At 70.2% G+C, this 42,138-nt stretch carries 41 protein-coding genes (1 of these 41 cut by a window edge); 18 read left to right on the plus strand and 23 right to left on the minus strand.

Annotated elements, in window-relative coordinates; all coding sequences use genetic code 11:
* Window positions 1–576: the 5' portion of a histidine phosphatase family protein gene (locus A5730_RS11975; protein ID WP_067900259.1), read on the minus strand. The gene continues 312 nt to the left of window position 1, outside the view; 576 of the gene's 888 nt are visible here — the first part of the coding sequence; its start codon is at window positions 574–576; its stop codon lies beyond the left edge, outside the window.
* A 197-nt stretch (window positions 577–773) separates the two neighbouring features.
* Between A5730_RS11975 and A5730_RS11980 the strand changes: the two genes are divergently transcribed.
* The gene (locus tag A5730_RS11980; RefSeq protein WP_067900262.1) at window positions 774–1,400 is read left to right on the plus strand and encodes a peptidase M50; all 627 of its coding nucleotides are present in this window, start codon (window positions 774–776) and stop codon (window positions 1,398–1,400) included.
* A gap of 9 nt (window positions 1,401–1,409) precedes the next feature.
* Here the strand turns inward: A5730_RS11980 and A5730_RS11985 are convergent, their stop codons facing one another.
* Window positions 1,410–1,655 carry a hypothetical protein gene (locus tag A5730_RS11985; RefSeq protein WP_067900143.1) on the minus strand — a complete coding sequence of 82 codons (246 nt, stop codon included), beginning with the start codon at window positions 1,653–1,655 and terminating at the stop codon, window positions 1,410–1,412.
* A gap of 110 nt (window positions 1,656–1,765) precedes the next feature.
* Between A5730_RS11985 and A5730_RS11990 the strand changes: the two genes are divergently transcribed.
* From A5730_RS11990 to A5730_RS12000, 3 genes are read left to right on the plus strand one after another with little or no spacing between them, the layout of a single operon-like run.
* Window positions 1,766–2,257, plus strand: a complete 492-nt coding sequence (locus tag A5730_RS11990) for a DUF1772 domain-containing protein (protein WP_197506236.1) — start codon at window positions 1,766–1,768, stop codon at window positions 2,255–2,257.
* Between the two features lie 53 nt (window positions 2,258–2,310).
* On the plus strand, window positions 2,311–3,084 hold the full coding sequence (locus A5730_RS11995) for a site-2 protease family protein (RefSeq protein ID WP_067900146.1): 774 nt from the start codon (window positions 2,311–2,313) through the stop codon (window positions 3,082–3,084).
* Window positions 3,085–3,124: 40 nt separating this feature from the next.
* A complete protein-coding gene (locus A5730_RS12000) occupies window positions 3,125–4,021 on the plus strand; it encodes a cation diffusion facilitator family transporter (RefSeq protein WP_067900150.1) in 897 nt (298 codons plus the stop codon).
* Here A5730_RS12000 and A5730_RS12005 read toward each other — a convergent pair.
* Entirely contained in the window at window positions 4,018–4,425 is a 408-nt protein-coding gene (locus A5730_RS12005; RefSeq protein WP_067900156.1) for a DUF3151 domain-containing protein, read from the minus strand. The two genes, A5730_RS12000 and A5730_RS12005, sit on opposite strands and share 4 nt — an antisense overlap.
* Before the next feature lie 124 nt (window positions 4,426–4,549).
* Between A5730_RS12005 and A5730_RS12010 the strand changes: the two genes are divergently transcribed.
* Window positions 4,550–5,371 (plus strand): hypothetical protein, encoded by an 822-nt coding sequence (locus tag A5730_RS12010; protein ID WP_067900159.1) that lies wholly within the window; start codon window positions 4,550–4,552, stop codon window positions 5,369–5,371.
* Here A5730_RS12010 and fbaA read toward each other — a convergent pair.
* Complete coding sequence (fbaA, locus tag A5730_RS12015) at window positions 5,368–6,402, minus strand: class II fructose-bisphosphate aldolase (RefSeq protein ID WP_067900163.1); 1,035 nt, start codon at window positions 6,400–6,402, stop codon at window positions 5,368–5,370. The genes A5730_RS12010 and fbaA overlap by 4 nt on opposite strands.
* A 58-nt stretch (window positions 6,403–6,460) precedes the next feature.
* Here fbaA and A5730_RS12020 point away from each other — a divergent pair, with 58 nt between their 5' ends.
* On the plus strand, window positions 6,461–7,174 hold the full coding sequence (locus A5730_RS12020) for a DedA family protein (RefSeq protein ID WP_067900166.1): 714 nt from the start codon (window positions 6,461–6,463) through the stop codon (window positions 7,172–7,174).
* On the opposite strand, the gene A5730_RS12025 is transcribed toward A5730_RS12020, so the two are convergent.
* Window positions 7,133–9,085 carry an acetoacetate--CoA ligase gene (locus A5730_RS12025; protein WP_067900170.1) on the minus strand — a complete coding sequence of 651 codons (1,953 nt, stop codon included), beginning with the start codon at window positions 9,083–9,085 and terminating at the stop codon, window positions 7,133–7,135. The two genes, A5730_RS12020 and A5730_RS12025, sit on opposite strands and share 42 nt — an antisense overlap.
* Window positions 9,082–10,194, minus strand: a complete 1,113-nt coding sequence (locus A5730_RS12030) for a glycoside hydrolase family 76 protein (protein ID WP_067900173.1) — start codon at window positions 10,192–10,194, stop codon at window positions 9,082–9,084. Before A5730_RS12030 ends, A5730_RS12025 begins: the two co-directional genes overlap by 4 nt.
* A 28-nt stretch (window positions 10,195–10,222) precedes the next feature.
* Between A5730_RS12030 and A5730_RS12035 the strand changes: the two genes are divergently transcribed.
* Window positions 10,223–11,629, plus strand: a complete 1,407-nt coding sequence (locus A5730_RS12035; protein WP_067900175.1) for an ethanolamine ammonia-lyase subunit EutB — start codon at window positions 10,223–10,225, stop codon at window positions 11,627–11,629.
* The gene (gene eutC, locus A5730_RS12040) at window positions 11,629–12,432 is read left to right on the plus strand and encodes an ethanolamine ammonia-lyase subunit EutC (RefSeq protein ID WP_067900179.1); all 804 of its coding nucleotides are present in this window, start codon (window positions 11,629–11,631) and stop codon (window positions 12,430–12,432) included. Before A5730_RS12035 ends, eutC begins: the two co-directional genes overlap by 1 nt.
* Here eutC and A5730_RS12045 read toward each other — a convergent pair.
* The 8 genes from A5730_RS12045 to clpB all read right to left on the minus strand — a co-directional run bounded on the left by A5730_RS12045 (window position 12,356) and on the right by clpB (window position 20,853).
* A complete protein-coding gene (locus A5730_RS12045) occupies window positions 12,356–12,994 on the minus strand; it encodes an SRPBCC family protein (protein ID WP_067900182.1) in 639 nt (212 codons plus the stop codon). The genes eutC and A5730_RS12045 overlap by 77 nt on opposite strands.
* Before the next feature lie 54 nt (window positions 12,995–13,048).
* Window positions 13,049–14,191, minus strand: coding sequence for an XdhC family protein (locus A5730_RS12050; RefSeq protein WP_082946809.1), 1,143 nt, complete (start codon window positions 14,189–14,191; stop codon window positions 13,049–13,051).
* Window positions 14,192–14,326: 135 nt separating this feature from the next.
* Complete coding sequence (locus A5730_RS12055) at window positions 14,327–14,971, minus strand: RNA methyltransferase (RefSeq protein ID WP_067900272.1); 645 nt, start codon at window positions 14,969–14,971, stop codon at window positions 14,327–14,329.
* A complete protein-coding gene (locus A5730_RS12060) occupies window positions 14,968–15,876 on the minus strand; it encodes a hypothetical protein (RefSeq protein WP_067900185.1) in 909 nt (302 codons plus the stop codon). Before A5730_RS12060 ends, A5730_RS12055 begins: the two co-directional genes overlap by 4 nt.
* Entirely contained in the window at window positions 15,877–16,419 is a 543-nt protein-coding gene (gene pyrE, locus A5730_RS12065; RefSeq protein ID WP_067900279.1) for an orotate phosphoribosyltransferase, read from the minus strand.
* On the minus strand, window positions 16,406–17,179 hold the full coding sequence (locus A5730_RS12070) for an SDR family oxidoreductase (RefSeq protein WP_067900276.1): 774 nt from the start codon (window positions 17,177–17,179) through the stop codon (window positions 16,406–16,408). The genes pyrE and A5730_RS12070 overlap by 14 nt, the downstream gene beginning before the upstream one ends.
* Before the next feature lie 54 nt (window positions 17,180–17,233).
* Window positions 17,234–18,094: a trehalose monomycolate transport factor TtfA gene (gene ttfA, locus A5730_RS12075; RefSeq protein ID WP_067900187.1), complete on the minus strand. Its 861-nt coding sequence runs from the start codon at window positions 18,092–18,094 to the stop codon at window positions 17,234–17,236.
* Between the two features lie 206 nt (window positions 18,095–18,300).
* On the minus strand, window positions 18,301–20,853 hold the full coding sequence (clpB, locus tag A5730_RS12080) for an ATP-dependent chaperone ClpB (protein ID WP_067900190.1): 2,553 nt from the start codon (window positions 20,851–20,853) through the stop codon (window positions 18,301–18,303).
* A 127-nt stretch (window positions 20,854–20,980) separates the two neighbouring features.
* On the opposite strand from clpB, the gene A5730_RS12085 reads away from it, so the two are divergent.
* From A5730_RS12085 to A5730_RS12100, 4 genes are all read left to right on the plus strand, one after another.
* Window positions 20,981–21,385, plus strand: coding sequence for a DUF3060 domain-containing protein (locus A5730_RS12085; protein WP_067900193.1), 405 nt, complete (start codon window positions 20,981–20,983; stop codon window positions 21,383–21,385).
* A gap of 28 nt (window positions 21,386–21,413) precedes the next feature.
* Window positions 21,414–22,586: an FAD-binding oxidoreductase gene (locus tag A5730_RS12090; protein WP_067900196.1), complete on the plus strand. Its 1,173-nt coding sequence runs from the start codon at window positions 21,414–21,416 to the stop codon at window positions 22,584–22,586.
* Between the two features lie 2 nt (window positions 22,587–22,588).
* A complete protein-coding gene (locus A5730_RS12095; RefSeq protein ID WP_067900199.1) occupies window positions 22,589–23,479 on the plus strand; it encodes an aldose 1-epimerase in 891 nt (296 codons plus the stop codon).
* Between the two features lie 111 nt (window positions 23,480–23,590).
* Window positions 23,591–26,794 carry an adenylate/guanylate cyclase domain-containing protein gene (locus tag A5730_RS12100; RefSeq protein ID WP_067900201.1) on the plus strand — a complete coding sequence of 1,068 codons (3,204 nt, stop codon included), beginning with the start codon at window positions 23,591–23,593 and terminating at the stop codon, window positions 26,792–26,794.
* Here A5730_RS12100 and A5730_RS12105 read toward each other — a convergent pair.
* The 6 genes from A5730_RS12105 to dnaK form a co-directional block, all read right to left on the minus strand.
* Entirely contained in the window at window positions 26,785–27,630 is an 846-nt protein-coding gene (locus A5730_RS12105) for a DUF5995 family protein (protein ID WP_067900204.1), read from the minus strand. The two genes, A5730_RS12100 and A5730_RS12105, sit on opposite strands and share 10 nt — an antisense overlap.
* Window positions 27,631–27,652: 22 nt before the next feature.
* Window positions 27,653–28,852 carry an oxygenase MpaB family protein gene (locus A5730_RS12110; RefSeq protein WP_067900207.1) on the minus strand — a complete coding sequence of 400 codons (1,200 nt, stop codon included), beginning with the start codon at window positions 28,850–28,852 and terminating at the stop codon, window positions 27,653–27,655.
* 67 nt (window positions 28,853–28,919) lie between these two features.
* The gene (locus A5730_RS12115; protein ID WP_055400479.1) at window positions 28,920–29,306 is read right to left on the minus strand and encodes a heat shock protein transcriptional repressor HspR; all 387 of its coding nucleotides are present in this window, start codon (window positions 29,304–29,306) and stop codon (window positions 28,920–28,922) included.
* A complete protein-coding gene (dnaJ, locus tag A5730_RS12120; protein WP_055400481.1) occupies window positions 29,306–30,484 on the minus strand; it encodes a molecular chaperone DnaJ in 1,179 nt (392 codons plus the stop codon). Before dnaJ ends, A5730_RS12115 begins: the two co-directional genes overlap by 1 nt.
* A 53-nt stretch (window positions 30,485–30,537) precedes the next feature.
* Window positions 30,538–31,182, minus strand: coding sequence for a nucleotide exchange factor GrpE (gene grpE / locus A5730_RS12125; protein ID WP_067900211.1), 645 nt, complete (start codon window positions 31,180–31,182; stop codon window positions 30,538–30,540).
* The gene (gene dnaK, locus A5730_RS12130; protein ID WP_067900216.1) at window positions 31,179–33,041 is read right to left on the minus strand and encodes a molecular chaperone DnaK; all 1,863 of its coding nucleotides are present in this window, start codon (window positions 33,039–33,041) and stop codon (window positions 31,179–31,181) included. The genes grpE and dnaK overlap by 4 nt, the downstream gene beginning before the upstream one ends.
* 353 nt (window positions 33,042–33,394) lie before the next feature.
* On the opposite strand from dnaK, the gene A5730_RS12135 reads away from it, so the two are divergent.
* The gene (locus A5730_RS12135; RefSeq protein ID WP_067900219.1) at window positions 33,395–34,840 is read left to right on the plus strand and encodes an amino acid permease; all 1,446 of its coding nucleotides are present in this window, start codon (window positions 33,395–33,397) and stop codon (window positions 34,838–34,840) included.
* Here A5730_RS12135 and A5730_RS12140 read toward each other — a convergent pair.
* Entirely contained in the window at window positions 34,837–35,385 is a 549-nt protein-coding gene (locus A5730_RS12140) for an NTP transferase domain-containing protein (RefSeq protein WP_067900223.1), read from the minus strand. The two genes, A5730_RS12135 and A5730_RS12140, sit on opposite strands and share 4 nt — an antisense overlap.
* Window positions 35,386–35,437: 52 nt before the next feature.
* On the opposite strand from A5730_RS12140, the gene A5730_RS12145 reads away from it, so the two are divergent.
* The 4 genes from A5730_RS12145 to A5730_RS12160 all read left to right on the plus strand — a co-directional run bounded on the left by A5730_RS12145 (window position 35,438) and on the right by A5730_RS12160 (window position 39,828).
* Window positions 35,438–37,780, plus strand: a complete 2,343-nt coding sequence (locus tag A5730_RS12145; RefSeq protein ID WP_067900226.1) for a xanthine dehydrogenase family protein molybdopterin-binding subunit — start codon at window positions 35,438–35,440, stop codon at window positions 37,778–37,780.
* Window positions 37,777–38,658, plus strand: coding sequence for a xanthine dehydrogenase family protein subunit M (locus tag A5730_RS12150; protein WP_067900228.1), 882 nt, complete (start codon window positions 37,777–37,779; stop codon window positions 38,656–38,658). Before A5730_RS12145 ends, A5730_RS12150 begins: the two co-directional genes overlap by 4 nt.
* Entirely contained in the window at window positions 38,651–39,136 is a 486-nt protein-coding gene (locus A5730_RS12155) for a (2Fe-2S)-binding protein (RefSeq protein WP_067900231.1), read from the plus strand. The genes A5730_RS12150 and A5730_RS12155 overlap by 8 nt, the downstream gene beginning before the upstream one ends.
* Before the next feature lie 179 nt (window positions 39,137–39,315).
* Window positions 39,316–39,828, plus strand: coding sequence for a hypothetical protein (locus A5730_RS12160; protein WP_369808499.1), 513 nt, complete (start codon window positions 39,316–39,318; stop codon window positions 39,826–39,828).
* 74 nt (window positions 39,829–39,902) lie between these two features.
* Here A5730_RS12160 and A5730_RS24280 read toward each other — a convergent pair whose 3' ends face one another.
* Together A5730_RS24280 and A5730_RS12170 are read right to left on the minus strand one after the other, a co-directional pair.
* Window positions 39,903–40,727, minus strand: a complete 825-nt coding sequence (locus A5730_RS24280; protein ID WP_197506237.1) for a nickel-binding protein — start codon at window positions 40,725–40,727, stop codon at window positions 39,903–39,905.
* Window positions 40,728–40,836: 109 nt separating this feature from the next.
* Complete coding sequence (locus A5730_RS12170; protein ID WP_067900240.1) at window positions 40,837–41,364, minus strand: DUF488 family protein; 528 nt, start codon at window positions 41,362–41,364, stop codon at window positions 40,837–40,839.
* Window positions 41,365–41,397: 33 nt separating this feature from the next.
* Between A5730_RS12170 and A5730_RS12175 the strand changes: the two genes are divergently transcribed.
* The coding region (locus A5730_RS12175; protein WP_369829872.1) for a BadF/BadG/BcrA/BcrD ATPase family protein at window positions 41,398–42,138 on the plus strand (741 nt) is incomplete at its 3' end.

Raw genomic sequence — 42,138 nt, forward strand, 5'->3', positions numbered from 1 at the left:
CGGGTTGGCCATGGCATTGGCGTACATCGTCTGCAGAGTGTCGGTGAAGCCGCCCGCGTTGCCGTACATCGTTTGCAGCGCGCCGTTGAAGCGGTTGGCGAATTCGAACCCGTTGGCGTCGGTGGAGCCCGGGGCCAGCATCGGCACGATGCGCAGCCCCAGCAGCCACGCGACGGGGCCCAGCAGGTACACCAACCCGGCGAGGCTGAACTGGGGTTGGCCGTTGAAAGCGCCGGCGTCGATCTCGTTGAGCCCGGGCAATGCCTGCACGTTCATGCCCAGCATGGCGGCCAGTGGCGCCGCGGTCTGCTGCGTCCTGATCAACTGTGACGCGAAGATCCCGGCCACCGGGCCCTGCGCGGCGATCACGGTGGCGATGTCCCTCGCCTGTTGCTGGCCGAGCGCGGTGAGCGCCGTTCCGGGCACCGCCGTGTCGATCACGCGGGCCGCGTTGGACTCCGACTGGCCGTGCCGCACCAAGTCGATCACGATCGATTCGTCGGCCCAGGCGGTCGCCGGCCCGACGCACAGCAGCACAGCCGAAAGCGCAACGGCGCCAAGGGCGAGTCGGCGAATGGCAGTTCTCCGTTCTCTTGGCCACCCATTCGTTGACCCCGTGGCAGGAGTAAAGTATCCGGTTGACATCAGGCGATGACGCAACAACTTTCGCAGTCCGGAATCATGTTGTGACTGTGTCGTGATGACGAGATCGTCCGCCGCTCAGCCGGTCTGGCCGTCCTGTGGTCGAGAGGCATTGGAAGACAAAGGCATTGGTGAGGCAAGAGGATCGCGCCGTCGCGGTGTTGTTGTTCGGTGATCGGCGGGTGCCGGGGCCGCTGACCGGCCTGCCGATACACACGGCCGATCTCGACGCCGCGATCGGCGCCTATCGGCGGCTGGTGGTGCTCGGCGCCGACGCCGACCTGGCCGCGGTGCTGACCCGGCTGCTGCGCGCCGGCCGGCTCGACATCGAGGTGGCCTACGCGCCGCGCCGGCGCACCCGCGCGACGCGGATCTACCGCCTGCCCGCCGGACGGCGGGCGGCGCGGCGTGCGCTGCGGGGCTCGGCGCGGCGGGTGCCGCTGGTGCGCGACGAGACCGGGTCGGCGATCGTCGGGCGGGCGTCCTGGCTGCCCGCGGAGGGGCGGCTGCTCCGCGGCGAGGCCGTCGTCGACGACGCGGTGCTGTTCGACGGCGACGCGGCCGCCGTCGACATCGAGCCGACGGTTGCCGTGCCGGGCCTGCGGGCGCGCGTCGGTCGGCGCCGCTGGGTAGCCGGCCGCGCGGTCCAGCTGGGCAGCACCGGCGTCACCGTGGTGCGCGACGGCGTGTCCGCGGCGCGACCCGCGCGCCGCTCGACCTTCTACCGCAACGTCGAGGGCTGGCTGGCGGTCCGGTAGGTCGCCGGGCTAGGCGCCGCCGCCCTGCTGCTTGGACGCCAGGTGCTTGACCATCTGGCACAGGTTGACGACGGCGGCGCTCAGCTTGTGGATGGTGGCGTCCCGGTCCGCCACGCACGTCTGCCAGTCGCCGAACTCGTCGGGGGCTCTCTGGTTGTCCGCGTTGAGGTGGATTTTCTGCTCGATTTGGTCGCACAGGTCCGCCAGGGTCAGTTGCCCTGGCGCATCGACGTCGGAGAACCATTTTTCACTCATGCCTAATCGGTACCCTGCCGCGCCCGGAATTCACAGGGGGCCGGGTCGTCACATTTCGCGGCCGCGAAGCGTCGATATTCTCGAGAACTCCACGCATGAAGGGGACGCCATTGGCAGCGAACGGGCTCGGGGGCCGGTCGAACGTCGTCATCCGGCTGCTGGATCTGGCCCAGCTGGGGCAAGCGCAGTGGTTGTTCGGCAACATCTACGAAGCGGTCGTCAAGATCCCGGAGCGGCTGGCCGCCGAGGCGAGGCCGCCATCGGTGTTGGCGCCGGGCAGCCCGGTGCGCTATTACGCTGCCGCCGCGCCGATCACCGTGGCGGCCACGGCCGCGGCCGTGCGCCAGGGCTGGGAAATCGACGAGGCCAGGCGCTGGTTGGCGGCGACGGCGGGGTGCTCGCTCACCGGATTGGCAGTCACCGGTTACCTGATCCGGACGGTGAACCTCAAGGTGATGTTCGCGCCCGCACCACCGGACCAACGGGACGCCCTCATCCGGACGTGGCACCGGCTCAACCTGGCGCGGATCGGCGTGGCGGGTGGTGCACTGTTCGCGGCGAATCGCGCGAGTCGGGTGATCGCGCGGCGAGGAGCGAGTTAGCCCGCCCGACCGCGAATTTCGGACTCCGGCCGGCGGTCCGATAGTTTCGACCGGTGATCCCGCCCGCCCGGCATGAATCGGTGCGACCCAGCCCCATCTTCCTGGCCCTGGTGGCCGTGACGGCGATCGGCGGCGTGCTCGCCTGGCTGGCCGGTTCCACCGTGCGGCCGCTGGCGTATGCCGGGGTGTTCACCTTCGTGATCGCGGGCTGGCTGGTGTCGCTGTGCCTGCACGAATTCGGTCACGCGGTGACCGCCTGGCGGTTCGGCGACCACGACGCCGCGGTGCGCGGGTACCTGACGCTGGATCCGCGGCGGTACAGCCATCCGGCGCTTTCGCTGCTGCTGCCGATGGTGATCATCGTGCTGGGCGGGATCGGCCTGCCGGGCGCCGCGGTGTACGTGCGGACCTGGTTCATGACGCCGAAGCGTCGCACGCTGGTCAGCCTCGCGGGCCCGACGGCGAACCTGGTGTTGGCGGTGCTGCTGCTGGCGCTGACGCGGCTGTTCTACGAGCCCGACCACGCGGTGCTGTGGGCGGGCGCGGCGTTCCTGGGATTTCTGCAGCTGACGGCGGTGGTGCTGAACCTGCTGCCGATTCCGGGCCTGGACGGCTACGACGCGCTGGAACCGCACCTGAGTCCCGAGACGCAGCGGGCCGTGGCCCCCGCCAAGCAGTGGGGCTTCTTCATCCTGCTGCTGTTGCTGTGGCCGGCCAGCGCCTGGTTTTTCGGGGTGGTGCTGTGGCTGTTCGATTTCTCCGGGGTGCCCGGCTGGCTGGTGTCCGCGGGCAACGTGCTGACCCGATTCTGGAGCCGCTGGCTCTGACCCTTGCCATATATGCGTAGATCCGCATATATTGCTGGCCATGGGCGCCGGCCACAACCACACCCCCGCCGAGACCGACGCGTCTCGGCTGATTCCCCGCATGATCATCGCCGCCTCGATCCTGGCGGCGTTCTTCGTCGTGGAGTTGACCACCTCGCTGCTGATCAACTCCATCGCGCTGCTGGCCGACGCGGGCCACATGCTGACCGACGTGGTCGCCGTCTTCATGGGGCTGGCCGCGGTGACGCTGGCCCGCCGGGGCAGCGCGTCACCGTCGCGCACGTACGGGTGGCACCGGGCCGAGGTTTTCACCGCGGTGGCCAACGCCGGGCTGCTGCTCGGGGTGTCCCTGTTCATCCTGTGGGAGGCGATCCAGCGGCTGCGGGAAACCCCGACGATCCCGGGCGTGCCGATGATCGTGGTCGCGCTGGCCGGGCTGCTCGCCAACCTGGTGGTCGCGCTGCTGCTGCGGTCCCACTCGGCGCAGAGCCTGGCCGTCAAGGGCGCCTACATGGAGGTGGTCGCCGACAGTGTCGGCAGCCTGGGCGTGCTGATCGCCGGGGTCGTCACCGTGACCACGCGCTGGCCGTACGCCGACGTGGTGGTCGCGGTGCTGGTCGCGCTCTGGGTGCTGCCGCGGGCGATCTCGCTGGCCCGCGACGCGTTGCGGATCCTGTCCGAGGCGTCACCGACCCACATCGACGTGGAGGAGCTGCGCTCGGCGCTGGGCGCCGTCGACGGCGTGACCGAGGTGCACGACCTGCACGTCTGGACGCTCTCGCCGGGCAAGGACATGTGCACCGCGCACCTGCGCAGCTCCGGCGACTCCGCCCGGGTGCTGCAGGAGGCCCGCTCCGTGCTGTCGGCCCGCGGGCTGGAGCACGCCACCGTCCAGATCGAATCGCCGGGCGACGCGGGGTGCTCGGAAAGCTTCTAGAGCCCCAGCGCCGGCCGCGCGGCCGGGTCGCAATCGTCGAGCAGATCCAGGCAGCGCAGGAACTCGTCGGTTTCGCCGATCGTGTCGGCGGCGCGCGCCAGGGCCGCCACACACCGCAGGAACCCGCGGTTGGCCTCGTGCGAATAAGGCACCGGCCCGAAACCCTTCCAGCCGTTTCGCCGGAGCTGGTCCAGGCCGCGGTGGTAGCCGGTGCGGGCGTACGCGTAGGCCGTGATGGCCTGGTCGTCGGCCAGCGCCTGCTCGGCCAGCGCGGCCCACGCCACCGACGCCGAGGGGTGCGCCGCGGCGACGATCCCGGGCTTCTCGCCGGCGAGCAGCTCGGCCTCGGCGTCGGGATCGCCCGGCAGCAGGGTCGGGTCGGGTCCGAGAAGGTCTCGCGTCATGGCTCCCATTCTCCCAGCCGCGCCGTTTTGCCGGGACGCCGGACCTCAACCATCGCCCCATCGAGGGGGGCGGGTCGCTAAGCTCTCCAACTACCCCACCCGATAGCGGAGGACAGCAGCACTCATGCCCCATCCACCCGAGCCCGATCGCGGCGGCACGCCGAACCCGTCCGGGCGCGAATGGGCCGCAAGCGAAGACGCCACCGAGGGCGTCCCGCTGGTGCCGAGCGACGCCGAGACCGAGACCGTGGTGATCAAGCCCGAGCCCGGCGGTGCCCCGGCGGACGCCGGCGAGGACTCGGACGCCCAGCGTGAACGCCGCTTCACCGCGCCCGGTTTCGACGCGAAAGAGACCGCGGTTATCGCCACCACCCCGGAGCCCGCCACCGAGGTCTTCGCCTCACCGCCGGAGGGCATCCCCGCCCAGCCCGAAGCGACCTCGAAAGCCGCTGTGCCGCAATCGATTCCGCCCCGGCTCGGGGGAAAGCTGCGGACCTCCCGGCAGGTCAACTGGGGCTGGGTGCTGGCGCTGGTGGTGATCGTGCTGGCGCTGGCCGCGATCGCGATCCTGGGCACGGTGCTGCTCACCCGCGGCAAGCACACCAAGGTGTCGCAGGAAGACCAGGTGCGCACCACCATCCAAAGCTTCGACACCGCGATCCAAAAGGGCGACCTGACGACGCTGCGCACCATCACCTGCGGCACCACCCGCGACGGGTACGCGGACTACGACGAACGCTCGTGGGACGAGACCTACCGGCGGGTGTCGGCGGCCAGGCAGTATCCGGTGATCGCCAGCATCGACCAGGTGGTGGTCAACGGCCAGCACGCCGAGGCCAACGTCACCACGTTCATGGCCTACGACCCGCAGGTGCGTTCCACCCGCAGCCTGGACCTGCAGTACCGCGACGACCAGTGGAAGATCTGCCAGTCCCCCAGCGGCTAGGCGCCTAGCGACTTGCCGGCGCAGTGCAGGTCCTCGCAGGCCTCAACCACGCGCTCGCTCATCGACGCCTCGCCCTTCTTCAGGTAGCTGCGCGGGTCGTAGACCTTCTTGGCGCCCACCTCGCCGTCCACCTTCAGCACGCCGTCGTAGTTGGCGAACATGTGGCCGGCGATCGGGCGGGTGAACGCGTACTGGGTGTCGGTGTCGACGTTCATCTTCACCACGCCATAGCGCAGCGATTCCTCGATCTCGGACTTCAGCGAACCCGACCCGCCGTGGAAGACGAAGTCGAACGGCTTCGCGTCGTCGGGCAGCCCCAGCTTGGCCGCGGCCACCCGCTGGCCCTGAGCCAGGATGTCGGGGCGCAGCTTGACGTTGCCCGGCTTGTAGACGCCGTGCACGTTGCCGAACGTCGCGGCCAGCAGGTACTTGCCGTGCTCGCCGTGGCCCAGCGCGTCGATGGTCTTCTCGAAGTCCTCCGGCGTCGTATACAGCTTGTCGTTGATCTCGTGGGCGACGCCGTCCTCTTCCCCGCCCACGACACCGATCTCGATCTCCAGGACGATCTTGGCGGCCGCGGCCGCCTTGAGCAGTTCCTGCGCGATCACCAAGTTTTCGGCGATCGGCACGGCGGAGCCGTCCCACATGTGGGACTGGAACAGGGGATCGCCGCCGGCGCTCACCCGCTCCGCGGAGATCGCTAGCAGCGGTCGGACGTAGCTGTCCAGCTTGTCCTTGGGGCAGTGGTCGGTGTGCAGCGCGACGTTGACCGGGTACCGGTCGGCGATCACCCGGGTGAACTCGGCGAGCGCGACCGCGCCGGTCACCATGTCCTTGACCCCCAGGCCCGACGCGAACTCCGCGCCGCCGGTGGAGAACTGGATGATGCCGTCGCTGCCGGCGTCGGCGAAACCCTTGATGGCGGCGTTGACCGTCTCCGAGGAGGTGCAGTTGATGGCGGGGAAGGCGTACGCGTTCTGTTTGGCGCGGCCCAGCATCTCGGCGTACACCTCGGGCGTGGCGATGGGCATGGACTCCTCCTGGCGGCTGGGCCCATCCAGTATCGCAACAACGGTATGTTGAAGCATCGTGAGCACCACCGTGACGGCCCTGCCCCACATCTTCGACCCGATGTACTGGTTGGGCGCCGACGGCGTTTTCGGCTCCGCGGTGCTGCCCGGCATCCTGATCATCGTCTTCATCGAGACCGGCCTGCTGTTTCCGCTGCTGCCCGGCGAATCGCTGTTGTTCACCGGCGGGCTGCTGGCCGCAGGTGCGAACCCACCGGCCAGCATCTGGGTGCTGGCCCCGGCCGTCGCCCTGGTGGCGATCCTGGGCGATCAGACCGGGTACTTCATCGGCCGGCGGATCGGCCCCGCGCTGTTCAAGAAGGAAGACTCCCGCTTCTTCAAGAAGCACTACGTGACCGAGTCGCACGCGTTCTTCGAGAAATACGGGCCGTGGGCGATCATCCTGGCCCGGTTCGCGCCGTTCGTGCGGACGTTCGTGCCGCCGGTGGCCGGGGTGTCATACATGCGCTACCCGGTGTTCCTGGGCTTCGACATCGTCGGCGGCATCCTGTGGGGCGGCGGCGTCACGCTGGCCGGCTACTTCTTGGGCAACGTGCCGTTCGTGCACCACAACCTGCAGAAGATCCTGCTGGTGATCCTGGTGGTCTCCCTGACGCCGGCGTGCATCGCGGCCTGGCGCAGCTACCGGGGCCGCCGGCGCGCGGCGGCCGAGCCTGGCGACGGGCCGGACTCAGGACACCCGACTTCTGCGGTACGCAACGAAAGCGTCTAGCAGCTCGGGGCGGTCGATCGAACTCTGCTGCACCGCCTCGCCGGGTGCGGCGCCCAGCAGGATCCGCTTGATCGGGATCTCCAGCCGCTTGCCGGTCAGCGTGCGCGGTATCCCCGGAACCGCCAGGATGTCGTCGGGCACGTGGCGCGGCGAGGCGTGCTGACGGATGGCCGCCACGATCCGCGCGCGCAGCGCCTCGTCCAGCTCGGCGTCGTCCGCCAGGGTCACGAACAGCGGCATCCAGTAGCCGCCATCGTCCTGCTCGACCCCGACCACCAGGCAGTCGCCCACCTCGGGCATGCCCTCCACCGCGGTGTAGATCTCGGCGCTGCCCATCCGCACGCCCATCCGGTTCAGCGTGGCGTCCGAACGACCATGCACCACAACGGATTCCCGATCGGTGATGGTGATCCAGTCACCGTGACACCACACCCCCGGATATTTCTCGAAGTAGGCGGCGCGGTAGCGACTGCCGTCGTCGTCGTTCCAGAAGAACACCGGCATCGAGGGCATGGGCTCGGTGATCACCAGTTCGCCCTCCTCCCCGACGACCGGCTGGTTGGGTCCGGCCCAGGATTCGATGGCCGCGCCCAGGCAGATGCAGGACAGCTCGCCGGCCACCACCGGCAAGATCGCGCAGCCGCCGATGAAGGCGGTGCAGACGTCGGTGCCCCCGCTCATCGAGATCACCGGCACCGATCGGCCGAGTCCCTCTTGGACCCAACGGAATCCGGACGCCGGCAGCGGTGAACCGGTGGAACCCACGGCGCGCAGCCCCTCCAGGGCATACGTCGACCCGGGCCTCAATTCCTTTTTGGCGCAGGCCAACAGGTAGCCCGCCCCGGCGCCGAGCACGTTGACTCGCGCCTCGGCGGCGACCCGCCACAACCCGTCGGTGCTCAAATGCGTTGGGCTGCCGTCGTATAGGACGATGGTGGTGTCCACCAGCAGGCCGGACAGCAACAGGTTCCACATCATCCAGCTGGTCGACGAGTACCACAGGAACCGCTCGCCGGCGCGCAAATCCAGTTGCAGGCCAAGGTATTTCAGGTGCTCGATCACCGTGCCGCCGTGCCCGTGCACGATGCCCTTCGGCTTACCGGTGGTGCCCGAGGAGAACATCACCCACAGCGGGTGGGCGAACGGGACCGGTGTGATCTCCAGCGGGGCATCCGCTGCGACCGCCGTCGCCCATCCGACGGTGTCGCCCTCGGCCGCGAGCCCGAGCCGGGGCACCACCACGGTGGCCCGCAGGCTGGGCATCGCGCGCCGGATCGTGTCCAGCTCGGCGCGCCGGTCGATGCGCTTGCCGTCGTACACCGATCCGTCGGTGGCCACCAGCACGGCCGGCCCCACCTGGCCGAGCCGGGCGATCACGCCGTCGACCGCCACGTCCTGGTTGCACACCGCCCAGATGGCGCCGACGCTGGCGGCGGCCAGGGCGGCGACGACGGCCTCGCCGACGTTGGGCAGGTACCCGACGACGGCGTCCCCGGGCCGCACCCCCAGGCCGCGCAGGTACGCCGCGAAGGCGCCGGTCTCCCGGCGCAGCCGCGCCCACGACCACTCGCACGCGCCGTCCTCGCCGACGACGATCATGGCGGGGCGCTCGTCGGTGGCGTGCCGGAAGATCTCGGTGGCGTAGTTGAGCGTGGCGCCGGGGAACCACTGGGCGCCGGGCATGGAACGCTCCCCCAGGACCGCGGTGGGGGGGCTGTCCGCCTGGATGTCGAAGAACTTCCAGAGGGCGTCCCAGAACCACTCGATGTCCTCGACGGACTTGCGCCGCAACGTGTGGTAGTCGTCGAAGTGGCCGCGGCCGGTCTCGGCGAGCCACGCCATGAAGCGGGTGAGGTTGGCGTCGGCAAGCGTTGCCTCGTCGGGGGTCCAGTCGCCGGTCAGCTTGCTCATGTCTCGCTCACGGCGGTGACGTTACAGGCGGCCTCCATCAGCATCCACCCGGATAGCTGCACGGACAGGTCCCGTTCGGCCACCTCGGAACTGTTCACCGCGCCCGCGACGAATTGCGCCTGGCCGCCCTCCGCGCCGGGCACCTGGGCGTCGCGATCCCAGAACGGGCCGAACAGCGGCAGCCCGTCCACCGTTTGCCGGTAGTCCCACGCCGACTTCGCGCTCGCCAGCACGATGCGGCGGGCCGTGTCGCGGGCCGCGGCGTCGTCGGCCGAATCGCCGGGCAGGGCGGTCGCGACCAGGGCGAGGTATCGCGCGGTGATGCCGGAGAACAGGCCGCCGTCCCCGCCGCCGGCGCCGGCCAGCACGCCGGTCGGGGCCATGTGCTCGGCGACCGCCGCGACCAGCCGGTGCACCCGCGGCGCGTGCCGGTCGTCATGGGTGCGGGCCGCGAGTTCCGTTTCCAGGCCGAGCACCACGCCCTGGCAGTAGGAGTACTGCGCGCGGACCAGGGACCCGGCCTTGATGCCGTCGAAGACCAGGTGCGTCTCCGGGTCGATCAGGGTCTCGTCGATCCAGTCCGCCATCTGCTGGGCGCGCCGCATCCGATCGCCGTAGCCCGCCAGGAAGATGCCCGCCGGTCCGTTGGCCGGGGCGTTGAAAAACTGGTCCTGCTTGCGCCACGGGATGCCGCCGCCGTCCTCGGGCACCCACGCCTCGAGGAATTGATCCGCCAGCTTCGGCAGCGCGCGATGCCGCTCGACGCCGGCTATCCGCGCGGCGCGTTCCAGCGCCAGCGCCAGCCAGGCCATGTCGTCGTAATAGCTGTTGGTCCAGCGAAAGTTGTTGCGCAGCCGGTGCGAGCGGACCTGCCGGTTGATCCTGGTGTGCCGGTCGGGCTGCGGGTCGCGCAGCTGCGCGTCGACCAGGCAGTCCAGCAGATGCGCCTGCCACCAGTAGTGCCAGGTGCCGAACATCCGGTCCCGCCGCGTCGACGGCCACGCCACCACGCCCAGCTGCGTTCCGGGCAACCCCCACAGGCGTTTGAGGTGCCGTTGCGTGACGGCGGCTTCGGAGCTGGCCGCGCGGTTGACCCACAGCTGATCCATACCCCCAGATCCTGCCTCATACTGATATATGCGCTACCGGCAAACCATTTCGGGAACCACGCACTCCTTCTCCGGCCTGGTCGACGTGATGGCGAAGGCGACGCCGTTGCGCTCGGGCGACCAGCTGGCGGGGTGCGCCGCCGACTCCGACGCCGAACGGGCCGCGGCCGCGTGGGTGCTGGCCGACATCCCGCTCGCGACGTTCCTCACCGAGGCGGTCGTGCCGTACGAGACCGACGAGGTCACCCGGCTCATCATCGACACCCATGACCGCGACGCGTTCGGCCCGATCGCGGGCCTGACCGTGGGGGATTTTCGCGACTGGCTGCTGGATGCCGCGTCCCGCGACGACGGCGCGCAGCGCATCGCCGCCGTCTCCCCGGGACTGACACCGGAAATGGTTGCGGCCGTGTCGAAGATCATGCGCAACCAGGACCTGATTTCGGTGGCCGCGACGACCAGCGCCACCGCGGCCTTGCGGACCACGATCGGGCTGCCGGGCACGCTCGCCACCCGGCTGCAACCGAACCACCCCACCGACGACCCACGCGGGATCGCCGCGGCGCTGCTCGACGGGCTGCTGATGGGTTGCGGGGACGCCGTGATCGGCATCAACCCCGCGACCGACTCGCCGCACGCGGCGTCCGAGCTGCTGCGCCTGCTCGACGACATTCGGCAGCGGTTCGCGATTCCCGTCCAGTCGTGCGTGCTGTGCCACGTCACCACCACGATGGAGCTGATCGAGCGCGGCGCCCCCGTGGATGTGGTGTTCCAGTCGATCGCCGGAACCGAGGGCGCCAACGCGTCTTTCGGCACCTCGATCGCGATGCTGCGGGAGGCCAACGAGGCCGCCCGGTCGCTGAACCGCGGCACCGTCGGAGACAACGTCATGTACTTGGAGACCGGGCAGGGTGCCGCGCTGTCGGCCGGAGCCCACCTCGGTGTGGGGAACAGGCCGGTCGATCAGCAGACGCTGGAGGCGCGAGCCTACGCGGTGGCCCGGGCGCTGCAGCCGCTGCTGATCGACACCGTGGTCGGATTCATCGGGCCGGAGTACCTCTACGACGGCAAGCAGATCATCCGCGCCGGGCTCGAAGACAACTTCTGCGGGAAACTGCTCGGCCTGCCGATGGGCGTCGACGTCTGCTACACCAACCACGCCGAGGCCGACCAGGACGACATGGACACGCTGCTCACCCTGCTGGGGGTGGCGGGCACCGCGTTCGTCATCACCGTGCCCGGTGCCGACGACATCATGCTCGGCTACCAGAGCCTCTCTTTTCACGACGCGCTGTATGTGCGAAAAGCGTTGGGGCTGCGGCCCGCTCCCGAATTCGAGGCGTGGCTGGCCGGCCTGGGCATGGCCGACGCCGAAGGCCGGATCCTGCCCGTCGACCTGGCGACGTCGCCGCTGCGCGCGCTGGCGGCCGGCTGATGACCGACCTGTGGGCACCACTGCGGGCGACCACGCAGGCGCGCATCGGGCTCGGGCGGGCGGGCAACTCGCTACCGACCCGGCGCGTCCTGGAATTTCAGGCCGCGCACGCCGCGGCGCGCGACGCCGTGCACGATCCCCTCGATTTCGACGGCCTCGTCCAGCGGCTGGGTGAGATCGGCATCGAGGCGCCGCTGCGGGTCTGCAGCCGGGCCAGCTCGCGCGGCGAATACCTGCGCCGGCCCGACCTCGGCCGCAGCCCGGCCGACCTGTCGAGCCTGCCAAACACCAAGGCCGACATCGGTTTTGTGCTCGCGGATGGCCTCTCGCCGCGTGCGCTGACCGACCATGCCGCGGGCATGGTCGACGCGTTGGTCCGCGCATTCGACGGCCGGTATCGAATTGCCCCGGTGGTCGTCGCGACCCAGGCGCGCGTCGCGCTCGGCGACCACATCGGTCAAACCCTCGGCGTCGCAACGGTTCTCGTGCTCATCGGTGAGCGCCCCGGGCTGTCGGTGGCCGACAGCCTGGGCATCTACCTGACGCATCGGCCGGCGCCCGGACGCACCGACGCCGACCGCAACTGCGTCTCCAACATCCACCCACCCGACGGCCTGGACTATGCGACGGCCGCGGCGGTCACCGCCGCGCTGGTCGCCGGCGCCCGCGAACTCGGCCGCTCGGGGGTCGCCCTCAAGGACACGACGCGGGCGGCGATCGGCGGTGCTAGCCCCTCCGGCCCAGCACCCAGCCCAGCAGCAGCGCGGCGAGCACGGCCAGCAGCACCGGGGCGTACTTCTTGAGCTGGTCGCCCCCGGCGAGGTCGAGCAGATCGATGGGCTCGGGCTCGGCGGCGTGACGCGGCTCCGGGGGGCGACCGATCTGCGGGGGGCCCTCCGGCGTCGCCGGCGCGGCCACCGCTTCGGCGGCCAGCTTGGCCTCGAGTGACTCGACGAACTGGCCCAGCAGCTTCTCCGACACCTGCTGCAGCATGCTGCTGCCGAACTGGGCCAGCTTGCCGGCGATCTTCAGGTCGGTGTCAACGGTGACGCCGGTCTTCTCGCCGTCGGGCTGCAGCACGGCGGTGACCGTCGCGGCCGCGTTTCCGGTGCCGCGCGTCTCCTTGCCCTTGGCGTCGATGACCGCCCGGTACTGCCCGCGGTCGTGCTCGACGAAGCGGACCTTGCCGCTGAATTCGCTGGTGACCGGCCCGACCTTGACCTTGACCTTGCCGAAGTAGTCCTCCCCCTCGTGGCCGGTGAGCTGAGCGCCGGGCATCAGCGGGATCACCTGCTCCAGGTCGCTCAGCACGTCCCACGCCTGGTCGATGGGTGCGCTGACGGTGAACTGGTTGGCGATCTTCATGCCCCGGGTCCTCTCGCGTTGACGACGGCGTCGAGCACCAGCCTACGGGCGGCACTACGGAAGTAGAGTGGGGTCCCCCGCGTCGTGGTGGATCCGCCCGACGATCTGGGTCAGCGGGCGGCCGCCGCCGCCCCAGCGCCTGGCGATGATGTCGGCGGCGATCGAGACCGCGGTCTCCTCCGGGGTGCGGGCACCGAGGTCCAGCCCGATGGGGCTGGACAGCCGGCCCAGCTCGGCGTCGGTCAGCCCGGCGGCCTTGAGCCGGGTCACGCGGTCGTCGTGCGTGCGCCGCGAGCCCATGGCCCCGACGTAGCCGACCTGCGGCAGGCGCAGCGCCACCTCGAGCACCGGCACGTCGAACTTGGGGTCGTGGGTGAGCACGCAGATCACGGTGTGGCGATCGACGGCCCCCGCCGCGGCCTGGGCGGCGAGGTAGCGGTGGGGCCAATCGACGACGACGTCGTCGGCCGTCGGGAAGCGGGCCCGCGTGGCGAACACCGGCCGGGCGTCACACACGGTGACGCGGTAGCCGAGGAAGGAGCCCTGCCGCGCCAGCGCCGCCGCGAAGTCGATCGCCCCGAACACCAGCATCCGCGGCGGCGGCGCATGGCTGGACACGAAGACCTCCATGCCGTCGCCGAGCCGCTGCCCGTCGGGCCCGTACTCCAGGACGTCGCTGCGGCCCAGCGCGAGCAGGCCGCGCCCGTCGTCGGCGACCGCGGCGTCCGCGCGCGCCGAACCCAGCGACCCCGCCACCCCGTCCGGCCGGATCACCAGCCGCCGGCCGACCCGGGTGGGATCCGGGTGGGCGATGACGGTCCCGGTCGCGACCGCGCGGCCCGCGGCGATGTCGTCGGCAACCGCGCCCAGTTCGGGGAACGTCGCGGCCGAAACCGGCTCGACGAACACGTCGATGACGCCCCCGCACGTCAGCCCGACCGCGAACGCGTCGTCGTCGCTGACGCCGTAGCGTTCCAGCCGCGCGACACCGGTCCGCGCGGCCTCGGTGGCGAGGTCGTATACCGCTCCCTCCACGCAGCCACCCGACACCGACCCGGCGACCGAGCCGTCCGGCGCCACCACCATCGCGGCTCCCGGCGGGCGCGGGGCGGACCGGAAGGTGCGCACCACCGTGCCGAGCCCCGCGGTGTCGCCCGCGCGCCAGACCGACATCAGCTCGGCAATCACGTCACGCACTCTCTTAACGTAGAGTGACGGCCTCAGGCCTCGCGTGTGAATCGTTGGCTTTGAGTGTGCACCCAGGGCGGCGACACGCCGAGAATCCGCGCCCTCAGCGCACGCTCGGATGGGACACGAGGGGAGGGACCGTGGCTACCAGGCGTGGGAGAGGTCGGCGTGCTGGCGAACCCAGGCGTGCATGGCGATCCCGGCGGCGACGCCGGCGTTGATGCTGCGGGTGGAGCCGAACTGGGCGATCGACACCGTCAGCGCCGCGCCCGCCCGGATGTCGTCGGTGATGCCCGGACCCTCCTGACCGAACACCAACAGGCACTCGCGCGGCAGCGCGGTCTCCTCCAGCCGGGCCGCCCCCGGAACGTTGTCCACCGCGACCACCGTCAACCCGGCGTCCCCGGCGAAGCCCAGCAGTTCGGCGGTGTTGTCGTGATGGCACAGCCGCTGATAGCGGTCGGTCACCATGGCGCCCCGGCGATTCCAGCGCCGCCGGCCCACGATGTGCACGGTGTGCACCGCGAACGCATTGGCGGTGCGCACCACCGACCCGATGTTCGCGTCGTGCCCGAAGTTCTCGATCGCGACGTGCAGCGGGTGCCGGCGCCGGTCGATGTCGGCGATGATCGCCTCCCGCGTCCAGTACCGGTAGGCGTCGACGACGTTGCGAGTGTCGCCCTCGCGCAACAGGATTGGGTCATACCGCGGGTCGTCGGGCCGCTCGCCAACCCACGGCCCGACCCCGCCGCCCGGCGTCGCCCACTCGGTGGGCCCGGGACCGGTCATCGCGGCGTCCACACCCCGGCGTGGGTGCCGTCGACCGCCACCGTCGCATACAGCAACGCCTCGTTGATCTCGCCCTGCGTGCACAGCGACGCGCTGACGTGCACCGCGTCCAGCGACGCGTCGGGCAGGACCAACACCGACGACCCGTACACCGCGCAGGCCGGGTTGAGCCCGGCGCCGGGCAGCGTCGGCGACGCGAGCAGCATCAGCGGGCCGCCGCGCTTGGCCGAGTCGTCGCGGTACCGGGCCGCGATCCCGTCGACCTCGAGGCCCAGCAGCATGAAGCCGTTCCCGTTGAACGCCGCCGGGTCGCCCAGCTGCGCCTTGGTCATCGGGGCGCCGTCGGCGCGCCAGGCCGACAGGCTGGTGGTCTTGACCGCCACGCCGGTGTCGTTGGCGTTGGTGGGCATCAGCCCCACCGGAAACGCGGCCGGGTAGGCCGCCGAGCTGTTCGGGATCCGGTCGCGCGGCGAGTAGGTGTACACGCCACGGACCTGGCTGCGATCCTTAAGCGGCCCAAGGCAAACCGTCCCGGCGAGCCGGTCGCCGGAAGCCGACAGCGGCGAGTGGACCTCGGGCGCCTTGTCCGTCGGGCGATCACAACTGCCCACCCCGTTGGACTCCATCGGATGCGACAGCGCGCCGTAGAGCCCGAACCGGATGTCCTCGGGTTTGGCGTGCGGCGCCTTGGGGTTGGCCGCGGAGGCGTCGACGTCGATCAGCACGTAGTCGCCGTCCCAGCGCAGGTTCGACACCGACATGTTCCAGCCCAGCAGCGACAGCGACTCGCCGAGCCGCGCGCCCTGCGCGCCGTACGGGCGCACCGGTTGGCCGGCCCCCGAGCACCCCGTCAGGCAGGCCAGCACGCAGGCCGCTACCGCGAGAAGCTGTGCGCGGCAATGCAATTAGCCCAGCCCCAGATCGGCGAGGCCCAGCACGCTGCGGTACGGCAGGCCCTCGGCCTCGATGGCCTCGGCGGCGCCGGTGGAACGGTCGACGACGGTGGCCACCCCGACCACGTGCCCGCCGGCCTCCTGGACGGCGTGCACCGCCGTCAGCGCCGACGCGCCGGTGGTGCTGGTGTCCTCGACCACCAGCACCCGCTGGCCGGAAACCTCGGAGCCCTCGATAAGGCGTTGCAGCCCATGGGTTTTCGCGGACTTGCGTACCACGAACGCGTCGATGGGGCGGCCCGGGGCGTGCATGACGGCCGTGGCCACCGGGTCGGCGCCCAGCGTGAGCCCGCCGACCACGGCGTAGTCCCAGTCGCTGGTGAGGTCGCGCATCAGCGTGCCGATCAGGGCGGAGGCCCGGTGGTGCAGCGTGGCGCGGCGCAGGTCGACGTAGTAATCGGCCTCCTTGCCCGACGACAGGGTGACGCGGCCGTGCACCACCGACAGCCGGCGCACCAGCTCGGCCAGCTCCGCGCGGGAGTCAGGTCCGGCCACGGCCACCGCCGATTCGCTTGGTCACGGCCCGGATCAGGGTCCGCGGGATCATCCGCTCGGCGGCGATGATCGCCTTGTATTGCAGGCCCGGGATGCTGATCACCTTGCCGTGGGCGATGTCGGCCAGGCTCTGATTCACCACGTCGTCCACCTCGAGCCACATGAACGACGGCGACTTGGCCATGTCGATGCCGGCCCGGGCGTGAAATTCGGTGTGCACGTAGCCCGGGCACACGGCGTGCACCCCGACGCCGGTGCCCTGCAGGCCGACGGACAGGCCCTCGCTGAACGAGATCACCCACGCCTTGGACGCGGAGTAGGTGGAGCCGCGGCCCGGCACCAGCCCGGCGACGCTGGCGATGTTGATGACGGTGCCGGCGCCGGCGTCCAGCATGGCCGGCAGCGCGGCGCGGGTCAGGTGCATGACGGCGGTGACGTTGACGTCGAGCTGCGACTGCAGCAGCGCGGGGTCGGTGGCCCAGAAGTCGCCGGAGGTGCCGAAGCCGGCGTTGTTGACCAGCACCCGCACGCCCCGGGCCAGCCGTTCGCAGACCTGCTCGCGGCCGGCCGCATCGGCCAGGTCGGCGGGCAGCACCTCGATGTCGCCGGCCCGGTCCGCGAGTTCGCCGGCCAGGTCCGTCAGCCGGTCCACGTCGCGGGCCACCAGGACCAGGTCGTAGCCGTCGTTCGCGAAGCGTCGCGCGAAGCCGGCGCCGATCCCGGACGTGGGCCCGGTGATGAGGGCTACGGGGCGGGGCATGAGCGACATCCTAATGACGGCGGCCGCGCCGCCCGTCCGGCGCCCGGGGCGCCGTCAGTGCTGATAGTTGGTGGCCTGATGGCCGTTGCGCCCGGCCGGCGGCGGCCGGCGGACGGCGTCCGGGGCGCGCTGCTCCCGGCGGATCGGCTCGGCGGGCCGGCGGGCGGCCTCCGAACCGAGCAGGCCGGAGACGTCCTGCTGCGCGCGCCGGGGCGGCAGCTCCGCGCGGCCGGCGGGCGCCAGCGGGCGACCGGGCGACGCGCTGCGCAGCGCCGCGGGCGCGCCGGCCTCCTGCTGGGTTTCCTCCGGCAGCGGCGGCAGCACCCGCAGCAGGTCGTTGAACTGGCGCACGGTGCGCAGCCCCTCGTCCCACTGGGTGCGGGTGCTGGTGATCGGCAGGGCAACCAGCGTCCAGTTCTGCTCGTTCCACATGATCTCGGCGGAGTCGGGTGCGGTGTGGGCGAAGGTGACCATGCGGCGGTCGCAGGCCCGCCGCGCGGCGTCCAGGTTGGTGGAGTACACCATCCGTGGGCCGATGGCGCCCAGCAGCCAAATGTCGCTCTCCCGTGGCTCTTTGAGGCCCTTGAGGCGAAGGTCCACCACGACGTTGGTGCCCACCTTGCGGTGCAGCGCGATCACGGTGGCGACCTCTTCGAGGTCGAAGATGTACACGGCCTCGCCGCGGATCTGACCCAGCACCACGTTCTGCGCGGCGATGTCGCCGACCGTCGAGATCACCCCGCGCTTCCAGCGCTTGAGGATGTCGGCCGATTCACGCTCGTAGTCGAACCCGTGCGACCGCGCCCACGACTTGCGGCGCCTGCTGCGTCCGCGGCGTCGATCGAGGTCGACGTACAGCAGCACGCCCGCGCCGACGAAGCACAGCGCGGACAGCGTGAACCAAAGGGGGACCATCCCACACAGGGTATCCGCAATCGTGCCGGAATAAAGAAGTCCGGCTGGTCACAACCCAATTACAGGACAAAACACGCCACTCATGCGCCGAACGTCGACCTGTTGGGCGATTTCGGATGAAATGCCTACAACAAGTCGACGTTCGAGCCGCCTCAGCCGATGGTGGTGACCCGCTTCGCCCGGCTCCGCCGCGCTCGCGATCACCACTAGCCCAGGATCAGCGAATCGCCGTCCGGGCTGACGTTCACCGGCACGGTGTCGCCGTCGTGCACGTCGCCGGCCAGCAGCAGCTTGGCCAGCTGGTCGCCGATAGCCTGCTGCACCAGGCGGCGCAGCGGCCGGGCGCCGTAGACCGGGTCGAACCCGCGCTGCGCCAGCCACTGCTTGGCCGGCAGCGACACCTCGAGGGTGAGGCGGCGCTGCGCCAGCCGCTTCTGCAGCTGGGCCAGCTGGATGTCGACGATCGCCACCAGCTCGCCGGGCTCGAGGCCGTGGAAGATGATCACGTCGTCGAGCCGGTTGATGAACTCGGGCTTGAAGGCCGAGCGCACCGCGGCCATCACCTGCTCCTCGCTGCCGCCCGACCCGAGGTTGGACGTCAGGATCAGGATGGTGTTGCGGAAGTCGACCGTGCGGCCCTGCCCGTCGGTCAGCCGGCCCTCGTCGAGGACCTGCAGCAGCACGTCGAACACGTCCGGGTGCGCCTTTTCGATCTCGTCGAACAGGATCACCGTGTACGGCCGGCGGCGCACCGCCTCGGTCAGCTGGCCGCCCTGGTCGTAACCGATGTAGCCGGGCGGGGCGCCGACGAGGCGGGCCACCGAGTGCTTCTCGCCGTATTCGCTCATGTCGATGCGAACCATCGCGCGCTCGTCGTCGAAGAGGAACTCCGCCAGCGCCTTGGCCAGCTCGGTCTTACCGACGCCGGTCGGGCCGAGGAACATGAACGACCCGGTCGGCCGGTTGGGGTCGGCGACGCCGGCCCGGGACCGCCGCACGGCGTCGGAAACCGCCTGGACGGCTCGCCGCTGCCCGATGACGCGCTTGCCCAGCTCCTCCTCCATGCGCAGCAGCTTGGCGGTCTCGCCCTCGAGCATCCGGCCGGCGGGGATGCCGGTCCACGCCGACACCACCTCGGCGATGTCGTCGGGCCCGACCTCCTCCTTGAGCATCACGTTCTCCCGCGCCTCGGCCTGGGGCAGCGCCGCATCGAGCTTCTTCTCGACCTCCGGGATGCGCCCGTACCGCAGCTCGGCGGCCTTGGCCAGGTCGCCGTCGCGCTCGGCCCGCTCGGACTCGCCGCGCAGCGCCTCGAGCTGCTCCTTGAGCTCGCGGACCACGTCGATCGCGCTCTTCTCGTTCTGCCAGCGGGTGGTCAGCTCGGCCAGCTTCTCCTTCTGGTCGGCCAGCTCGGAGCGCAGCTTTTCCAGCCGCTCCTTGGACGCCTCGTCCTCCTCCTTGGCCAGCGCCATCTCCTCGATCTCGAGGCGGCGCACCAGGCGCTCGACCTCGTCGATCTCGACGGGCCGGGAGTCGATCTCCATCTTCAACCGCGAAGCCGCCTCGTCGACCAGGTCGATGGCCTTGTCCGGCAGGAAGCGGGCGGTGATGTAGCGGTCGGACAGCGTGGCCGCGGCCACCAGGGCCGAGTCGGTGATGCGCACCCCGTGGTGCACCTCGTAGCGGTCCTTCAGCCCGCGCAGGATGCCGACGGTGTCCTCCACCGACGGCTCGCCCACCAGCACCTGCTGGAAGCGGCGCTCCAGCGCGGCGTCCTTCTCGATGTACTTGCGGTACTCGTCGAGCGTGGTGGCGCCGACCAGGCGCAGCTCGCCGCGGGCCAGCATCGGCTTGATCATGTTGCCGGCGTCCATCGCGCCCTCGCCGGTCGCGCCGGCGCCGACGATGGTGTGCAGCTCGTCGATGAACGTGATGATCTGCCCGGCAGAGTTCTTGATGTCGTCGAGCACGGCCTTGAGGCGCTCCTCGAACTCACCGCGGTACTTGGCGCCGGCCACCATCGAGCCCAGGTCCAGGCTGATGACGGTCTTGTCGCGCAGGCTTTCGGGCACGTCGCCGGCGACGATGCGCTGGGCCAGGCCCTCCACGATCGCGGTCTTGCCGACGCCGGGCTCACCGATGAGCACCGGGTTGTTCTTGGTGCGACGGCTCAGCACCTGCACGACGCGGCGAATCTCGTTGTCCCGCCCGATGACCGGGTCCAGCTTGCCCTCCCGGGCGCGGGCGGTCAGGTCGGTCGAGTACTTCTCCAGCGCCTGATAGGTGGCCTCCGGCTCGGGGCTGGTCACCCGGGCGCTGCCGCGCACCTTGACGAAGCCGTCGCGCAGGGCCTGCGGCGAGGCGCCGTGGCCGGTCAGCAGCTTGGCGACGTCCGAGTCGCCGGTGGCCAGGCCGACCATCAGGTGCTCGGTCGAGACGTACTCGTCGTCCATCTCGGTGGCCAGCTGCTGGGCGGTGGTGATGGCGGCCAGCGATTCGCGCGACAGCTGCGGCTGCGAGCTGGCGCCGCTGGCCTGGGGCAGGCGGTCGACCAGGCGCTCGGCCTCGGTACGAATGGTCGCGGGCTGGACGCCGACAGCCTCCAGCAGCGGCCCCGCGATCCCGTCGGCCTGTGTCAGCAGGGCCATCAGCAGATGCGCGGGCCGGATCTCGGGGTTACCGGCGGCCGAGGCCGCCTGGAGCGCCGAGGTCAGCGCCGCTTGCGTCTTGGTTGTCGGGTTGAAAGAGTCGCTGGCCAAACCGGGCCACCTCCGTTCGGGTAGTTCCAAATGCTTGTCGCGATGTACAACGCCGTCAAGGTTGAGTCTGTTCCGCTCAACTCTAACGAGTTTTGGGCGGTATGGCGCAGGGGGTACCCCCGTATCGATGACGCAAATGAAGCGGCACCGGCGCCCTAACACCCTCACGCTGGCCATCGTGGCCGGCGGGCTGGCGTTGGGCGGCCTGGCCGCGACCGGATTCGGCGCCGATCTCGCCGGCGCCGGTCCGTCGGCGACGGTCCCGGAGTCGGGCACGCTGCAGGTCAACGGGACCGGCACCACGAAGAGCGTCCGTTGCCAGGGCGGCTACCTGTCGGTCAGCGGACAGACGAACACGGTCACCGTCACCGGCCACTGCACCAGCGTCAGCGTCTCTGGCCACGGCAACCGCGTCGCCGTCGACAGCACGGACGCGGTGAGCACGTCCGGAACCGGCAACGCGGTCACCTACCACTGGGGCTCCCCCAACGTGGTCAGCGCCGGAACGGCCAACACCGTCAAGCAGGGCTGACCCGGCCGCGAGCCTAGAATCGGGGCCCGTGGGGCTCGAGGACACCGAAGCGTTGCAGTTGTTGCGCGACGCCTTCGGCGCGGACGAGTCCGGGCCCGGCAACGAGGTCGTGCGCCGGTTCTACACCCAGTGGTTCGCCCTCGACCCGGCGGTGCGCGACCTGTTCCCGCCCGAAATGGGCGGACAGCGGGCGGCTTTCGCCCACGCGCTGCATTGGGTGTACGGCGAACTCGTCGACCAGCGCGCGCAGGAACCGGTGGCCTTTCTCGCTCAGCTCGGCCGCGATCACCGCAAATACGGTGTGCTGCCGGAGCATTACGACACGTTGCGGCGCGCGCTGTTCTCGGCGCTGCGGGCGCACGTCGGCGACGCCTGGACCCACGCCGTCGACGACGCGGCCAACCAATCGCTCAACCTGATCACCGGGGTGATGCGGGGTGCCGCGGACGCCGAGGAGGGGCCGGCGTGGTGGGACGGCACCGTGATCGAGCACATGCGGGTCTCCCGGGACCTCGCGGTCGTCCGGCTGCAGCTCGACCGGCCGATGGACTATCACGCCGGGCAGTACGTCAATGTGCATGTCCCGCAATGCCCGCGGCGCTGGCGCTACCTGTCCCCCGCCATCCCGGCGGACCCGGGCGGTGGCATCGAGTTCCACGTCCGCGTGGTGCCGGGCGGCCTGGTCAGCACCGCGATCGTCAACGAGGCGCGGCCCGGCGACCGGTGGCGGCTGTCCAGCCCGCACGGCGGCCTGCGGGTCGACCGGGAGGGCGGGGACGTGCTGATGGTCGCCGGCAGCACCGGTCTGGCGCCCCTGCGGGCGCTGATCATGGACCTCAGCCGGTACGCGGTGAACCCGCGGGTGCACCTGTTCTTCGGCGCCCGCTACCGCTGCGAGCTCTACGACCTGCCGACGCTGTGGCAGGTGGCGTCCCACAACCCGTGGCTGTCGGTGTCGCCGGTCTCGGAGTACAGCGCCGACCCGGCGTGGGCCGCCGACTATCCCGATTGCACGCCGCCGCGCGGCCTGCACGTGCGGCAAACCGGCCGGCTGCCCGAGGTGGTGACCAAATACGGCGGCTGGGGCGACCGGCAGATCCTGGTCTGCGGCGGGCCGGCGATGGTGCGGGCCACCAAGGCCGCCCTGATCGCCAAAGGCGCTCCGTCGGAACGTATTCAGCACGACCCACTGTGGAGGTAAGCATGCGTGTCGTCACCCTGCGCGACCCGGAATCGCCGGTGGCCGCGGAGTTCGTACCCGACGCGGGCATGATCGGCACCTCGCTGAGCGACGCCGGCGTGGAGCTGCTCGGGCAACGCCGCGGGCTGGACGCCTACGTGACGGCCGGCAAGACGATGGGCATCCCGATCCTGTATCCGTGGGCGAACCGGTTGGGCGACAACTCCTATACCGCCGAGGGCGTGACGGCGACGCTGACGCCGGGCGAGAACGGGGTGCGCGCCGACCCCAACGGGTTGCCGATCCACGGAGTGCTGGCTGGCCACCGAGGCTGGCGGGTCACTGCCGAGTCGGACAACGAGCTAACGGCCGAGCTGGATTTCGCTGCCGACCCGCGATTGCTGGCCACCTTCCCGTACCCGCACGTGCTCACGGTGGCGGTGCGGCTGGCCGAGCGGACGCTGACGGTGCGCACCACGGTCCGCGCGACCGCCGACACGGCCGTGCCGCTGTGCTTCGGCTTCCACCCCTACCTGCGCCTGCCGGACGTGCCGCGCGCCGAGTGGGTGATCCACACCCCGCCGCTGCGGCACCTGTTGCTCGACGAGCGAGGCCTGCCGACCGGCGCGTCCGAGCCCGCCGCGGGCCGCGAGGAGGCGTTGGGCGACAAGGCTTTCGACGACGCCTACGACCGGGTGCCCGAGGGCGCGGCGTTCGCGGTGTCGGGCGGCGGGCGCCGGCTACAGGTGCGCTTCGAGCAGGGGTACCCGGCGGCGCAGATCTTCGCGCCCACCGCCGAGGACGTGGTGTGCTTCGAGCCGATGACGGCGCCGACCGACGCCCTGCGCCGCGGCGGCTACCGGTGCGCGCGGCCGGGTGAACCGGCGGTCGCCCAGTTTGCCATCCGCGTCTAGGGGTGGGCCGCCAGCGAATTGTCCAGACCAACACATCTTCGGGTCTGCACGTGCTGAATTAGGCGCGTTTGACGCGTACTCTTTAGCCCATCCTTGGCAGGAGGACGCAGCGTGAGCCCTGGCGAGACCGGCACCACGATCGACGAATTGCTGGACCGCGCCGTGCAAGCGATCAATGCCGGCGACCGCGCGACCGCGACCTCACTGGCCGGGCAGGTTCTTTCGGTCGACCGCGGCAACCCCGAAGCCGAGGACCTGCTGGCGATTCCGCCCCGCTACGGGGAAATACGCAGGCTGACAATCCTTTTCGCGGACGTGGTGGACTCGACCGCCCTCTCCACCCGGATGGAGCCGGAGAATTACCACACCTTGGTCGGCCGGTACCGGGATGAGGTGCGCCGCGTCGTCGATCGCTACGAGGGGCACATCAGCTCAATCAAGGGCGACGGCCTGCTGGCCGTGTTCGGGCACCCCAAGGCGCACGAGAACGACGTGCGGCGCGCCGTCGCCGCGGGGCTGGACATCACCCGCGCCGTCGCGCGGCTGAGCGCCCAGGCGGAACGCAAGTTCGGTGAGTCCATCAGCGTCCGGGTGGGCATCCACCGCGGCCTGATCTATCTCGACACCGACCAGGACGACGTATACGGCTTCGCCGCCAACCTGGCCGCACGGCTGTCGGGCCTGGCCGCGCCGGGGACGGTGGCGGTGTCGGATGCGGTGGCGCCCCTGGTCGGCGACTCGTTCGAACTCGACGCCCGCCCACCGGCTTCGGTGAAGGGCGTCGAATGTCTGACCGTGCATCACCGGGTGCTCGGCGAGCGACACGAGGCGCCGCAACTGCGATCGCCCGAGCTGATCGGGCGCGACCGCGAGCGTGCGTCGCTGCGGCAGAGCTGGCAGCGCGCGCGGGCCGGCACGTTGACCTGCCCCGGCATCGTGTTCCGCGGCGAACCGGGAATCGGCAAGACCCGGCTGGCCGCCGAGGCGGCCGAAATGGTCCGCGCCGCAGGAGGGCCCGTGGTGCGGCTGTTCGGCTCGCCGCTGCACACCGAGACCGGGCTGCATCCGGTGCGCCGGCTCGTCGAGCGCCGCTGCGGCATCACCCGGCTGACCGACGCCGCGGAACGGCTGCGCCTGCTGCAAGCCGAACTTCGCGCCGGCGGTCTGGATCCCGCGGTCGCCACGCCGCTGCTCGCCCCCGTGATCGGCGTCGGCCCCGAGCACGGCTATCACGCCGCGGCCGTCGAAGGCCGGACCCTTTACGAGTCGATCGGCGCGACGGTTCTGCAGTACGTGCTGGCCTGCCTCGGCCGGCATGCCGGGCTGGTGATCGCGGAGGACGTGCACTGGTTCGACGCGTCCACCGCGGAGCTACTCAACTCGTTGCTGGCCGGTGCGGACGGCCGGCTACTGGTGGTGGTGACCGGACGTGATGGTGACTGGCTGCAAACCGACTGGCCGGCGGAGGTTTTCGACCTTCCGCCGCTGACCGATGAGCAGTCCGAGGCCCTGATCGCCGCGCTCAACCCGGCGGTGACCCGGGCGCAGCGCGCCGAGGTGGTCGAGCGATGTGACGGGGTGCCGTTCTACATCGAACACGTGGTAAGTGAACTCGACGGCGCCGGAACGGATTCCGGTGTGCCCGAGGCGCTCTACGAGCCGCTGTTCGCCCGGCTGCATCACTCCCGGCCCGACGTGGTGCCGGTGGTGGAGGCGGCCGCCGTCATCGGGCGCGCCGGCGACCTGCCCATGCTGCGCGCCGTGGTCGGGCGCGACGCCGAGGGCGTCGATGACATCGTCACCGAGCTCGTCCAGGCGCGCGTGCTCGAACGGCGCGGCGACGACGGCTGGCGCTTCCGCCACGAGTTGCTGCGCGAGGTGGCCGCGGAGCTGGCCCCGCCGTCACTGGGCCGGGACCTGCACGCGCGCGCCGCCCGCGCGCTGGTCAGCGCGGCGGCCGACGCCGAACCGGATTGGCCGGTGGTCGCAAGCCATTTCGAGCAGGCCCACCACTACGAGGAAGCGGTCGAGGCCTACCACATGGCCTCGGCCAACGCCCGGCGCCGCGGCGCCTTGCAGGAAGCGGTGGTCTGCCTCACGGACGCCCTCACCCAGCTGGACAACTGCCCGGGCAACCCCGACCGGGACCGCAAGGAAATCGCGATCCGGATGGAACGCGGATTCTTGACGGGTGCGACCCAAGGCAGCATGAGCGGCGAGGGTCCCGCCGACTTCCAACGCTGCCTGGCCCTGGCCAGCGCCGGTGACCACGAGGACGAACTGCTCACCACCCTTACCGGGCTGATCGGTTACTACGTCCCGCGGGCCGAGCTGCGGCGGGCCCACGACCTGGTCGACTCGCTGTCCGCCCGGATCACCGAGATTCGGCCCTGGAGCATTCCGGCGATCGCCTCGGTGATGGGTTCGGTCGTCTGGCTGGAGGGCGACTTCGTGGCCGCCCGCGATCACCTGTTGCGGGCGCTGGCCGATAGCTCCGCGGCCGATCCGCTCGTGCTGGACACCGCCTGGTGGGTGCACGTCGACCCGATCTCGTTGGCGCACAACTACATGGCACTGACGCACACCGCGTGCGGCGACCTCGACCGGGCGCACACGCAGTTGGCGAATTCATTGCGGCGCTGCGACGTCCTGGGTTCTCCGCGCGACGCCTACAACCGTGCGAGCACGTACTACATGGAGACCTGGGTGCGGCTGGAGAGCAGCCAAATCGACCAGGCGGCAACCGCGGTCGCGGAACTCCGCACGCTCAGCGAGCAATCCGGGCTCGACCTGTGGCAGCTGGTCGGTCGAACCCAACACGCCACCGTCAAGGCGCTGGCGGCGCTCGAGGCCGACGCCGACGCCGCCACGCTGGCCGCCCATGCGGAAAAGGTCGCGCGCTGGGTGGATGGGTCCCGGCGCATGCACCTCAAGATGTTCCTGACGTTCCACGACGCGATCGTCGGCCGCCTGCTGATCGCCGCGGGCGCGGCGCAGCGGGCGCGGGAACGATTGGAGATGGCGCTGCGGCACGCGGAAGAGACGGGGATGCACTTCTACGACGGCGAGCTGATGCGCGTGCGCGCGCGGACGTTCGCCGACCCCGAGGAACGGCGCGAAGCCCTGAACGAAGCGCTCGAATTCGCCCGGCGGCAAGAGGCGGCCCTGTTCGAATTGCGTTGCCTACTCGAGCTTTATGACATCGACGGCGATCCGTCCGCGCTCGTCGACGGTGTCCGCCGCTTCCCCGGTGACGCCCGCTGGCCGGAATTCGCGCGCGCGCAAAGTATCCTCGCGCGGCCGGATCAGCGATAACCCTTGCGCGGCCTGTGCGGGGAGTTCGATACGTCTTCGAGCGCGTGAAGGTTGGCGGGCACGTCGCGAATTTCGTGCTTGCCGATGAGGCGGACGAGCGCCGGGAACGGGGTAACCCGCCCGGGTGGCTGCAGATAGAAAGAGCCCAACGCCGCCGCCCAGGCCTCCTGGTGGACCATTTTCTCCGTGACCTTCGACCGGTGTGTTGCGAGGAAGTAGGCGAATTCCCAAGCTCCCCTGCGCAGTTTGACCAGCGACCGGTCGAGCGCGCGGATCTCGCCCGGCACCAGCCACCGCGTCCAACGGATTTCGGGGGACAGCGTGTCGATGACCTTGAGAACGTCGGGGAGCTGCTTGCACAGAATCTTGTTGACCCGGTTGTAATCGACCGCCAGGCGGTCCATCGAGTCGCCGGCGACCGCGAAGACGGCGAGCCCCAGATCGAACGTGATGTGCGCATTCAGTCCGGCCATCATGTGCTGCAGAATGATCGCCTGATCGTCGTGGTCGCCGACGAACGCGACCTCCCAGGGCAGCGTCGGGCCGCGACCCCGCTCCGGATAGAAGTAGGCATTCAAGGCGTTGAAGTAGCGCCGGGCGAAGGCGATGTCGAGATCGGCCATCCGGGCGCCATCCTCGAACACGTTGTCGCCGATCGCGTCCCGGATTGCGAGGGTGGTCCGCCGGTACAGCACGGCGAAGTACCCGAGGTGGCTCTCAGCCGTCTTGGCCCAGTCGATTACCCGATCGATATTGCGAAGGACATCGTCGATGGTCTTTGGTTCGTCGAGCCAGTGCGGCCGGAACTCGGGGGCGGAAGGCGTGGGAGCAGCCATGTCGGATCTTCCCTTCAATCGACTATGCCGGGCGGCGGGTGGGCTTTGGCGCCGACAGCTCCCAGCTGCGGGCAAGGTGATCGGGTATGTCGAACTTCGCGCGCTCCCCACCCCGGTTCAGCCGGAACAACCCGTGCAACAGGTCGTGCCCGAAGGGGCGGATCACCTCCGAGACCCGTTGGTAGCGCCGCGAATTGCGCTTGGTTCGGCCGAATACCCGCACGAAGAACCAACCGCCGGCGCGGCTGAGCCGCCCGAAGTCATCGGTGAGAGCCGACTCGGGCACCAGCAGCATGTCGGCGATTTCGTCGCCGACGAGGTGCCGGATCAACGGCGGGACGGTGTCGTCGAACCGGTGAAAGGGCGTCATCTCGTCGAGCAGTTCCATCAGCGCCGCGGCCATGACCCGCCCCTCGCGCGACGGCCGGAACTGCCTGCGCCGAATCGTCGCCACCAGCGCGGTGGCCTCGTGGACGTTGTGCGCGTACAGGTCGGGATGCACGCCGAGTAGATGCCCGATGACGTTCCACAGGTGCAGGTAAGCCTCGGCGTCTTTCCTCGGGACGTGCACGCCCAGCTGCCGCAGGGGGTCGACGACGACGTAGGAGAACGAAAGCAGCGTGCCCGCAAGGTCTTCCTGATTGATCGGGACGCCCCAATCGAGCGGCTTCCACACGTCGGGGTCGGCCTTGCTGCGGATCTCGATCAGCTTGCGAACCGCGGCGTGCATCAGCCGCACGTGCTGGATGCTGCGCACCCCCTTGCCGTGTTCGCCGAAGCTGCCGGAGGAGAGCACGTTGATCAGGAACTGGCCGGTCTCCATCACCCGGCGGCGGGTGTCGGTGTCGAGCCGGGCCGTCAGATAGAGCACCTTGACGCCGTTTGCCGCCGCGTACGCCGACGGAAGGGACGCGCAGAACAGGCAGATCGCGATCTGCAACCCCCAGGTTTCGAAGAGCTGCTGGCCGCGCTTGATCTTGGCCATGTCGGCCCAGGGCGGCAGCGCCGCCGTCTTGGCCAGGAACTCCTGTACGGCCGGGGGCAAACCTTCGGGGGTCGGCTGGTCGTTGCTCACCAGCGTCTGCATGATCGTGTTGACGGCTTGGACGTCGCCCTGCCCGAACACGGCCTCGATGGCCTCGTCGGCCGCCGGATCGCCCAGCTGTCGCATCTCGTCGAGCCGCGCGTCGGTCCATCGGGAGCTTCGGTTGGCGCCCGCCATGTAGGCAGGATGACAGATCGCCGGCGGTTTTTGCTAGGGAATAGCGCCAGTTACCGCACCGGCGGGGTCAGCCGCGCGTTCGGCGCGGCTGCCACACCACCACGGCGGTGCTCTTGGGCACCACCGCCAGGTCGCGGCGCTGCCCGGCGCGCACCTGCGCGAGCTCCTCGGTGAGCTCCTTCACGCGCGCCTGCAACGCCTCGACCTGGTTGGTCAGCTCGATGATCCGCTTGATGCCGGCGAGGTTGACCCCCTCGTCCTGGGACAGCCGCTGCACCTCGCGCAGCAGGTCGACATCGTGCTCCGAATACCGCCGTCCCCCACCGGAAGTGCGGCGGGGGCTGACCAGGCCGAGGCGGTCGTAGGTGCGCAGGGTCTGGGCGTGCATGCCGGCCAGCTCGGCGGCCACCGAGATCAAGAACGTCCGGGACTCTTCCCGCGAATTCTTCGCCATCAGCGGTTACCTGCCCATCCGGCTCGTGGGTCAAACCCGCTGGCGCGCTCGGCGGCCGCGTACGCCTCCAGCGCCTCCTGCGCGGCGCCCTCCACGTTCGGCGGCACCGCGACCTTGACGGTGACGAGCAGGTCCCCGTTGCCGCCGTCCCGCTTCGGGACGCCCCGCCCGCGCACCCGCAGGATGCGGCCGTCGGAAGTGCCCTTGGGCACCCGCACGCCAACCTTGCCGTCCAGCGTGGGCACCGAAATCGTTGAGCCCAAAGCCAATTCGGTGAAGCTGACGGGCACCGTCACGGTCAGGTCGTCACCGTCGCGGCCAAAGACCTTGTCCGGCCGCACATGTACGGTCACGTACAGGTCGCCCGACGGCGCACCGCGCAGGCCGGCCTCGCCCTGTCCGGGCAGCCGGATGCGCTGCCCGTCCTCGACGCCCGGCGGGATCCGCACGTTGATGGTGCGGGTGCGGGTGGTGACCCCGGTGCCCTTGCACTCGTCGCAGGGGTGCTCGATGATCGAGCCGCTGCCCCGGCAGTCGGTGCAGGGCTCGGAGAAGCCGAACGCGCCCTGATTGCGGCTGATCACGCCGGAACCATTGCAGGTGGGGCACACCTTGGGGCTGGTACCCGGCCGCGCGCCGCTGCCATGGCAGTTGGTGCACGGCGCCGGGCTGGTCAGCCGCAGCGGCATGGCCACGCCCTTGGCGGCCTCGACGAAGTCCAGCTGGGTCTCGGTCTCCAGGTCGTTGCCGCGTCGCGGCCGGCTGGGACGGGCGCTCGCGCCGCGCCCGAACAGCCCGCCGAACAGGTCACCGATGTTGGTGCCGCCGCTGCGGCCGGCGGCGTCGAACAAGTCGTTGAGGTTGAACTCGGCGCCGTCGCCGCCAGCACCGAAGCCGCCGAAGCCGCCGGTGTCGAACCGGCGGCCGCCGAACCCGCCGCCCGCGAACAGGCGGCGGGTTTCGTCGTACTCCTTGCGCTTCGCCGGATCCGACAACACGTTGTGCGCTTCCGACACCGCCTTGAAGCGTTCACCGGCGGCGGGGTTGTCGGGGTTGGCGTCCGGATGCAGGTCGCGCGCCAGCTTCCGGTACGCGCGTTTGATCTCTTCGGGACTGGCGTCAGAGGAGACGCCCAGCTCCTTGTAGAAGTCCTTTTCGACCCATTCGCGCTGGGCCATGTCGCGTCACCCCCTTCACCTTTGGAGTTCTGTTGTTGTGCTGATTGTGTGGTCTATTCACCGGTTGCGCCGGGGTTATCGTCCGATTCGGCCGGCTCGCCGGCCGCGGCACCCTCGTCCGCAACCGTGTCGACGACGCCGACCAGAGCGTGCCGCAGGACCTGGTCGCCCAGCTTGTAGCCCTGCCGCATGACCGTGCCGATCACCGGCTTCGAGCCGTCGCCGCCGTCGCCCTCGTGCTGCACGGCTTCGTGCAGCAGCGGGTCGAAGTCCTCGCCCTCCTCGCCGAACGCCACCAGACCGAGCCCGGTCAGGGCGCCGTCCAGCTTGTCGGCGACCGACTTCAGCGGGCCGGACTCCAGGTCGCCGTGCTGTCGTGCCCGCTCGAGATCGTCGAGCACGCCCAGCAATTGGGTCATGACGGCTGCCTTGGCCCGGTCCGCCGCGGCCTGCTGGTCGCGCAGCGCCCGCTTGCGGTAGTTGGCGAAGTCGGCCTGGACCCGCTGCAGGTCACCCAGCAACTCGGCGGCCTTGCCGGCCTCCTCGGGTGATTCACCCGAGAAGTCGCCCGGCGCAGCCTCTCCCGGCCCCGCATTGGGAGCCGCGCCGGGAGAGGACTGCCGGACTTCACCGGTTTCGGGATCGATCCGCCGCTTGTCGGTGACGGTCACCGGTTCGTGTGGGTTCGCCTCCGTCACTTGGCCTCCCGGTCGTCGTCGACCACCTCCGCGTCCACCACGTCGTCAGCCGAACCGGCCTGCGGCCCACCGGCGCCTTCGCCATCGGCACCGCCGGCCGCCTGGGTGGCCTCGTAGATGGCCTGGCCGAGCGCCTGGGACTCCTGGCCCAGCTTCTCCATCGCCGACTTGATCGCGGAGATGTCCGTGCCGGCCAGCGCCGACTTGGCCTCGGCGATCGCGCCGTCGACCTTGGACAGCGTCTCCTCCGGAACCTTCGACCCGCCTTCGGCTTCGCGCTGGTCGGAGACGAACTTCTCCGTCTGGTAGACCAGCGATTCGGCCTGGTTGCGGATGTCGGCCTCTTCGCGACGCTGGCGGTCCTCCTCGGCGTGCGCCTCGGCGTCCTTGATCATCCGGTCGATCTCCTCCTTGGACAGGCCGGAGCCCTCCTGGATCTTGATCGTGTTCTCCTTGCCGGTGCCCTTGTCCTTGGCCGTGACGTGCACGATGCCGTTGGCGTCGATGTCGAAGGTGACCTCGATCTGGGGGACGCCGCGGGGGGCCGGCGGGATGCCGGTCAGCTCGAAGGAGCCGAGCAACTTGTTGTGCGAAGCGATTTCGCGCTCACCCTGGTAGACCTGGATCTGCACCGACGGCTGATTGTCGTCGGCCGTGGTGAAGGTCTCCGACCGCTTGGTGGGGATCGTGGTGTTGCGCTCGATGAGCTTGGTCATCACGCCACCCTTGGTCTCGATGCCCAGGCTCAGCGGCGTAACGTCAAGCAGCAGAACATCTTTCACCTCACCCTTGAGGACACCCGCCTGCAGGGCGGCACCCACGGCCACCACCTCGTCGGGGTTGACGCCCTTGTTGGGCTCCTTGCCGCCGGTGAGTTCCTTGACCAGCTCGGTCACCGCGGGCATGCGGGTGGAACCACCGACCAGCACCACGTGGTCGATGTCGGACACCGAGATGCCGGCGTCGGAGATCACCGACTTGAACGGCTGCCGGGTGCGGTCCAGCAGATCCTGGGTGATGCGCTGGAATTCGGCACGGGTCAGCTGCTCGTCGAGGAACAGCGGGTTCTTGTCCGCATCGACGGTGATGTAGGGCAGGTTGATCGAGGTGCTCTGCGAACTCGACAGCTCGATCTTGGCCTTCTCGGCGGCCTCACGCAGCCGCTGCATCGCCATCTTGTCCTTGGTCAGGTCAATACCGCTGGTGCCCTTGAACTTATCGACCAGCCACTCGACCACCCGGTCGTCCCAGTCGTCACCACCGAGGTGGTTGTCACCGCTGGTGGCCCGGACCTCGACGACGCCCTCACCGATCTCGAGCAGCGAGACGTCGAACGTGCCGCCACCGAGGTCGAAGACCAGGATGGTCTGTTCCTTCTCGCCCTTGTCCAGGCCGTAGGCCAGCGCCGCGGCGGTGGGCTCGTTGACGATGCGCAGCACGTTCAGGCCGGCGATCTGGCCGGCCTCCTTGGTCGCCTGCCGCTGGGCGTCGTTGAAGTACGCCGGCACGGTGATCACGGCGTCGGTGATGTCCTCACCGAGGTACGCCTCCGCGTCGCGCTTCAGCTTCATCAGCACGCGGGCGCTGATCTCCTGCGCGGTGTATTTCTTGTCGTCGATCTCGATGGACCAGTCGGTGCCCATGTGCCGCTTGACCGAACGGATGGTGCGGTCGACGTTGGTCACCGCCTGGTTCTTGGCGGGCTGACCGACGAGCACCTCGCCGTTGCGCGCGAAAGCGACGATGGACGGCGTCGTCCGCGAACCCTCGGAGTTGGCGACGACGACGGGGTCACCGCCCTCGAGGACTGCGACGACGGAGTTGGTGGTCCCGAGGTCGATACCGACCGCACGAGCCATAGTGATTCCTCCTGATTGAGTAGAGCTTCTTTGGTGCCACTATGCTGAGTGAACCCCGCTCAAGACTGCTCTCGGCCGCACCGTGGTGTCAACCCAGCATTGAGTCTGGTTCGCTCAACTTGTCGATCATGCTAACGGCGTGCGCGCCCGTCTTGTTCCCGGGGGTCCCAAACCGATGTGCACCGAGGGCTTCGGCCGTGCACACAGGGCGGAAATCGCCCCAAAATGCCGCCCTCGACGCACGCGCAAAACCCTCAGCGCACACGCGAGCCGCTGCGCCAGCACTCGGCGAGCGCCGCGCCGCATCGGTGAGTTAGCCTGAGCCTTTCCCCGAGCCGACACGGCAGGACGCAATGCCACACGACAGCGCCGACCAGCGGCTCACCCGCGAGGACGACGGCTATCACAAGGCCCTCAACAACCGCCAGCTGCAGATGATCGGCCTGGGCGGGGCCATCGGAACCGGGCTTTTTCTCGGCGCCGGCGGCCGGCTGGCCTCGGCGGGGCCGGGGCTGTTCCTGGTCTACGCGCTGTGCGGCGTGTTCGTCTTCCTGATCCTGCGAGCGCTCGGCGAACTCGTGCTGCACCGCCCGTCATCGGGCTCCTTCGTGTCTTATGCCCGCGAATTCTTCGGCGAGAAGTTCGCCTTCGTCGCGGGCTGGATGTACTGCCTGAACTGGGCGATGACCGGCATCGTGGACACCACCGCGATCGCGCACTACTGCCACTACTGGCGGACGATGGCCACCATCCCGCAGTGGACGCTGGCGCTGATCGCGCTGCTGGTGGTGCTGTCGATGAACCTGATCTCGGTCAAACTCTTCGGTGAGCTGGAGTTCTGGGCCTCGCTGATCAAGGTGCTGGCGCTGGTGACGTTCCTGGTCATCGGCGCGGTCTTCCTGGTCGGGCGCTTCAAGGTCGACGGCCACGACACCGGCCCGTCGTTGTGGGACGCGCACGGCGGCCTGCTGCCGAGCGGGCTGGTGCCCCTGGTCCTGGTCACCTCGGGCGTGGTGTTCGCCTACGCGGCGGTCGAGCTGGTCGGCATCGCGGCCGGGGAAACCGCGGATCCGCACAAGATCATGCCCCGCGCGATCAACTCGGTGGTGCTGCGCATCGCCGTCTTCTACATCGGCTCGACCGTGCTGCTGGCTTTGCTGCTGCCGCACACCGCCTACCAGCAACACGTCAGCCCGTTCGTGACGTTTTTCTCCAAGGCCGGCTTCGGCGGGGCGGGCACGATCATGAACCTGGTGGTGCTCACCGCCGCGCTGTCCAGCCTCAACGCCGGCCTGTATTCCACCGGCCGGATCCTGCGCTCCATGGCGATCAACGGCAGCGGCCCGAAGTTCACCGCGCCGATGTCGAAGAACGGCGTGCCCTACGGCGGGATCCTGCTCACCGCCGCCGTCGGCCTGCTGGGCATCGTGCTCAACGCCGTCAAGCCGAGCCAGGCGTTCGAGATCGTGCTGCACATCGCCGCGGTGGGGGTCGTGGTGGCCTGGGGGACGATCGTGGCGTGCCAGCTGCGGTTCTACTACCTGGCCCGCCGGGGCGCGGTGGAACGCCCCCGGTTCCGGATGCCGCTGGCGCCGTACAGCGGGTACCTGACGCTGATCTTCCTGGCCGGCGTGCTGGTGGAGATGATGTTGGACAAGGTCCAGGGCCCGTGGATGATCGGCGCGGTCATCGTCGGTGTCCCCGCGTTCGTCGTCGGCTGGTTCGTGGTGCGCCATCGCGTGCGGGACCTCGCCAACAGACCCGACGGCCCGGCCGCCGATCCCCCGCTGGCCGCCTAGGGTTCGTCGACGTCGCGGCCGCCGGCCAGATCCGCACAGTCGACGGCCTCGACGTCGTGCCGGGTGCGCAGGTAGGCGCCGGCGCCGTGATCGCCGGAGATCCCCGCGAGCAGCTCGGGCCAGTGCCGGCGCGCGATCACCACGGGATGCCCCGGGCGATCGCCGAAGTGGGCGCGCGCCAGGCCGCTGGGGGATGCGAGCGCGCGGTCGAGGACGCGCGCCACCACCGCGGGACCGACGTCGGGCGTGTCGACGACGTGCAGCACGGCGTAGTCCGCGCGCATGCGGTCGGCCTGCTGTAGGCCCCTGCGCACCGAGGCGCTCAGCCCGTCGCGCCAGTGCGCCGCGGTGACCGCGGTGACCCCGGGCGGGACGGCGACCTGGGCGGCGACCAGCACCACGACCACGTCGGCGCAGCCCCCGACCCGCAGCGCGTCGACCGCGATGTCGAGCCAGCCGTCGACCAGCACCTTCGGCTTGCCGTAGCGGCGTCCGGCGCCGGCGGCGAGCAGCACGCCGACGGCTATCGACTGCGATAACGGCACTCTCCTATGATGGCATCGTGGTTCTCGTCAGGCGACAACCGGATGGAGCGCGATGACCGAACACGCGCAGGGGGCGACGACCACCGCCCCGGCCCCTCGTTACGCCGGCACCCGTGTCCAGCGGGTGGAGGACGGCCGGTTGCTGACCGGCCGCGGCAGCTTCGTCGACGACATCTCGCGGCCCGGCATGCTGCACGCCTGCTTCGTGCGCAGCCCGTTCGCGCGGGCGCGCATCAACGGCATCGACGCCTCGGCCGCGCTGGCGCTGCCCGGCGTGCGCGCGGTGTTCACCGCCGCCGACCTCAACCCGGAGGTGCGCGAGGCGTGGCACGCCGTCGCCGGCAAGGACGTCCCCGACACCCCGCGCCCGCCGCTGGCCGAGGGCGAGGCCAAGTTCGTCGGCGACCCCGTCGCGCTCGTCGTCGCCGAGAGCCGGTATGTCGCCGAGGACGCGCTGGAGCTCATCGACGTGGACTACGAGCCGCTGCCCGCGGTCACCGACTTCACCCGCGCGCAGACCGCCGAGGTGCTGGTGCACAGCGCCTACCCGAACAACGTCGCCGGCGGGATGGGCGGGGCCCCACCGGACGAGGAGCTGTTCGCCAACGCGCCGTGCGTGGTCGAGGAGCACATCTACCAGCAGATCTACGCGCCGGTGCCGATCGAGACCCGCGGGCTGGTCGTCGAATGGACCGCCGCCACCGGGGAATTGACGATGTGGGCGTCCACCCAGACCCCGCACGAGCTGCGGGCGTTCTGCGCCCGGCTGTTGGGCATTGCGGCGCAACGGGTTCGGGTGATCATGCGCGACACCGGCGGCGGCTTCGGCCAGAAGGTCGTCCCGATGCGCGAGGACATGTGCATCATGCTGGCCGCCCGCAAGGTGCCGGCGGCGCTGAAGTGGATCGAGGACCGGCGCGAGAACCTGATGTCGGCCGGGCAGGCGCGGCACGTCGACGGCACGGCGCGAATGGCTTTCGACGACGAGGGCAACATCGCGGCCGCCGACATCGACTTCGTCCAGGACATCGGCGCCTACCCGACGCCCTACCCGGTGCTGACGACGGCCGCCATCGGGATGTTCTTCCCGGGCCCCTACCGGGTGCCGAAGGCCAGCTTCAACTACAAGACCGTCTTCTCCAACACCAGCGGGCTGGCCGCCTACCGCGGCCCCTGGCAATACGAAACGCTGGCCCGCGAGATCCTGCTCGACGTCGCCGCCCGCAAGATGAACCTCGACCCCGTCGAGTTGCGCCGGCGCAACCTGTTGCGCCGCGACGAGATGCCGTACTTCAACCCCAACGGCATGCCGTACGACCACGTCGCCCCGATCGACACGTTCGAGCAGGCGGTGAAAATCCTTGACCACGAAGGCTTTCGGAAGGAGCAGGCCGAGGCGCTGGCGCAGGGCCGCTACCTGGGCCTGGGGTTCTCGGCCTACATCGAGCCGACCGGCGCGGCGACGGGCCACCTGGCCACCGAAGGGGCCACCATCCGCATGGAGCCGACCGGGAAGATCAACGTCTACGTCAACGGCGGCTCCAGCGGTAACAGCATCGAGACCACGGTCGTGCAGCTGACCGCCGACGCGCTGGGGGCCGACATCGACGACGTGGCCACCATCCAGGGCGACACCGCGATCACCCCGTACGGCGCCGGGACCCAGGGCAGCCGCAGCGCGCCGATGACCGCGGGGGCGGTCAACGAGGCGGGGGCCATCCTGCGCGCGAAGATCGTGGCGCTGGCCGCGCACCACCTCAAGGTCGCCGAATCCGAAGTGGACCTGGCGTTTTCGGTGGCCAGCGTGCGCGGCGACCCGGACAGGTCGGTGCCGTTCGGCGAGCTGGCTTACGTGGCGCACTACTCGCCGCAGCAGCTGCCGCCGGGCATGTCGGCCAACCTGGAGGCGACCGCCCGGTTCAACTCCCCCAACCCCATCCACTGGTCCAACGCGACGCACGCCTGCACCTGTGAGGTGGACGTGGCGACCGGCAAGGTGACGCTGCTGCGCTACATCGTCAGCGAGGACGTCGGGCCCATGATCAACCCAGCGGTCGTGGAGGGGCAGATCGCCGGCGGCACGGTGCAGGGCATCGGCGGGGCGCTGATGGAGGACATGGTCTACGACGACGACGGCAACCCGCTCGCAACGACTTTCGTCGACTACCTGCTGCCGACCGCCACCGAGGTGCCGCCGATCGAATTCGGCCACGTCGAGATCCCCGGACCGGGTCCCGGCGGCTACAAGGGCGCCGGGGAGGGCGGGGCCATCGGCTCGACGCCGGCGGTCATCAACGCCATCAACGACGCGCTCGCGCCGCTGGGCGTGACGGTCACCCGGCTGCCGGCCAGCCCGGCGTCGATCGCGGCCCTGCTGGAAGACGCGCAACGATGAAGCCGGCCGCGTTCGAATACCACCGCCCCGACACCGTCGAGGACGCCGTCGGCCTGCTGGCCGAATTGGGTGACGACGCAAAGATTTTGGCGGGCGGGCAAAGCCTGGTGCCGATGCTGGCGATGCGGCTGGCCTACTTCGACCACCTCATCGACATCTCCCGGCTGGCCGAACTGCAGGGCATCGAGCGCAGGGGTGAAGAACTGTGGATCGGCGCGGGCACCACCGAGACCGCCGTGGGCACCGATGCGCAAGTGCGCCAAGATGTTCCGCTGCTGACCCGGGCGACACCGTTCGTCGGGCACTTCCAGATCCGCAACCGCGGCACGCTCGGCGGGTCGATCGCCCACGCCGACGCCGCCGGTGAATACCCGGCGGTCGCGCTGACCCTGGATGCGGTGATGGAGGTCGCCTCGCCTCGCGGGCGGCGCGAGATCGCGGCCGCCGACTTCTTCGCCGGGGTGTGGGAGACCACCATGGAATCCGACGAGGTGCTGACGGGCGTGCGGTTCCCCGTGTGGAACGGCAGATGCGGGTTCGCCATCGAGGAATTCGCGCGCCGGCACGGCGATTTCGCGATCGCGGGCGCCCTGGTCGCCGTCCAGCTCGACGATGACGACCGGGTGTCGCGCTGCGGGATCGGGCTGCTGGGCCTGGGATCCACGGTCCGGCGCGCGACCGCGGCCGAGGTCGCGGCCGTCGGCAGGGGTGTCAACGAGCTGGTCGACGACGAGATCGGCCGGGCCGCGATGAGCGGGCTCGACGACATCCCCAACGACCTGCAAGGGACAGCGTCGTACCGGTTGAAGGTCGGCGCCACCATGGCCACCCGCGCCTGGACGCGCGCGATAGCCGAAGCGAGGGCAAGCGATGCCTGAACACCCAATCCAGTTGTCGGTCAACGGAACCGAGATCACCGCCGCGGTCGAGCCGCGGATGACGCTGGCCGACTTCCTGCGCGAGCGGTGCGGGCTGACCGGCACCCACCTGGGCTGCGAGCACGGGGCGTGCGGGGCGTGCACCGTGCTGCTGGACGGCGCGGCCGTGCGCTCGTGCCTGATGTTCGCGGTGCAAGCCGACGCGACCGAGGTGACCACGGTCGAGGGCGTCGCGGCACCGGACGGCACCCTGTCGCCCGTGCAGGCGGCGCTGCGGGAGTGCCACGGCCTGCAATGCGGCTTCTGCACGCCCGGTTTCGTCATGTCGCTGACCGCGCTCCTGCGCGACAATCCCGATCCCAGCGAGCATGAGATCCGCGAGGGGCTGTCCGGAAACTTCTGCCGGTGCACCGGTTACCAGGGCATCGTCGCCGCCGCCCGCCGGGCCGCCGGGACGCAAACGGTCACGCGGCGGTAAAGCTTCACCATCGGGGTCGCATCGATAGGTGCGCGGTTGCACGGGATTTCGTCACGTCGCGCGTAATCTGGTTTCGCAATATTGCTGATAATCGGGAGTGGCGCGTGCGGTTTTCGCAAAGGGCACGGTGGAGTCTTGCCGGTGGGTCCCTGTTGGTCGCGCCGGTGCTGTTCAGTCCCATGCTGATCGACGCGTGTTCCTCCACGATCGCCGGCCGGCCGGTCGCCGCGCCGGGTGCCGGGCCGGTCGAACCGACCTACCCCACGCCACGCCCCACCGCGGCGCCGCCGACCGCGAGCCCGGCCCCCGGCCTCCCGACCACGCCGGCCAACCCGACCACACCGGCCGGCGCCATCCCGCTGCCGCCCGATCAGAACGGCTACGTGTTCATCGAAACCAAGTCGGGCACCACGCGCTGCCAGATCAACAAGGAGACCGTCGGCTGCGAGGCGCCGTTCACCAACTCCCCCCTGCAGGACGGCGAGCACGCCAACGGCGTCAGCGTGAACTCCGCCGGCAAGGTGCAGTGGGTGCTGGGCAACCTGGGCGCCATCCCGACCGTCCAGATCGACTACAAGACCTACAACGCCGCGGGCTGGACCATCAGCGCCACCACCGACGGCACCCGGTTCACCAACGACCACACCGGGCACGGCATGTTCGTCAGCGTCGACAAGGTCAACACGTTCTAGGGGCCAAAGCCCGACCGGCGACCGCCCGTGAATCGGGGGCGGTGGTGACTACCGAGGCCGCCGCTGCAGCGTTCCTAATTCGTCCAAGCCACTGCGTGTGTCCGGACGGGCTGTTCGAATCCTTTGAGACTGACTTCGCCGAGATTTTGGAACGGGAGCATTTTGCCTTCGCAGAGTTCAGCGACGACATTTGAAACCAGGATTTCTTCGGGGCGCGCGTGGGCGCACAACCGGGCGGCGAGCTGAACAGTGCAACCAAATAGGTCATCATGATGCTCGACCGGTTCTCCGGCCGCAATGCCGACTCGCAATTGGAACGCGTTCGCCTCGTTTTCTTCGCCATTCTTCTTGACCTGCTGTTGTATCCGAGTCGCGCATTTGACCGCGGCGACGGCGGATACGAATGACGCCATGATGCCGTCGCCCAAATGCTTGATTTCACTGCCGCCCATTTCGTCGAGCCCGCGCCGGACAATGGAATCGTGCGCATCTAGCACCTTCATAGCGGCTTCGTCGCCCATTCTCCGAGTGAGTGACGTAGATCCGACAATGTCGGTAAACAGGATTGTTCTAATCGCGGGGTCTCGTGTACCCGCCCTCGCGCCCTGCAGCATAACCGCGCCGCTCGCATCCACTTCGCTGCCGCCCATGAACAGATCCGCAACGCCTGGTTCGACTTGAATGATTTTTTGCGCTGCCAGGCCATGCGCTTCACGATGGACCGCTTCCGCGGCTTCCGCGCTGGGTCCGTCACAAAGGCAAAAGACCTTCCCGGCTTTTTCGTTAACCCAGTACTTGTGATAGCTGACGCCGTACTTCTCCTGGACGACAAGGTCCTGAGCATGGGCCTTGGCCAATTCTTCCCGCGTGATGCCGCCCGCAAGTTCGTGAATGTCCATGTAATACGGCATAAACAATCTTACGACGCTTTCGCCCCGCTGACCCATCCGTAAAATCGGACGCGACGCTGGCACGTCGCCATATCCCACCGTGGCTGCGACCGCCGGCTCAGCCGTCCCAGACCAGATGGCCATCGCGCCGGCGAGCACCGTCGGCGGGGCGGTGGGGGCGCAGGTGGCCGTCCGGCATCAAATGTCGCACCGGCACCGCGCGGGCGAGCTCCGCCACGTCGGCGATGAGCCGCCGGTGGCAGCGCCACCAGACGCTCTCGCTGCACATCACCGCGGTGGTGCGCCGGGCGGCGTCGGCCAGGACCTCGTCAAGCGCCGCGTCGAACTCCGGCGTGCGGGTGTATGCGGCGTACGCCCGGAATGCGGCCACCGTCCACCAGGTGTCCGGCTCCGGTTCCCCGGCCGCGACGTGGCGCCGCCCGCCCAGGCGGGGCTCCCACCGGTAGTCGATGCCGCGTTCGGGCAGCCAGCTTTCCAGGGCCTCCCGCCGCACGTCCGGATTCGTCCGACTGGCCGGATATCGCCGCACATCCACCACCAGCGCGACGCCGGCGCCGGTCAACAACTCCGCCAGCCGGTCGCGGTCGGCCGTCCCGTGCCCCACGGTCAGCAACGCCCGCCCCACCAGACCAGTTTGCGCTCGACAAGGATGGGTCCGGTGATCCTCGCCGTCGACCTGGGTAAGACCTCGTGCCGGGCTTCCCTTGGCGACGGGAGGGCCGAGGGGCCGGGGGCGCCGGGTCTCGCGGCGCCCGGTGGCGTGCGGGCGGCCCACGCGGCGATCCTGCGCGTGGCACGCGAGCTTGGCCCGGCTGACGAGGTGATCGTTGGCGCCGCCGGGGCGCTGGCGGCGCCGGACGCGGCGCGCGCGCTGGGCGAGGCGCTGCTGGCCTCGCTGCGGCCGGAGCGCGTCGCGGTGACCAGCGACGCCGTGATCGCGCATGCCGGCGCGCTGGGCGGGGGGCCGGGCGTCGTGCTGGTCGCGGGCACCGGCGTCGCCGCGCTCGCGATCGACGCGGACGGCGCGCTGCGCACCGCCGACGGCTGGGGCCCGTGGCTGGGCGACGAGGGCGGCGGGGCGTGGATCGGCGCCGCCGGGTTGCGCGCGGCGCTGCGCGCCCACGACGGCCGCGGCGGCTCCACCGCGCTGCTCGACGCCGCCCGCGCCCGCTTCGGTCCGCCGGAGGGCTGGCCCGCGCGGTTCACCGGCGCCGCCGCGGTCGCCTCCTTCGCACCCGACGTCCTCGCCGCCCACGGCGACGCCGCCGCGCGGGCGATCGTCGGCGCGGCGGCCGAGGCGCTCGCGACGACCGCTCGCGCGGCCGGGGCCGGCCCTGTCGCGATGGTCGGCGGCCGGGGGGGGTCGGGGCGGGGGGGGGGCGGCTCGGCCTGGTCCCGG

Origin of the sequence: Mycobacterium sp. ACS4054 (assembly GCF_001667275.1) — a bacterium.
Taxonomy (GTDB): Bacteria; Actinomycetota; Actinomycetes; order Mycobacteriales; family Mycobacteriaceae; genus Mycobacterium.

What these genes read in the sequence shown, in the direction of transcription:
- A5730_RS11985 (WP_067900143.1), bottom strand. Translation starts at nt 1,655, where the DNA reads ATGAGTGAAAAATGGTTCTCCGACGTCGATGCGCCAGGGCAACTGACC.
- A5730_RS12000 (WP_067900150.1), top strand. Translation starts at nt 3,125, where the DNA reads ATGGGCGCCGGCCACAACCACACCCCCGCCGAGACCGACGCGTCTCGG.
- A5730_RS12005 (WP_067900156.1), bottom strand. Translation starts at nt 4,425, where the DNA reads ATGACGCGAGACCTTCTCGGACCCGACCCGACCCTGCTGCCGGGCGAT.
- A5730_RS12010 (WP_067900159.1), top strand. Translation starts at nt 4,550, where the DNA reads ATGCCCCATCCACCCGAGCCCGATCGCGGCGGCACGCCGAACCCGTCC.
- fbaA (WP_067900163.1), bottom strand. Translation starts at nt 6,402, where the DNA reads ATGCCCATCGCCACGCCCGAGGTGTACGCCGAGATGCTGGGCCGCGCC.
- A5730_RS12025 (WP_067900170.1), bottom strand. Translation starts at nt 9,085, where the DNA reads ATGAGCAAGCTGACCGGCGACTGGACCCCCGACGAGGCAACGCTTGCC.
- A5730_RS12030 (WP_067900173.1), bottom strand. Translation starts at nt 10,194, where the DNA reads ATGGATCAGCTGTGGGTCAACCGCGCGGCCAGCTCCGAAGCCGCCGTC.
- A5730_RS12035 (WP_067900175.1), top strand. Translation starts at nt 10,223, where the DNA reads ATGCGCTACCGGCAAACCATTTCGGGAACCACGCACTCCTTCTCCGGC.
- eutC (WP_067900179.1), top strand. Translation starts at nt 11,629, where the DNA reads ATGACCGACCTGTGGGCACCACTGCGGGCGACCACGCAGGCGCGCATC.
- A5730_RS12045 (WP_067900182.1), bottom strand. Translation starts at nt 12,994, where the DNA reads ATGAAGATCGCCAACCAGTTCACCGTCAGCGCACCCATCGACCAGGCG.
- A5730_RS12055 (WP_067900272.1), bottom strand. Translation starts at nt 14,971, where the DNA reads ATGACCGGTCCCGGGCCCACCGAGTGGGCGACGCCGGGCGGCGGGGTC.
- A5730_RS12070 (WP_067900276.1), bottom strand. Translation starts at nt 17,179, where the DNA reads ATGCCCCGCCCCGTAGCCCTCATCACCGGGCCCACGTCCGGGATCGGC.
- ttfA (WP_067900187.1), bottom strand. Translation starts at nt 18,094, where the DNA reads ATGGTCCCCCTTTGGTTCACGCTGTCCGCGCTGTGCTTCGTCGGCGCG.
- A5730_RS12085 (WP_067900193.1), top strand. Translation starts at nt 20,981, where the DNA reads ATGACGCAAATGAAGCGGCACCGGCGCCCTAACACCCTCACGCTGGCC.
- A5730_RS12095 (WP_067900199.1), top strand. Translation starts at nt 22,589, where the DNA reads ATGCGTGTCGTCACCCTGCGCGACCCGGAATCGCCGGTGGCCGCGGAG.
- A5730_RS12105 (WP_067900204.1), bottom strand. Translation starts at nt 27,630, where the DNA reads ATGGCTGCTCCCACGCCTTCCGCCCCCGAGTTCCGGCCGCACTGGCTC.
- A5730_RS12110 (WP_067900207.1), bottom strand. Translation starts at nt 28,852, where the DNA reads ATGGCGGGCGCCAACCGAAGCTCCCGATGGACCGACGCGCGGCTCGAC.
- A5730_RS12115 (WP_055400479.1), bottom strand. Translation starts at nt 29,306, where the DNA reads ATGGCGAAGAATTCGCGGGAAGAGTCCCGGACGTTCTTGATCTCGGTG.
- dnaJ (WP_055400481.1), bottom strand. Translation starts at nt 30,484, where the DNA reads ATGGCCCAGCGCGAATGGGTCGAAAAGGACTTCTACAAGGAGCTGGGC.
- dnaK (WP_067900216.1), bottom strand. Translation starts at nt 33,041, where the DNA reads ATGGCTCGTGCGGTCGGTATCGACCTCGGGACCACCAACTCCGTCGTC.
- A5730_RS12135 (WP_067900219.1), top strand. Translation starts at nt 33,395, where the DNA reads ATGCCACACGACAGCGCCGACCAGCGGCTCACCCGCGAGGACGACGGC.
- A5730_RS12145 (WP_067900226.1), top strand. Translation starts at nt 35,438, where the DNA reads ATGACCGAACACGCGCAGGGGGCGACGACCACCGCCCCGGCCCCTCGT.
- A5730_RS12150 (WP_067900228.1), top strand. Translation starts at nt 37,777, where the DNA reads ATGAAGCCGGCCGCGTTCGAATACCACCGCCCCGACACCGTCGAGGAC.
- A5730_RS12155 (WP_067900231.1), top strand. Translation starts at nt 38,651, where the DNA reads ATGCCTGAACACCCAATCCAGTTGTCGGTCAACGGAACCGAGATCACC.
- A5730_RS12160 (WP_369808499.1), top strand. Translation starts at nt 39,316, where the DNA reads ATGCTGATCGACGCGTGTTCCTCCACGATCGCCGGCCGGCCGGTCGCC.
- A5730_RS24280 (WP_197506237.1), bottom strand. Translation starts at nt 40,727, where the DNA reads ATGGACATTCACGAACTTGCGGGCGGCATCACGCGGGAAGAATTGGCC.